This is a genomic window from Donghicola eburneus (assembly GCF_900115865.1).
GTDB classification, from domain to species: Bacteria; Pseudomonadota; Alphaproteobacteria; order Rhodobacterales; family Rhodobacteraceae; genus Donghicola; species Donghicola eburneus.
In genome coordinates this window covers 392,118-448,080 of sequence record NZ_FOXY01000003.1, presented here as the reverse complement: position 1 = coordinate 448,080, position 55,963 = coordinate 392,118, and the positions used below count along the sequence as shown (strand labels likewise).

Here is a 55,963-nt window from a genome sequence, read left to right as displayed (position 1 = left end):
CTGCATTAGCCTTTGTTGCGTTTCGTCTGGTTCAGGCTGTTGGAGCATCGGCCATGCTGGTGGCCACCTTCGCGACCGTGCGCGACGTATATGCCTGAAGCTCATCATAAGTTGGAGAGGCCCGGATTTATCTTTTGGATCAAGAGCGATGATTTGTTGGACGATATCATCCAGAACTCGCTCCAATTCAGGCAAGTTGTAGTTTGCGGATAAGGCGACTTCGACGACGCCTACTTTCGAGAAGATATCGCCATGGTCTCTCACCCATTCAGCCAAGTTTATCAGCTTTTGTTCGTCGATACCTGAACTTGCAATTACGTTGCTTATCGAAGGATGGCTGCACAGCAGCAGAGCCATTCGAGGACCAACTTCATCATCCCAAGCTAAATAGTCTGTAACCAACCCTGAGACGACCTCGCTCACCAAATCTGGTAGAGTGTCTTGCTCGCCCTTACCACTCAATTTTTCAAAGTACTCGATGTCCTTAGGCACCATGTCTTCAGCGCTTACGTTCGTCTCTTCGATCTTCCGCCGGAACACCTTAAGGAAAGCAAAGGGCGTCTTCATGATGTCTTGAGAGAATTCTTCAAATTCGTCAGCCGTCAAGGTTCGTTCGGCCAAGAGGCCGCGCCAATCACTTAAGCCAGTCAGAGGAAAGCCGTGTTCGGTTATAGCTACATCGAATTCCCTTTGTCTTTCGCACGCATCTGGTAGGAAAACGAAGAACTCTGTGGCGAAAAAGCTCTCGCTATCGCTCGCGATTTTCAAGGCGACCCTACCGTTGGAAATCTGTTCACGTGACAGAATCCACCATTTGCCCGCCTGATCTTCGATCTCAGATTGGCCACCGTCGACACTAAGCGCTTCACTCGCTCTTTCGAAGAACAATGATCGGGAGAACACGATGTCTTCTCCGTAAGTAACAAGCTCCTCGGCCTCAAAGCCTATCTTCTGTCGAAAGCTGCGTTCGTCGACCAGTTTTCGACGTAGGAACATCGGGAGAATTCCGAGTAAAACGGAGCTCTCTGCCGGCTCTGTGAATTCCAAACTTGCGCCTTTATCCATCGTATTCTCCTCCGGAACCCACTCTGGATAAAAGCATCTGCCCAAGCGATTTGATAAGCCATTCATAAACTTCTGGATCCGAAGTTTGAAGGAAGTCGAACACCTCTTCCTTTAACCAATCCGAATATCTGTTCGAAGCATCTGCGTCATCAATATCGAGGTGTCGAAGAGCCAAACTGTTACACACGATTCCCCAACCACTTTGAGCGAGCCCAGAGCCATCATTCTCAGTGATGGAACCCGCCCAATTTCGGATATCAAGAAGTCGCAAAATCCAACGAGAACGGGTGCGGGCGACGTCATCGGCTATTCCTGGCTTCCATTGCATGACCAAAACCGAAACCAAGTCATTCCGGAGTTTATCAAACCAGGCCATTTCTTTGGTCAGCACCAGCCAACCGCGCATTTGCGTGAGAAGGACATTTTCTCGGAACGCTTTCAAGTTAGCGGTTTCGACCAAAGTCGCGTTTTTGACTTGAGCGCCCCCCAAAAAACGAGCCAGTTCGTCCGGACAAGAGGGGCAAAGCACATACCCTGCTCGTCGTAGAACGGTTCGACAATGATCCAGCTTATCGTCTGCAAGAACACCCGCCTGGTTCAAGCTCGCAAGGATGTCGAGGGATGTTAGTGTCGGCGTCTGAGCGTCATTTTCACCCGCATGTTGGAATTGATTTAGGTAACGGTCGTCGCTCACAAGCGCTTCAACTTGCCCAGCAAGCTGTAGCGCAGCGACGTTTGGGTGCGACTTCAGATCGTCATCGTTAAATATCTTGTCGACGCGCACTTTCCCCGAGGACATCCATACGCTTAGGGCATTTCTTATACCCTCAATAATCCGCTTGAAATCATCCGAATGCTCATCCAGTTCAACCAGTGTATTCGCCTCTTGTATTACACTTTTGGAAACAAAAACCTTAAACCCAGCATCAGCGAGATTGGTTAGAAGTTTAGTTTTTTGAAAATACGAAACCGATAGGTCATCCAATAAAAGGTTCGCCTCGTCTTCAATCTGAATTTCATCAGGCCAGCGTTGCTCATTTCGTTCAAGGAAGATGCGTGCCTGTTGTTCGTCTTCGGGCATCAACTGACCAAGGTCAGCCAGCTTATCAATCACAGCCTGACAGCTGCATAGGCAGGTATCAAAATCACTGAGGTCGACGGTCTCATCCATAAGAGACCCAATTTTATGAACTGGCGCGCTTCTGACCACGATTGTTTTGGCTTCGCGGTCCTCCGCCTTAGCGGAAGTGAGCATTTCGGCCAGCTCCATATCGACAAGAGTGGCCAACTCAGCTTCGGGAGCCAATGATGGGGTGTATTCATGCACCTTCCCGGTTGTGAGCGCGGTCAACAATGCTCTGGCGGCCTTGACTCGACTCGGTTGATGGAAAGCCAGTTTACGGCGTTCGCTGAAAAGCCAACCGAGCGTTGAATGCGGTATGTGTATCTCGTCATAGTGCCGCACCACGTCTTCAAGGACATTCAGACTGGCGAGTGTCACAAGAGCGGTGCTTTCAAGGCCGATGCGTTTCAAGTCTGCCTCAACTTCGCCACGCACCCCGCTAAACGCAGAAACGACGCTGCGCTTTCGAGGGTCAGATTGCTTTTGGTTCAAGACAATAGAAGATACCTGCATTTCCAGCGACGATCTTCGTAGTTGCGCTGCCACCATCGAAAGTGGCATTTCACCCTGCCGGTAACTCTCCCAAACGACGTCTACATGCTCATTCCAATCTGGCATCTCATTTGCAATGTCCTCTATGGACTTTTTTTGCACAGGACCGTCTTCGCCAGACAACTTAAAAGCTCTATCAAACCAACCAAAAACTTCCGGGCCGTCTTCCATCCCGCTTTCAGTAGCTGTCATATAGCACCCCAGCAAAATAGCTGGATCATCCTCCCCAGCTTTTGCGGTTGCTTCAAGCAGTCCACCAAGTCGAGGGCTGTCTATCGCTCCAGATAGCTGTGCGAGCACATGAAGCTCGTCAGGGGTGCGATGCTCTCGTTTTTTCCATTCTTCTTCCACAAAAGCTGACAGTTCCTCCCAACGCCCTGAAGCAATTAAAAGGTTCTGATGCAAGTTGCGGTCATTTTGATCATCCCTCTCATTGCGAAGCTGAACAACGGCCTTTAGAGCTTCTTCAAAATTCCCATTTCGAAACTGCGTCCAGGCGGCAGCAAAGCGAAGCTCAAGGGACGATTGAACCAATTCCGAAGCTTCTAAGAGGACAACTTCCACCTCTTCATACCTGCCGTTTGCGAAAAGAAACCTAACAACACGCTCGGTCTCAGTCTTTGATCTTGTATCTACAACAAGTTTTCGGGCGAGTTCGAAGAAGCGATCCGAGTATCCTTGCTGACCAAGTTGCTCGACAAGATGTTCTAAGTTTGCTGTTGAAGGCACCTTTGAATATGTTTCTTCCAATTCACCTATGCCCGGGCCTTCTTTCCCTTGTGCAATGATCAACTCGAAACGGTCTTTTTGTCTCGCACTTAGTTTTTCGGAATTTTTCTCTATTGCGTACTTGGCAGATTCAATACGTCCAGCTTGGACGCAGGCCTGCACTTCAAATTCCAAATATGCCTCTGGATTTATGTGCGTCTCAATCACCTTTCGGTGAGTTTGATAATACGTCAATGCCTCTGCGGGATCACCGATGGAGGTGGCCATGACAAACCGAGCGAGCGCAACTGCAAAATTTCCTCCAGGGTTTCTTGCTTCCTGGCGTGAGAGAACGTGCTCAATTCTTTCGCGGTCAACTTTTAGATTAAAGCCAAGACCAAGTGGGATGTAGTGGATCGCAGTTTCTGCGTCGCCAAGTAACGAGGTCAGACGCGCGTGCGCAGCCTCATCGTCGTCCGGATCGTGAAGCTCCAACCAGAGTGCATAGTTTTCGTATGTATGCTTAGCGTCCAACCCAAATTCTGCTGCAGCTTCTTTCGCACGATTGAAGAAACCTGATGCGGTTTTTCGCCTCTTCATCGACTCCGGATCATCCCAAAGCGGGAACTGTTGTCGAACGAAAGGAACATTGGATCTGAAGGCATCCCGAAACTCCTCTGGTAAGACGGTCAAAAGACGCGCCATACCCGTAAAGTGGAGCAGAACCGGAGCTTCAACAAAATCTTCTTGCTTCAGTGAGATCGCTAAGGAATAAGCCTCGTCCCAGTTCTGGGTTTCTAACTGGCAGCTCAGAAGAACAACTTTGCCGTCTGCATCAAGATCAGTTGAGGCAAAATCTGCGTCACGAAACCATTGCAACGCTTGCTCAGAGTCAGTGCTGTGTTTGACTGACAGAAGGGCGGCAGTTACTTTTTCAGGATTATCAAGCGGAGCAAGTGCCTTCAGGCATTCCGTATAATCCGTGTGCTCAGGCAAGAACGCCCTGGCAATGACAGCGTCATCACATTCTCCAAGTGCTTCGGAGAGTTCGATAGCTTCCTTCGCAGCTATTTTTTCCTCTGACCGAGACAACCACCGAGCACATGCTCCAAAAGCATTTGATCGAACGCTTTCAGAAGCCTGACAGTATTCACCGGCTTTCAACTGCTTGCACATTCGTAACGCAGCCTTGGCGACATCACTACCAGGGAAAAAACGCGAACGACGTAGATCGTTGATCTTTGTTTGCACTTCCTCGTCCAGTAGTTGTCGAGCCTTGTCGCTAATTTCTCGATTTAGCCCGTGTTCGTCTACTTTGCGATCAAACAACTCTTCAAAAGCATCCTCGCTTTGAACAAGGCGAACTTGGAAAAACTGCTCTCGAACTCTCGGCAGACCAAACAATAAGGTATCAATATTTGCGGGGCGAATTAACTCGTATGAGAAAGATCCAAGTTTCTGCTTTACGCGATCGAGTATTTTCGCGCCCGAAAAGTCCTTAAAACTCTCATAGCCGCCAATTACAGTGTTAAGTAAAGCAAGAATTTCTCCGTTGTTTTCTTCCAGCCATTGAGTTGGCGAGGTAAAAAAATCGACTGTCGTTTTTGCAGGGTCAGTTGACACCGCGAGGGAATACTTGAACGGCAGCCCATCCTTGAGGAGACTTGAATCCAGTTCAGCGAACAAAATGAACTTAATAATTTCCCTAAGTGCCTCTGGAAGGCTAAACGCCGATTTGAGCCGTTTGCACTGAATCAGTCCAACAGCGTCACCATTCTTCGTCAGCCAGACATCCCGCCCTCGGTCAGCACCCGCGACCATAACCGTTGCTTTGTCGTAGTACGCTTCTGGATCCGATTGCTGTTCAAAAACTCTCCACAGCAACAGCTCAAAATCGGAATCTGACAGACTGTTCAATGGAGCCTTGTGCGCACCTGCTTCCACATCCAGTGCCCTTGAGACACTTTGAAGCTCTTGCTCCAGCGCCTTTGACTCAATGAATTCTGTCATCAAACACCTGTTTCCTCTTTAGAGGCTTATTTGGGGAGCGGAAATCGATACCTTTCATGCACTTCGATCCTAATATTTCGATGTCTAAAAAATACGCTCCAACAACCCCTTTTTACTCTCAGAAAGCATAGTTACCAGGTCTCCGAACCGCAATCAGCGATTGGATTGTGTGCGCTGCGATTGCTCCATTCTTTTGTATCTGGCGGCGCACGACAGCCCTCATTGCTTTCTTCGTTTGCTTAGTCGGCTTTGAACAACGCGCTCAGGCGGTTTGAGGGGCTGGATTATGCGGTTCTGTCCCGAAGAGTTCCGCCATTACCCAGGTGATGAGGGCGTGCCAAAGCGCTCTGAGGTGGGCGAGGACCTTGCGGATGTTGTGACCGCAGCCGCACAGCACGGCGAAGATCGCGTCACCAGAGGTTCCTTTCAGGGGGCAACGGGCGAGACGACCATCGGCTTTCATGTGGCCGATTTCCGGCTCGATTGCGCTGCGCCGTCGCAGCAGAGCCTTGAGAGATGGCGTCAGACCTCGACGCTGGCCAGAGATCAGTACCATGGTTTTCTCGATGCCATGCCCGCGATAGCCGCGGTCGACCACGGCCAAAGCCGGATGCTGATCGGTGAGCGTTTCGACCTGTTCAAGCGCCTCGGCCAAGGTGTGCCCGTCATAGGGGTTGCCCGGCATTGCACGCATGCCGACCACGAAGCCCTCAGCGATGGTCGTCGCAATGCTGACCTTGGTTCCGAATTCGTAGCGGACCCGTGTCTTGCCCTTGGAGATGCAGTCCACCTTAGGCTCGTGCAGAGCGTAGATCTTACCCTTGGATTTCGGCGTCTGGTGCAACAGCTGAGAGACCAGAACCAGCATATCAAGGACCCGCTCCCGATAGGCCCCTTGTGGGATGACGTCGATCTGCCGATCGCATGTCACGCAACACGCGTCCCGTGTATCCTTTCAATGTTCTCAGTGCTTTGCGCATGCGTTTGAACTGGCGCGCATGGGCGTAGCGCCCGACCTGCTGCGCCAACCGAGGGGATTTCCGTGCATAAGACTGGCGCAGGCTTAGACCGCCCTCACGCGCCAAAGCGACCAGTTTCTGGCGTGCCTTCTCGTAGAGCTTCGCGTCCGTTGGATGGCTGATGGCCTTTTCCATGACCGTCGTATCCACGGCCACACGTTTGAGGCTGGCGTCATCCACCGTGCCAGCGGCCCGCCCCGCCTCGATCGTTTTGGTCAGCAGCCATTCCGCGCCGTCTTCACCGATCCGATCCCGCCACCGGCTCAACGAAGATGGGTGGATCGGTGGCTTATGCTGAAAGAATGTCTCGCCAGTGAAGTGTTGAAAGTACGGGTTTTCGACCCACCGCGCGACAACGGCATCATCGGCCAAGCGATATACGTGCTGTAGGTACATCAGCCCGGCGACCAGCCTTGGATGCGTTGCCGGTCGCCCCTCCTGCGAGGGGAAGAACCCCGACCATTCCCGCTCAAACCATTCCCAGTCGATCAGTTCGGACAATTTTACCAACTCGTGGCGCATGTCGATCATCTCGACCAGACGAGGTCGCAAGAGATCGTCTTGTTCCGTGGCGCGGGAGCGGTGCTTCATGGCGGCAGTCCCAAATTGCAGGCTTTCTGAAGGAATCCTATGAAACCCTGCAGCACAAAGCCAATATAATCACCGCTTTCTCACACAAATTCAGAGCCTTGGAGGTTATTCAAAGCCGACTGCTTAGGGTGAGTTGTGCGGTTCTATCAGTTATGCGCACGCAGCGAATGTCTCCTTCGACGTTCCGCATCACAGCGACGACGACCACGAACGGATGTCGGCTGTGGGCCGGGAGTGACGGCCAGCGCTGCGCCAAGTGCAGCACGCGCTACGCCGCCGCATGGCCGCTTCGAGCCCTTTGTGCATGATGCTGCGGTATGCCTAGTAGCCCGTGAACCGCAAGAAAGCCGCCATTGGCGCGGGTTGCGGTCACCCAAAGTTGCCTGTCCGAATAGGCTAGGGGTCTGTCTGGCCGACAGCCAATTCTTCAGCATTTTTAATTGACCCGAGTGGGTTTGAGCGACTTTGCTCTTCGTATGGATTACTGCTTGTTTATAAGCTGGTATCAAGTCTCCACTTGACATAGCGCTCGGCATTTCTGACACAAATGGTGATGGTTCCCGGGACACTTACACTGGGATGAAAAGGGAATTTGGTGCGAGCGTGAGCTCTATTCCAAGACTGCCCCCGCAACTGTAAACGGTGAGCAACCTGTCAACACCACTGGGCCACATTGGCTTGGGAAGGGACAGGACGCGAAGATCCGCAAGTCAGGAGACCTGCCATCATGGAACGTAACCAACCGGGCGGAGGGCTCGTGGAGGACATGATGTCAAATACATTTGGGCCTGATCCAATGCGTTGCCTGCCTCCGTTTGTGGGGCAGATATGGACGCATTTATCTACATAGTTTCGGCAAGCTACGTCAGCGAAGGGAAATTCCGTTCGCTCGCAAATAAGCTGGTTGCATCTGCGCCTTGCCGCGCCATCGCTGTGCGTCTGGAAGCAACAGGCGATGGATTTTGGCATGCGCTGGATCACTTATCCGCCGAAGGTGCGAGCCGGATTGAGCTAAGGCCAATTGGCTTGCCGTTTTCACAAATCCTAGAGACCTGGATACCCAAAGCCGCTGGAAGCTGGCTGGATACCTATGAAGGTCAACCGCCTGACATCTTTTTCGCCGAACCGCTTCAATCCGATGGAGAATTCATCAAACACGCGGCTTGTGCGACTGTCAGGCGCAGGCAGATATCTCCACTTACCGATGGTGAACTCGGCAAAGGTTGGAATGAACCGCCTGCTTTTAAACACCACCTGCTCGTCTGCACTGGCCCCAGATGCCATCTGAAAGACGCGCCTAACTTGCTGGCGGCATTGAAGGCAGAGCTGGGCCAGGCGCGTCTCACCTCTGACTGTCTCGTCACCTCAACGGGGTGCCTATTCCCCTGCAACAATGGCCCTGTGCTTGTCCACTACCCATCGGGGAATTGGTACAAGGTCACCAATTTGACAGACCTTCGGACATTTGTGTCTCAGGCACTGCGCGCTGGAAAAATTCCCCAAAACTTACTCATTCATCAAACAGGAGGCATCCATGAAACTGCTTAAATTCCTAATACCGTTGGCCGCAATGGCAGGCGTCGCGCATGCGGACCCCGTGACCATTCAAGGCTGTAACGGTGATGTCATATTCGACAAAACCCCATCGCGCGCCATCACGTTGAACCAGCAGGCCACAGAGGTCATGTTGGCTCTAGGGCTTGAGGGGGCCATGGTTGGGACTGCCTATCTGGACGATAAAATCCCAGCACAATGGCAAGACGCCTTTAACTCGGTGCCTGTTTTGGCCGATAAATATCCGGCTGCCGAAGTTGTTATGGCCAATGAGCCAGATTTCCTATTTGCGGGCTTTGGCTCTGCTTTCTCCGAGGACAATCTCGGCGAAGCACAGAAGTGGCATGATCTCGGCATCGGTACCTATCTTGTGGATGCGTCATGTAAGGCGAAACACCCGAAGAATGTGCCACTGACCATTGACCCGATCCTCAAGGACATCGCAACCATCGGCGCTATCTTTGACGTCAAAGACAGGGCTTCGGCGCTCATCGCGGACACCGAAGCACGCATCGAAGCCGTCAAGGAAGATCCTGCAGGCGCGGGACGGACGGCGTTTATCTATGACAGCGGGACCGATACGCCCTACTCCATCGGTTGCTGTGGCGGCCCGGCTCTGGTGGCCAAAACCGCTGGCCTGAAAAGCATCAGCGCAGATGTGGAAGGCACATGGGTTGACCTCGCTTGGGAACGCGTGGTTGCCGCCGATCCAGAGATCATCGTGTTGATTGAAGCTGACTGGTCTACCGCGCAGGAGAAACGCGAGTACATGGAAAACGATCCGGTTCTGTCTCAACTGACTGCAGTGAAAGAAGGGCGTTTTGTCATCGTTCCTTTTTCTGAAACCCTGCTTGGCATGCGCTTTGCCGATGGTGTTGAAAGTGTCAACTCACAGCTTGCGGCGATGAAGTAAATGCAAACCCGGTTCCCGATCCTGTTTCCCACAGTCCTTGTGATAATGTGCGCTGCCGCGATCGCAGGGGTGCTTTGGGGAACGGCTGACATTAGCTGGTCAGATCGGTTCGCGATCCTGATGCAACGCGATGACGCGCCCCGAGGTTTGTCGTTGATCGTGTGGCAATGGCGCGTGCCAAGGGTCCTTGCCGTCGCGCTGATTGGGGCCGGACTGGCACTCGCGGGGGCGTTGATGCAAACGGCCCTGCGCAACCCTATGGCAGATCCATATTTGATGGGTTTGTCCTCTGGGGCATCTGCAGCAGCGGTTGCTGCCATCATTTGGTTACCAAGTTATTTGACAGACTTCTTTGGCGTCCCATTGATCGCCTTCTTAGGCGCGGCGCTTGCCTTTTTGATGACGCTCGGATTGTCGCAACACCGTGGGCAAGCCATGGACCCGCTTGTAGTCATTCTGGCAGGCGTTGCGGTTTCATTAATGTTCCAATCTCTAACGGCCTTTTTCTTGTATGTCGGAGACCCACATGCCACGCGTAGTGCGATTGGATGGCTTATGGGCACAGCCGCCGGGACTGAATGGAATGAAGTTCCGCTTCTCGCAATCGCTGTGGTCGTGATCGCCTTTCTTTTCATGGCCAAGTCCAACGCACTTGACGCTACCCTGCTGGGTGAAGAACGCGCACAAGCCTTGGGTATTCGCACAAATCGCCTCCGGATGATGATCTTTTTCGCGACGGTCCTGCTCACGGGTCTCGCCGTGTCTGTCGCTGGGATCGTCGGTTTTGTGGGCCTTATAGTGCCGCACATGGCGCGGCTCTTGATTGGCGCGCGGCATCGCGTGTTGCTTCCCATGACAATGGTTTTGGGTGCGACTGTTCTGATTGCTGTCGATCTTCTCTGTCGCACTCTGCTCGCCCCCGAAGAGCTGCCGCTCGGTGTCTTGCTTGCGCTCTTTGCCGCACCTCCTTTCATCTTCATTCTAAGGGGGCTCCGTCGTGCCGGTTGAACCAGCTCTCAGCCTAGATAATGTTGCTGTAAATGTCGCAGGCAAAGCCTATGTGCGTAATGTGTCCCTGACCGTGCCAAAAGGCGAAGTCCACGGTCTCCTTGGGCCAAATGGTGCGGGCAAAACCACGCTCTTACGCTGTCTCTATCGCGCTGCGGATGTGACCTCGGGACGTGTCCATGCGCAGGGCAAAGAGATCACGGATTATACCCATCAGGAATGGGCCAAGACCGTTGGCGCGCTCGTGCAAAGTTCGGGGTTGCTCGCGGGGCTGACACCGCGCGACATTGTGGAAATCGGGCTTTCGGTGCTCGATCTGCCGGCACACGAATACGCCACCCGCTGCGATGAGGCGCTGAGTTTGGTCGGTCTTGCCGACAAACAACACCAATCTGCGGGCGCCTTGTCAGGTGGTGAACTACAACGTTGCTACTTTGCGCAATTGTTGGCCTGCGATCCAGATATCTACGTTTTGGATGAGCCGACCAACCACCTTGATCTCCATTATCAGCTTGTTCTGCTGGATGAGGTGAAACGCCGTGGCCGCACGGTTCTCATGACAATCCACGACCTCAATCTCGCGGCGCGGTATTGCGACCGGGTCTATCTGATGTCGGAAGGTGAGATTTTGGCACAAGGTGCGGCGCTGGACGTGCTGACGCGGGACAATCTGATCAAACACTATGCCGTGGATGGGCAATTTGTTGGCAAAGCATTGGAGTTGGCAGGCCCCATCCTGGGCCAACTCGATCAGTTGGAAACCGACTGAACGGGAAAGCGGAGCGCCAATTGCACGCTCCGCCTTTCATGGATTAGAAATCCCAGTCTTCGTCTTCCGTCGCAACCGCTTTGCCGATCACATAGGACGAGCCAGAGCCTGAGAAGAAATCGTGGTTTTCGCTGTCGGGGCTAAGGGCTGCGAGGATTGCCGGGTTCACCTCTGACACCTCTGGTGGAAAGAGCGCCTCAAACCCAAGGTTTTGTAACGCCTTATTGGCGTTATAGTGCAGGAACACTTTCACATCCTCGGTCAGGCCAATCCCGTCATAGAGTTCTTCGGTATAATTGTTTTCGATGTCGTAAAGCTCGAACATCAACGAGAACGCGTAGTCCTTCAGCTCTTGCTGACCTGCCTCGTCCAATTGCTCGTAGCCACGCTGGAACTTGTAACCGATGTAATAGCCATGCACGGCTTCATCCCGGATGATCAGGCGGATCAGATCGGCCGTATTGGTCAGCTTGGCGCGGCTGGACCAATACATCGGTAGATAGAACCCCGAATAGAATAGAAAACTTTCCAGAAACACAGACGCAATCTTGCGTTTCAGCGGATCATTGCCCGGCGCGTAGGTATCCAAAATGGCCTTGGCTTTGGCCTGCAAATGCGGGTTTTCATCGGCCCAGCGAAAAGCTTCGTCGATTTCCTTGGTCGAGCAAAGTGTTGAAAAGATAGAAGAATAGCTACGCGCATGCACCGCCTCCATGAAGGCAATGTTCGTTAGTACGGCCTCTTCGTGTTGCGTGATCGCATCTGGCATCAAGGCTGGCGCGCCGACGCAATTTTGGATGGTATCGAGCAGCGTCAAACCGGTGAAAACACGGATTGTTAGCTCTTTCTCATGATCTGTAAACGTGCCCCAACTTGGGATATCATTAGACAGCGGTACCTTTTCAGGCAGCCAGAAATTCACCGTCAGACGGTTCCAGACTTCGAGGTCTTTCACGTCTTCAAGACGATTCCAGTTGATAGCGCAGGGGACGCGGGTTTCGATCGTATCTTTCATGGTCTCTCTCCGCTTACAAGCTACAGGATACGCAGCCCTGAACCTCGGTGCCCTCTAGGGCTTCCTGGCGCAGACGTACGTAGTAGATGGTTTTGATGCCCTTCTTCCAGGCGTAGATCTGGGCTTTGTTGATATCCCTCGTGGTGGCCTCAGCTGGGAAGAACAACGTCAGAGACAACCCCTGATCCACGTGCTCCGTTGCCGCCGCATAGGTGTCGATCAGGGCCTCTGGTCCGATTTCATAAGCGTCTCGGTAATATTCGAGGTTTTCATTGTTCATGAAGGCCGCCGGGTAGTAGACGCGGCCGATCTTGCCCTCTTTGCGGATCTCGATTTTCGACACGATCGGGTGGATCGAGGAGGTGGAGTTGTTGATGTAGGAAATCGACCCGGTTGGGGGCACGGCTTGCAGGTTGCGGTTAAACAAACCGTGTCTCATGACGTCTTCTTTCAACGCCGTCCAATCATCGCGGCTTGGCAATTCCACACCGTCAAAGACAACCTTGATCTTATCGTTTTCCGGCAACCAATCGCGGTCAGTGTATTTGTCAAAGAACGTGCCCGATGCGTAATCAGACTTTTCGAAATCCTTGAACGACCTGCCTTTTTCCTGCGCCAGATCGCAAGACGTACGGATCGCATGATAGGCCACGGCGGCGAAATAAACCGACGTAAATTCAATGCCTTCCGGGCTACCATAGTGAATGTGTTCCCGCGCGAGGAACCCATGCAGGTTCATCTGGCCAAGGCCAATCGCGTGGCTTTCATCATTGCCTTTGCGCACGGATGGCACAGAGTCGATCGCGGACATTTCCGACACAGCTGTCAACGCCCGGATTGCGGCACCAACGGTGCGGCCAATGTCTTTTCCATCCATGGTTTTTGCAATATTCAACGACCCAAGGTTACAGGAAATATCTGTCCCCATGTCCGCATAACTCAGATCGTCATTGAATTTAGAGGCCGTGTTCACCTGCAGGATTTCAGAACACAGGTTGGACATATTGATGCGCCCATCTACCGGGTTCATGCGGTTCACCGTGTCTTCAAACATTACGTATGGGTAGCCAGATTCAAACTGGATTTCTGCAATGGTCTGGAAGAACGCACGCGCACTGACCTTGGACTTGCGGATGCGTTTGTCTTCAACCATTTCGTCGTATTTCTCGGAAACGGAAATCTCCGAGAACGGCACACCATAGACGCGCTCCACATCATGTGGCGAGAAAAGGTACATATCCGCATTTTTCTTGGCGAGTTCGAAGGTGATATCGGGGATCACCACACCGAGGCTCAGGGTTTTGATGCGGATTTTCTCGTCCGCGTTCTCGCGCTTGGTGTCGAGGAACCGCATAATATCTGGGTGGTGCGCATTGAGGTAGACGGCCCCCGCGCCCTGACGCGCACCCAGTTGGTTGGCGTAGGAAAAACTGTCTTCGAGCAGCTTCATCACAGGGATAACGCCCGAAGACTGGTTCTCGATGCCTTTGATCGGCGCGCCGTGTTCGCGGACATTGGTAAGCAACAGTGCCACGCCCCCTCCACGCTTGGACAGTTGCAGCGCAGAGTTGATGCCGCGGCCAATGCTTTCCATGTTGTCTTCCAAGCGAAGCAGGAAACACGAGATCAACTCGCCACGTGACGCTTTGCCGGCATTCAGGAAAGTTGGGGTCGCGGGCTGGAAACGCCCAGCCAAAATTTCCTCCATGAAGGACATCGCCAGGTCTTCATCCCCACGCGCCAGCGCCAATGATGTCATCACAACACGGTCTTCGTAGCGCTCCAAATAACGCTGCCCATCTCGGGTCTTTAACGTGTAGGAGGTGTAATACTTGAACGCCCCCAGAAAGGTCGGGAAACGGAATTTCTTGGCGAAGGCCGCGTCCCAGATCCGGCGCATAAAATTCTTGGAGTACTGATCAAGAACCCCGGCCTCGTAATAGCCCTCGTCAACCAGATACCGCAGTTTTTCATCCAGCGAATGAAAGAACACCGTGTTCTGGTTCACATGCTTCAGGAAATACTGCCGCGCCGCCATACGGTCCGCATCAAAGCGAATGTTGCCCTTGGAATCATAGAGGTTCAGCATGGCGTTCAGCGCATGATAGTCTTGCTCGTTTATGCTGCTGTCGAGCATAGTTGTCTCCCCAGTTTTTTCAGTCCCGCACGCACGCGGGCAATGTCTGTTTCGGTGCCGGCCAGTTCGAATGTATAGAGCAACGGCACCTTGCATTTGTCTGCGATGATGCGGCCCGCTAAGGCATAGGTCTCACCGAAGTTGCGATTGCCAGTGCCAATCACACCAATGATCTGAGCGCGATTGGTCGGATTATTGAGAAACCTGATCACCGGTTTGGGCACCGCGCCGCGCCCCTCACCATCCGCATAGGTCGGACAGATCAGCACGAAAGGGCCATCCGGCTTGGGCATGGGCGCATCTGAATCAATCGAAAATCGGGCAGCTGGCCACGCCAGCCGTGCGACGAAGCGTTCGGTATTGCCCGATTTCGAGGAAAAATAGATCAGCGCCGGGATCGACGCGCTCATATCAGGACAATTGGTTGATCATATCCGGACGAAAACCCGACCAATGATCTGAGCCTGCGATGACGACGGGTGCCTGACGATATCCCAACTCAGTCACTCGGGTCATGGCGTCGGAATCCTCGGAAAGATCGACCACATCGTAATGGATGCCTTTGGCATCCAATGCGCGAGTGGTGGCAGTGCATTGTACGCAAGCTGGTTTGGAATAGACTGTGATGCTCATGTGTCCTCTGTCCTTTTTGTCAAAGCCGAGGACGCATTGGGAGACGTTTCCCAAAACACGCCCCCGAACCCTCCGTTCGTGGTTGTTTCATACGCTTCTGGCAGGTCTCCTGACTTCGCGGATCTTCGCTCGGCTGGCCTTCCCAGAAGCGCACTTCCAGTGGCATGATCAACCTTGCTCACCACTTACAGTTGCGGGGGCAGCGCCGGAATTTCACCGACTTCCCTCTTAGCCTTTGAATGGAATCAAAGGAACCGAAGCATCATGATATTGATGTTGGTGCAGGGAAGGTGTCAATATGTAGTTGGCACGTCTGCAATACATGAGCTCCTAAATGAGGGCCCATTCGGTTAGCTGAGCGTCGCGCTCGCACGGCTACGAGAAAAAATTATGGATGTTCAAGCACGCCGCCGCGAATGTTAGCAACCCGTTCGATATGTTTTCACAACAGTCGCAATGCGCACAGAGCAGACCTTGTATCAACCTCATGGAACGGCAGAAAAGTCCGCACTGGGGACCTTCGGACACCCCGCCGGGGTTCGCAAGTGCGGCGAACGACAGCTTTGACGGGCTGCGTTGCGGCATTCTCATCCAGGGCTGAAGGTCGGCTCCGGGCCGGAATTACCGATGCGGCACCCCGCGGCTTCCACAGACACATATCTGACAAACGCGCAAACCTGATTGTTTTCGAAGCACCAACCGCCCTTGCCATCGTAAATAACCACAAAACACGCGTGGTTTTCTCTTGACAGGCTTTGCGCACGCTTTTGGTTTCGTTTGCGCATTCATCTGGTTTTTCTGACTTGAGAATCGGATATGGCGACCCCAGAAGGACTCGAACCCTCAACCTGCCGATTAGAAGTCGGCTGCTCTATCCAGTTGAGCTATGGGGCCACACCGCTGACCTATTCCGGCCACAATCGATACGATCTGCGCGCCGTGTTATGGCCAAACCCCCTGCATTTCAAGCTTTCTTCTACGTACGACGCGCATTCCCTGAAATTCCCTTTTCCGGCCCAAATCGTCCCCACGAAAGCCAGATTCGTTAACCATAGTTACAAAAAAGCGGCGAAGACCGCGTGTTAGTTTTGGAGAGCGATAATGAGTTTCCTTGCCCACGGGCGCACCTTTGGTGCTGCGTCCGGGCCGGTAAAGGCCGTACGAGTCCCCGAGTCCCCACGTCTGCGTCGCGGCATTTCCACTGGTTTTGCCCCCCGCCACCCGCGAATTCACCGTATTTATAACGCGTCTGTTGTCTCGGTTGTCATTCTGGCCCTCATGCCAATGATGGCCTTGATTGCTGTTGCGCTGCTTCTGACGCAGGGCCCGCGGATCATCTATTCGGGCCCACGGATCGGTAAGGATCAGGTCTCTTTCAACATCCTCAAGTTCCGCACGCTGGACAACAAGAAAGCAGCCGCGCTCACCGCCTCTCAGGTTCTGCCTGCTGACAGCAATATCGAGACGCCACTGGGGCGCTTTTTGCGCGCCTCGCGTTTGGACGAGCTTCCGCAGCTCTTTAACGTGCTGCGCGGGGATATGAACCTTGTCGGGCCGCGCCCCGTTCGCGAAGCGATCGCCGAAATCGAGCGCCAGCGCGTGCCGAACTACGACCATAAGTTCGCGGTAAAGCCCGGCCTCGTGGGACATTCGCAAGCGTACATGACTCACGGCACAACCAAGCGAATCCGAGCCCGTTACAACAACATGCTGATCGACGCCCCCGTGAATTACGGTGCCGAGATCGGGTTGTTCGGCAAAGTCGGCTTCAACGTCCTGCGTCGCGCTATTCAAGAGGGTCTGAAGCGTCTGCGCGGCCAGCAAGCGGACCAGCTTGCCGTTTTGCGTGCCAAGCAGATGGGCTTGCGCCTTCATGATCGGCGCACTGGAATCTCGCAGATGGTGGCGGCCCTCGATGCAGAAACAATCGTGTTGGAACGCCCCATCGCGCTGCCGTTCACTCACGATCTTCAAGTCCGTATCCAACTTGGTCAAGGCCGCAGCCGCATGGCGCGCGTTTCTCTGATCCCGCTGGACGAGATCGGCGCGCGTTTTGCCTATGAGTGCAAGACTGATGCGGGCCGCTATACTATCGAACGCTACGTACTCGACCTTGCCGTTGTGGGCCCTGCCCGCCCCATCAAGAGTCCCGCCAGCGCGCCTGCCGATGTGGCTGCGCCGATCCACGCGATCGCTTGACTGAGGTGTCGGTATGGTACAGCGCATCGCATTCATTCTGCCCCACTTCCGCATGGGCGGCGCCGAACAGGTCGTCCTTCGCCTTCTCACCTCTTTGGACCGCACCAGGTTTCAACCCATCCTGATCCTCCAGTCGAGCCAGGGCGCGCTTCTGGACCAAATCCCAGCCGACGTCGAATGCCACGACCTTGGCAATGCCCGTGCAAGCCGTGCCGTTCTGCGGCTTGCCAAGATCCTGCGCAAAGAGCGGTTTGACCTGACCTACACCGCAACCAACGCAGGGAACTTGATGGTTCTGGCCGCGCTGCGTCTATCCGGAGCGACCACTCGGGCGATCATTTCAGAGCACACACCACTGAGCGGATTTCTGGGCCAGGCCAAAGCCCGCCAGATCCGGATCGGCCTTATGCGTGCCCTGTATCCGACCGCATCGGCACTGGTGGCCCCTCTGCCCCAGATCGGCGAAGAGCATCTGTCGATTTTGGGCAAGCGCGTGCCTCAGTTTACGTGTCTACCCAATCCTGTGGTGGATCGCATTGCCGATCTGCCCACCAAGCAACGCCGCCTAACCCGTTTGGTGAGTGTTGGTCGTCTGGCCGAGGAAAAGCGCTTTGATCTGATGATTGATGCCTTTGCCCACGCCTACGCCCAAAACGCGGATCTGCGCCTGACCATCCACGGCGAAGGCCCCTGCCGCATGCAACTCGAAACACAGATCAAGGTTTACGGCTTGGAGGACGCGATCAAACTGCCCGGCCTGAATCGCGACATCCCGCAGGCCTTGGCCGATGCAGACATGTTCCTGTGCACTTCGCGAGTCGAAGGGCTTGGCAATGCGATTATCGAAGCGATGGCTGCTGGACTTCCCGTCCTGAGCGTGGACTGCCCCTTTGGCCCCCCGCATTTGCTGGAGAATGGCGCAAGCGGCGCCCTTGTTCGATCCGACCGTCCCGAAGACATCGCGAGCGAAATTCTTGCGATGACCACCGACACAGCACGCAGCCAGACCTATCGCACACGCGGGCAGGCCATGGCCCAACGCTACCACTCGGGCGCATCCATTCGCGCGCACGAAACCCTGTTCACCTTAGCTTGCCAGTAACCGAAGGAGCCGCCCGTATGTCCCGCCCTGCAATGTTCGAGTTTGACAACACCCGCCGCGACGACTTCGTGACCCTGATGCGCAATGTCTTTTGCGCCGAAAGCGCCGCCCGCAAAGCAGTCGCTTGGGACTGGCTATTCAAGAAGCCAGACCCGACCGGTGCCCGTACCTTTGGCCGCGGCACACAGAAAGATGGGTCAATGGTCGGGGCCTGCCTGATCCTGCCCCACACTCTGTGGATCGAAGGCAAAGAGTCCCAATCGTGGTGGCCTGTGGCTGTTGGTGTGGACCCCCGCCATCGCGGCGCTGGCCTGCCAATCGTTCGTAGCTTCTTTAACCAAGGTCCCTACTACGGCGGCATGCCTGCAAACGACGAGATCGCTAATCTTTATCGCAAGCTCGGTATGACCGGCGAAGTGATGCTCCGGAACTACTTTGCCCCTCTGCGCCCGGGTAAAATGCTATCCCGCCGCAAGGGCCTGCCTTCGCCCGTCGCAGGGGCAGTCGATGCGGGCTACCGGATGGCCAGTGCCATGGCCTTCCGCAACACGCCTTCCCTACGCGAAGATGAGCGGATCACGAACGTGCTCCACTTTGGCACGGCGTTCAACGATCTGTGGAACCGTGCACGCTATGGCTATCGCATGACGCTAGCCCGCGATTCCGACTACCTGAATTGGCGTTTCCACGAGTTTCCGCTGCACAGCTATGACACGCTGGCCCTGTGGCAAGGCGAAACCCTGCGCGGCTACGCAGTCACCCGACTGGAAGAAAAAGACGACCGCACCAATGGTCTGATCGTCGACATCTTTACCGAAAGCGGGGACGAGCGGTCCTTTGCCCTGCTGGTGCGCGCAGCCAAAGGAATGCTGGAACGCCAAGGCGCAGAACAAGCAATCTTGCAGCTGCCTGAATGTGCGTGGCCGGTGCAAGGGCTGAAATCGCTTGGTTTCGTGCATAATAAGCCGATGACCTTGCTACAGCTTCATGCTGCGGACAATCAGATGAATGCGAAAATGCCGTGCTTGCACAAGCACTGGTACTTCACCCGCGCAGACAGCGATCAGGACTACTGATCGCCTGACGCCCCGACTTGATACAGGTCGGGGTGATATCCCGTACGTTTCCAGCACCAATCGGGCCAATCGATCCCCCGCATTGCAGCGCGCACGCGGTGCGCCAAAACGAGCAACGACAACGGCACGGCATGGGCCAGTATCTCTGCCGTGACCATGACCGTCAGATCCATCCGGCTCAGAGGCCGACGCGGCGCACGGTCAAAACTGGTGTTGGCCTGATACTGGCTTTCCATATCCTCGGCCTGTCCTTTGACCCCAAGAAAACCCAAGAGAGCCGTTCGCAGTGCCCCATCGTCGGTATGCAACTCCTCATACCGCAGGAAAAAGCAGTTCTTCTTGCGCGACAGCCGCTTCAGATATCGGCCGTAGAGTGTATTCACGACTGCAGCTCGCGCTATATCAGCGGCCCGCTTGATGCCGGTCGAGGGCGTGCGCCCAAACCCTGACAAGCGCGATAGGATCATGCCCTCGGTCCGCCGATGCACCAACACGAACTTTGCATCCGGAAAATTCCGCGCCAGACGGCCATACATCAGCGTGTGATGGGGTGATTTCTCGACCCAAGCCGTTGCACCTTGGGCCCGTGCATGCCGGTCCATGACGATCCGGAACAGATCGGCGTACCCCTTGGCATTATGGATATCGACTGCCAACAATTCCGGCGTCAGCCCCAGCAGCTGTCCATAATCTGACAGCACGAAGGCCTGCGCGAATTTCACACGGCTTTCCAGCCGCGACCACGGCCCGAACGCCCGCGCGAAATGGGAGAAGTAGATGCTTTCATGGACACCGCGATGATCCGACGCTTCGACTGCCGCGACGGACGGCAGCGCAGACAGCTGGTTCGCCATCCACGTTGTGCCAGATCGTTGCAAGCCCAGAACAAAGATCGGTATCACCCCGTTATCCCTCTCTAACCGGTGTCCAGAGCGAGCTTTCTCGCCCCTGCCAATACTGCAGCAGCCCCAAGAGCATCGCCAGATTGCCCATCACAAAGAACATCGCCGCGCCGACCAAAGGCAGTTTGCGCACCGCAGGCACTGCCCATGCGAATGCAACCAGCGCATAACCGGCGATCTGCAACAGACCACTCAGAGCATAGAACCATCCCTCGGGGATCAAGGAAAGGTTCGAGATAAAGATCACGATCAAAGCAAAGGGCGCCATGCGTCGCAGCCCCTTGTGCGAGAGCAGTTGCCAGCCGTACCAACCAGTCCGAAACGGGTTCATCAGGGCACGATACCGCATCAGCGCCCGCCAACCCATTTCAGTCGAGCGTACACGGCGGCCCATCTCTTGGCCCGCCCTCTCGGTGACAACTTCTTGGGTCAGCGCCTCTGGCGCGAATTCCAGCCGGAACCCCGCCTCAACCGCGGCGACCGAGATATAGAAATCATCCGCTGCGCCTGGCGGGACGTCAGGCACCAATGCCCGCCGCATGGCATAGATCGATCCTTGGGCAGAGCACACGCCGCCCAAGCGCGCCTCGGCGGCTTTCATGGCTTGGTCATAGCGCCAGAATAGTGCTTCGGCCTTTCCGATCTGACCGGCTTTCTTCGCATCCACGCTAATCTGGCCACACACACCGCCCACCTCGGGATCGGCAAACGGCCGGACCAACGCCATCAAACTGTTAGGCGCCAGCATCGCATTCGCATCGGTAAAGACGACGATCTCTCCGGTCAGCTGCGGCACCACAAGGTTCATCGCAGCCAATTTGCCCAACCGTCCCGGAGTCTCGATCAAACGCACCTCGGGCAGACCCAGAGCCCGCGCAATATCAGCCGTGCCGTCAGTCGAGCCGTCATCCACAACGGTGATCTGAACCGCGTGACCATCCGGATTGCGCAGGGCCAGCGTGTTGCGGATCTTGTCCGCGATACAGGCGGATTCGTTATAGGCAGGGATCAAGATATCGACGCGCTGCGCCTCGCAGATCGCAGTCAAAGGGCGCGCAGGCACCAGTTTCGCAAGTACCTGCAAAACCAGTCCATAGCCGAAAATGACATAGGCCAGAAACGCAACAGCGGCCCAAAACACAAATTCCATACGCGGTCAGGCTCCTTTGATCAGCGCCAGCAACTCGGCAGCGTTTTGGTCGATATTATAGTGGCTGCGCACACGTGCCTGACCTGCGGCGGCCATCCGCAACGCGGCCTCATAATTGGACAGCACATGCTCGATCCGCGTGGCCAAGGCCTGCACGTCCCCCGGCGGGACCAAGCGCCCTGTATGCCCATCCTCGACCAACTCGGGAATGCCCGACAGGCGCGAGGCGATCACCGGGCGGCCCTGCGCCATTGCCTCCATCAGAACCACGGGGATGCCTTCGGACCGCCCCTCAGCCCCCTCGACCGACGGGACGACCACCAGATGGGCAACAGACATAGCTTGCCGGACCTTGTCAGACGGCTGTGGCCCATCAAAGGTCACGCGTCCCTCGGGCAAACTTTGCGCCAGCTGTCGCAATGCTGCGTCCTGCGAACCGCCACCAATGATCTGAAGCGTCCAAGTCAGGGATTTCGGCAAATGAGCAAGCGCGCGCAGCAACACATCCACACCCTTGCGCGGCAAGAGCGCGCCAACGAACAGGATACGAAAGGGCTCCGCCCCACTCGGCGGCTCTGGCAAGTCACAGTCTGCGCGGTCTGGCGACACCCCACAGCGGATCACATGCACCTTGTCTTGGGGCACGCCCGCCTTCTGAACTAGAAACCGGCGATTGAACTCCGAAATTGTCCGAACAAAGGCCGCCCTTCGCGCTTTTACGTCCAGCAGCCCTTGGGTGATGAAGATGTCGTGGGCATGGGCGGAAAAGCCAAAAGGAATCCCGCTGGTCCGCGACGCAATCCACGCCACGGTCGCAGGGTACCCCGCGAACTCTGCATATAGCCGTTCTACGCCCGCGCGTCGTGCCATCTGCCCCATCGCCAGCGCCTGCGGCACCAGGATCAAGGAAATCCCCAAATGCTTTGGCTGCGTGCGAAACGCCCCAAAAATCCGCCGGATCACGCGCATCGTCTGCACGGGGCTCCGCAGACACCCCAGCATCGCCAAGGAAAAAGTCCGAGGTGTCACGTAGCCCAAATGTTTGGCTGCATCGACGATGTCTTGGGCCTCTGGGTGGACAATCTCGCCGCTGCGAAAGGGTTTGATATGAAACACGTCGGCTTGATGCCCCGCCCGTCGGAACGCTTGCACATTGGCGAGAGCAAAGGTCTCGGTCACCTTGGGGAAATCACTGACGATGGCCCAGATCTTCATAGGACCTCCTTGCGGTTCACGCGGGGCAAGGCCGCGCCAAGCCCCAGCATGATCCACGTGTATTTGTTGTACTCATTCGGGACAAACACGCTGACCAGCATATAGGCCAAAAGCCCATAGAAATACGCGGTCGCAAGAAATCCGATGTTGCTGTCGGCCGGGCTGCGCATCACTTGGCGTGCGCCCCGAAACGCCGAGATCATCATCCCGTAAAAGAACGTCGCCCCCACCAAACCGTATTCAACCATGATTGACAGGTGCATGTTGTGCAGCTGCCGCCCATACATCGTCCGGCCAGGCAAGTAGCGATAGGCGGAATCTACGAAGTGTTTTTTGAAGTTGCCGGGCCCGACGCCAAACAGGGGATTTTCGGTCAACAGGTTTAGCCCGATCACGTTGTAGGTCATCCGGCGCCCGAGCGTCCAATCCCCGCCCCCGCCAAAAATCGAAGCGATCCGCTCGAAATAGCTGGCGGGCAAGAAGGGCATCATGATCAGCATAACCATGCCACCGATCACCATCGCGGGCACAATCAAATGGTGCTGCCGATAGCGATAGGCCAGCGCCAATCCGGTGATGGTGTATACAATGAAAGAGGATCGCGCGAAACTGAAAATCAGCGCCAAGGTCCCGATGCCCGCCGCTGCCAGATAGAAGCGTTTGTACTTGTCCTGCTCAATATACATGACCAGCGCGATAATCACGCCCGTCAGCATCATCGTCGCCGCTGTGGTTGGATTGTACTGGGACGCGCCAGAGGACCGCTCGACCCCTTCGGAGGTTCTGGCCGTGGTCGCTGCGTCAGAAGTCGAAATCATCGTCATCCCCAACTTCACATCAAGGATCAGGATCACACCCGAGATCAAGGATGTCAGCGCAAGGATCATCAGCGCCTTCTCAAAGCGCGCACGTGTGTTCACCAGAATGATGATCAGGTACATAAATATGATCATCGCCAACAAGCGCCGTAGACTGTTCGCGGCCATAGCCTTGGATTCCGCCCCAAAGGCACTGACGATCATCGCCAGCCCCAGTAGCATGCCCATGATTGCGATGGGCTGCATCAGGGCGTCTTTGACCATACCGCGATGACGGAACGCCGTGACGATCACGCCGATGATTGTTCCCAGAGTCATCAGCTTGAACCCGTCACCGGGGAAAATCTTGTCCTGAATACCGTCGAGTTGCGCAAAAAAGAGCAAAGCGCAAACTCCCACAAATGGGTTGGACGCAAAGCCAAGACCAATCACAGCGGCCACCGGCAAAATCAAAGCCAGTTCGGGGTGCTCTAGGATCGCAAAGGCCAGAGCAATCAACGCAGCAAAACATCCGGCAAGCGCACCGATCCCCAGATCGCTCCAGAGCGATTTTGTCCGGCTATTCATGCGCCCGGCCCCTGCGGCGCGGGCAGATGTTTGGCCCTGCGGCGGCGCGCCCATGCTGTCACAGGCATCCACCAATAGTGGCCCGCAGCAACGCCCAATTTGGCTCGAAAAACCAAATCCTCGACCCAGTCAGAGGCAGGCCCTGCCGCAAAGTCATTGATGTGCGTGCGGGACAAAAGCCATGGGTCCTCGCCCTCGCGGTTTTCGCCGCGCCCTCCGGTCAGGGTCTGGAAGCCGACTTCACGGGCGATCGACGCGGCCTTGTTCGTAACGCGATCATAAGGCCAGCAGAGAAAATCGATCTCTCGTCCCAGCAGATCGCGCAGCGCATGGCGCGCGCGGATCAGGTTCGCGCGAACGCGCGCGTCGCAGTCCGTTTGGCTTTCGGTGCCTTCAGCGCTCCACATCGTCGAAGTCAGCGCAGAGTCGCTCTGGTAAATTCGCGTTCCAAGCGCTGCCGGCGGTTGCTTCGCCTCGAACCAGCGGGATTTATTTTCAGCGTCACGCCAGAAAAGCGGGGCGTGATAACGCCAGTTCTCTGCCGTCAGCCGGTCCACTTCATGGTCAGAGACAGGCACCCGAGCGTGATCCGCCCCGTGGCACGCAATCTCGATCAACGGATCAGCCTCGAGCGCACGCAATTCTGCCACGTTCATATAGCCGCGCCATTCGGTTGCGCCGTCCACTACCGTCGGCCTCGGCGTCTGTGAGGGGTCTATGAAATCAGCAGAGACAAAGATCGTCGCAGGCACGCCATACCGGCGCAGAATTGGAACCGCCGCGACCCAGTTGTCCAGATAGCCATCGTCGAAATGAACCATGACACTCTTGTCTGGTAACGTCAGACCGCGGGCCCGTGCCGATTGAAAGGCCTCGGTCGAATAGACGGTCCAACCCCGACGCACTAGAATCTGCACGTGCCGCTCAAACACGTCAGGCCGTACAGAGGTATTCTTGCCCCAAGGCAGCCAGTCCGGTTGCTCTGAGATACTATGGTATACGATCACCGGAACGGGCCCGCGCTGGTGAAGGCGACTACCGGCAAACAGAACAGCGGCCGCGATTGGTAAAGCCGCAAACCACCCGCCCCCAAACAGTGCCAAACCCAGAGACACCAGAGCACCAAGCAGCACTGCAAGACTTGCGTGCTGCCAGGCCTGTTTGCGTCGGGTCTGCCGGTCGATCACGGGATCAGTTCCAAATCAGCATAAAGGGTTTGCGCGGATTATCCTGCCCCACGCGCTGCAATTCGCGGATCTCCAGCGCATCGACCTGCGCTGGCGGCACACCCAGCACAATTGCCCCATCCGGCAACTCGTCCCAGTCCTGAACCGAAGCAACAGGCGCAATCGCAGTGATGACATAAGGCGCTTCGCCCATGCGGCGCGGGTTCGAATGCTCGACCGCCATGGCGACCACATCTCGCAGGCGCTTGATCTCCTCGTACGGCAAGAAGCCGGTGACAAAGATGTGCTCTTTGGTCCACAGATCTTCAGTGCTCATCCGCCGCCCGAATTGTTCAGAGAAGTTGCGGAACTCTCGGCTTAGGCCAGACATCCGCCCCCTGCGCCAACGGGCAATGCCCGGCCGTTCCATCCCCTTTCGGGCCGAGGGCAAAGCATGCCCGCCCAAAATCGCCTGCAAGTCCGAATAGGTTCGCACTCGCATGCCGACCACGTCGATCAGAATGATCGGCATGATCATCGCCAGCGCTCCAACGATGGTCGCCAGAATGGTGTTCACGAACACCTTGGGGAACGATGGATACAGCGCGGGCGTCGCCGGATTGATCAACTGGACCTGAGACAGGATCGTGGCCTCGCTCATTTCCAGATTGACCAGGCGGTCCCGCAGTTCATCCAAATCCAGTTGGACCGCCTGATACCGCGCCTCTAGCTGTTTCAGGCTGCGCTCTTTCTCAGCCTGCTCAGACAGCTGACGGTCCGTGCGGGCCAAGGCCTGACGACGCAGCTTCAGGCGCGCTTCACGCTGGCGGATTTCTTCCTCCAAACGAGCGACCGGTTGAGAGGCGCGCCCACCATCCAGTTGCTCTTTCAGATTAGCCAGCTCGCTCTTGCGAAGCTCTAACTCAATGACATCTTCGTCGATATCCTGCTGCGTAGCGCTGCGGGACAAGAGCAGCACGTCCGCTTCCTGCCAGAGGTCGTTGATGTTCAACTCCTCTCGCACGCGCTCCCGCTCGATCAGCAGTTCGCGCAGTTCTTCTTCGCGCTCTTCCTTCAGGTTCCGCACCAGATCGGCCAGCTTGGTCGCCCCGCTCGAAAACTCCTGACGCGTCAGATCCACATAGGCCTGCGCATAGGCGTTGGCGATACGCGCGGCCAGATTTGGGAACTCCGATTTCGCGGTTAGGTTCAGGATGTAAGACCCTTCGACAAACTCGACTTCGACGGACTCGCGCACCAGATTGATCATCTGCATCCGCTCCGTCGCTTCGACGAATTTGCCGTAGTTCAAGCGTGCATAAGTCCGCCACAGGAACCCTTTGAATTTATCAAAGAGGCCTGGCTCCGGCAGGCCTGCATCCGCGTCAGCTTCGGCCAGCAGAATGTCCAGCGTGCGTTCTGCCACAGGACGACTGAGCAGCACCTCAATGTGGGTCTGGGTAATGATGGTCGCCGGATTAAACTGACTGACCCCCATAAAGGTGCGGTTGAATGCCAGTTCCTCTTCGGACGGCTGCATGTTCAGCGTCACCGTCGACTTGTACGCAGGCGAGGTTTTCAGCAGCAAAGTGCTGCCACCCCACGCCAGCATCGCCGCGCAGATCATGCTCACAATAATGGCCCGCTTGTATAAGCGGAGTAGGTCCCGGTAGTGGTCCAGCATTGGCTGCTCTCCAGCTGGTAAGTGGGCTTTGCCCTTTATTCGTTCAGAATATCTCTACCCAGATCGCCTTTGAAAACAAGAATACTGTTAGCACAGTTAACATTATTCGTTGCCTTCAGGACACGATCCAGCCGCACCTCTGGCACGCAATGGGTGATTTCACTGTCCGCAGCACCACCCTTGCGAAAAATCTGCACCTGCTCGCCCTCTGGTCCGTCAATCTGCCAGCCACCTGCGATCTGCCGTACACTTGCACCCTTTGGCAGTAGTCGGGACAGAAGCCGATAGGCATAGACGCCCGGTTTTGGCTGCCGGTCCATGTCATAAAGCGGTACGCGGGCATTGCCGGTGGTCGTCACCATTTCTTCGCCCAAACCGAACCACAAACACGCCGACCCGCCCTCGGCCAAGACATTCAGGTTACGTTCAATCACCGCCATGAAGTGGGCTTGGGGCGAATAGCTGTCGCCATAATCAAGATTGGGCCCCCCGCATTCAGACGACAGGAAAGGCTTGCCACCGGACCAAGCCGTTAGCGCCGCGATCCGGTCCCCGTCCCTCTCTTCGGGTCCATAGAGATGAATGTCCGCGATATCGTAACGCGCATTTTCCAGAATGAATTTCAGGCGGTCTTCGACCAAAGCAGTGACTTCAGCCCCTCTGGACTTGTCTGGTGCATAAACCAGTTCGGAGCCGTCCTGCCAGAATTGCCGAACGGTCCAGTCCGCGTAACCCTGATTGACCAAAGCGACGTCCATGACAAACGCCGCTGTTCCCCCAAGCACAAACTGCGCCGCTGGGTCGGCGGCTTTGACCGCGTCGTGGGCCGCATTCACATAGATCAACAGGTCCGCGTTGCTGCCTGCCCAACCGCCAGAGGCGTTGGTGTCGCTGACATACTCATTCGCCGCCTGCCACATCCGCACAGGTGCGCGCAGACCGGGCATATCGGCGTGGCCGTCCCCGTCGTAGCGCTCGACCACAGCCGTGATGAACGCAGCCCACGCCGTCATGTCAGTCGGTGTTGCGTTTTTCACCCTATGGGTTGCCGGATCGGTCGCCCAATCCGCGTCACTCTCAAAGGTGACAAAGGGGTGCACGCCCACAGCCTGAAGTCCCGCCACACGCCGATCCAAATCGGCAAAAGACAAGCTGCCATCCTCGCGCCCGATCCGGCGCCAAGACGCGCTGATCCGCGCCCAAGACATGCCAGCATCGCGCAGAAGATCATAAAACTGCGGCTGATTGCCTGGAAAAGCCAGCCCAAGCGCAGGTGCTTGCAAGGGCGCAGGTTCGCTCAAGTCCAGCCCGTCTGCGCAAACCGGCCCCGCAAGCCACGCCGCCAAGCACACAGATATCCCGCGCATCCACATCCTTTGCACCCCTTAAAACCTGAACACCCAAACAAGACCGCGCCAACGGACCCACATCGTGAACACGCCCAAGGCAGCGACGCCGCTCAGGCTCGCCAATGCGAGGGTCGAAACGATAGACTGCTCTGCAAACCATGGGAGAACCAACGGAGCGGTCCACATCACTACGACACCCGCCGCCAGTCCCATCATACCGCCAAGGACAGGCAGCAACCCGACGCCTTCGCCACGCAGATCCCGCCAAGACAACGCACCAAGAACAGCGGCCGATGCCAGTGGCCCGAGAACCATTCCCAACGCGACCGCTTGCACGCCAATCGTCGGCAACAACGTCAGCCCAAGGATGGAACGCACGCACAGATCCACCACAACGGCCAAGCCAACCTGTCCCAGATGCCCACCCGCGCCTGTGATCCGCCAGACCACTAAAAGTCGCGAGAGCAGCGTCGCAAAGGGCGCAAGGGCAAGGATCCAGATCACCGGCAACAAGGCCTCTTGGCCCTCTGCCCCCAATGCGCCTTGGCCCAACACATTCGCCACAATGCGTGGTGCTAGGATCATGAGCAGGCCCTGCGCCAAAACCAGAAGCGCCGTGCCTGCCGCCGCCAATTTCCAGAAGTGTCGACCGGTGCGTTCATCAGGCCGCGCGGTCCACTTGGCGAATGCCGGCATCACAAGCGCGAGGGCCAGTGTATTTCCCAGCAGTGCCACCACGCGTTGCCCCATCTCCAATAGTGTAATGCCACCAACACCCGCGCGCGCGGCAAGCGCCGTCTCCAGCCACAGTGCACCCTGCGCGCCTGCCACCAGCAAAAGTGCAGCGCCGACATGGGGCGTGACCTGCGATGTCGGGGCCTCTAGCGGTCGCACCAAGGGCAGCATCAACAAGAGCGCCACGGCATTTCCGGCCACAAACCCTGCAGCTGCCCACATGACGCTTTGGGACGCGCCAAGCCCAGCGAGAAAAACCCCAAGGACCATGGCCCGCGGCGCCAGCCGCGCCAAGGCGGGCCAGCCGAAACGTCCGCTCAGGTTCAACGCCGCCCCCATCAAAACGCCGACCAAGGCGAGGGGCAGAGAACCGGACAAAACAACAATCACGCGGCGGGCCATGGCAGCGGTCTCGCCCTGCATCTCTGGTGCGATGGCGACGACGATCGGGCCAGACAGTGCGGCGAACGCCAAAGCAATCAGCAGACCAGCAGCCGCTACCCAAAAGCCCAAACGCAGCAAAGCCGCTTTGCCCGCGCGCATTGCAACCATCGGCAGAAACACCAGTGTCAGAACTTGAACCAAGACCTCTTGCAGCCCCGTGACCAGTCGGCGGCCAAGTAAAAAGGCGTCCGCCTCTGCCGACGCGCCAAGCCCGTGGCTGATCGCCACCGAGATCGCGACTGCCAGCCCCAGCCCAATGAGCTGCACCAGAAACTGAGAGGCCCCTGCCCGCATAAATTAGCCCCTGCTGCGCAGGACTGCGGATGCAGTTGACTTGTAAAACGCGCTCGACACCGACAGCTCCACAAAACGACACTTAAGATTACACGTTAACCATTTCCTAAATACGGAAATTGGGCCGATTTTGTGGCGATTGTTCAGAAATCGAGACTGAGCTCGTAGCCGTAGACAGGCTTCGCTTGATCGTCCAACGCCAAGAATGCCCGTGCCTCGCCCGCGTTTTCGCCAAGTCCTTGGACTTGGGCCAACGCAATCGACCGACGGCGCGTTTTACGATCGGCTTCTGCATCTACAGTCACACTATAAGAGGTCCCGCTGACGCTGTGGGCCACCTCGTAGGTCACACTTAGGCCACTGCCGCAGTCCAGATCGCCTTGCAGCACATCGGACAGGCACTGCGCCTTGGGTGCGAGCCAAAGCGACCGGTCCCACCCGTTTCCATGGGGCGCTGGCCGCGCATACTCGACCCCAAGCTCGAGCGCGCTGCGCAGACCTTTGTAGTCGGGGATGTCAACGGTACCAGAGACATCGAGCCCAGCACGATCGGCCTGAACATCCGTGTCGCCGACCTGCCCGTAAGCCATGTGCATGCCCGCTTTGGGGTGCAAAATCGTTGGGCCCGCTGCACGCTGACCAGACAGGGCAATCCCTGCTAGACCTGCGCCATAGGTGTAGGCACCACGGGTACCAATCTCTCCGCCGGTTTGGGCAAACTCCAGATCATAGCTGTGACGCCCCGTCGCAGCAGCCGCGTAGTAGCTGAGCATCAGCACCTTGCGGAACCGCTCTGCGCCGTAGAAGCCGCCTTGTGCCCCAGCGCCAGTGATCGTGCCCGTCCCCAGCTTTTCAACCGCTGTCTCGCTGCCGTACCCGCCCAGAAAGAACCCGCGCAGCGTCCTGCTGGATTGCTGCTCTCGCTGGTGCCGATAGCTGAGCATCGACTGGCGGCCCAAAGTATCAGATGTGGACAAAGCAAAGCGTCCAGAACTGATCCGGCGTTGGGACGTGCGGCAATGATAGACCGCATCACCAAAGGTCCCGCTCACTCCGCGCTTGGTCTCTTTGACCTCGACCTGACCTGCCAGATCGAAAGGCGACGTCTCACCGCAGCGCAACCCGTACCGCCCGCGCTTCAGGCGGTTTAGCGCGGCGGTCAGCATGCCGTCCAGCGCGGACTGCTGCACCACAAGCGTCGTTGAAAAATCCTTCCGCAGGATTGCAGCCAAACGGTCAGCGACTCGGTCAACCAGATCATCGTGGACAGCCACCTTTGGCAGCGCAGCCGCTGCGGCCTTGAACTTCCGATCTCGGGTCTCCAACCGGACGGTCGGCTGGCAGCTGTGTGGCCCCTCTGGCGCGGCATCGGGAATGGCGGTGACGGTCAAAGTCTGTGGTCGCGACCAATTGCGCGGCCGCAAAACCAGCTTGGTCGGCGTGACGCGGCATTCGGCATCCCCGTAGGCCAGTAAAGTGACTTCGGACCGTGGGCGCTCGGACAACGACACTTGCAGCCGCGCGGGATCGCCACGTTCAGCGGCGGTCAGATCATCGGCCTCCACGCGCAGCTCTGGCAGGGTTTCCAGCGCTTCGGCCACCTTGGCACCGGACACAGTCATCATCATGGCAGCACATACTGCCGCCATGATCCCCCGTCCCTGCCGTGCCTGCCGCCCAAGCGATGCCATGCCTTGAAACCCCGAGTTGTGTTCAACGACTCAAGATTACCTGACGCAGAGCGCGGCGCTCAGCTATCCATGGGGCCAATTGGAGACAGCCATTGGACTACCTGTTCAGGGCATAGGATCATTGTGAGACACGAAAAAGGCCCCGACCGGAAACGATCGGGGCTTTTGGTGTTCTTTGTTTCGCGCGTCTTATTCCGCAGGCTGAGAGGCCGCATCGCCGACTGTCGGCTCTGCCCCATAGAGTTCACCGGGGAGCTCGGGTGGCATGGCGTGATCTGCCTCCTCGTCGTTCCGGTAAACTTGGTTGTGGCGATACATGATCAGCGTGTCCCAGCGCAGGGCTTTGACCAGACCGATCAGGATCAGCATACACACCACCGCAAAGGGGAAGCCTGCCACGACCGCTGCCGCCTGCAGGGCGTTCAGACCGCCTGCGACCAGCAGAACCGATGCGACGGCACCTTCGGTTACGGCCCAGAAGATGCGCTGAACCTTGGGCGGGTTCGGATCACCACCGGCAGTCAGCATATCGATCACAAAGGAACCTGAGTCCGACGACGTCACGAACCAAAGCACGATCAGGATGATGGTCAGACCCGACAGGATCTCGGTCCCCGGCAGGTACTGCAGCAGAGCGAACATCGCATCGCCATAGCTGTTACGGGTTGCGTCCACCAGCGCCGGATCACCACCCAGCGAGATGTTCAATGCCGTGCCGCCAAAGGCCGAAAACCAGAAGAACATGATCGAGGTCGGCAGCAGCATCACCCCCAGCAGGAACTCACGGATGGTACGGCCACGCGAAATACGGGCAACGAACACACCGACAAAGGGGCTCCAGCTGATCCACCACGCCCAGTAGAAGATAGTCCAGCCGTTCTGCCAGGTGCCGTCTGCGGTATACGCCTCGGTCCATGTCGCCCACGAGACGAAGTTCGCCAGATAGTCCCCGTAGCTTTGAACAAACAGATCAAAGATGAATACGGTCGGGCCAACGATCAGCAGGAACAACAGGAACAGCAGGCTGAAGCTGACATTCAAGTTCGACAGACGTTTGATGCCGCCATCCAGACCCGCCACGACCGAGATGGTCGCGGCCAGAGTAATCAGCGCAATGATGATGATCTGCACAGTCACCGACTGACCGATGCCAAAGACTTCACCCAAACCAGAGTTGATCTGCATCGCGCCCAGTCCCAGCGACGTCACGATACCGAACATGGTACCGAAGACCGCCAGAATATCGACCGCGTCCCCCCAAGGACCGTAAATCTTGTCACCCAGCAGCGGGTACAGCGCAGAGCGGATGGTCAGCGGCAGCCCCTTGCGGAAGTGGAAATAGGCTAGCGCCAGCGCAACGATCGCGTAGATCGCCCAACCGTGGAAACCCCAGTGCAGGAAAGAAATGACCATGGCCTGCTTGGCTGCGGCCTCGGTTTCGGGGTCCCCCATCGGTGGCGCGAAATAATGATAGAGCGGCTCGGCCACACCCCAATAAATCAGACCAATCCCGATGCCCGCCGAAAACAGCATAGCCGTCCAGCTGAACAGATCGTAGGCCGGTTTCTCGGTCATCCGCCCAAGGCGGATATCCCCGAACTTGCCGAACGCCAAATAGATCGTCGCGATGACAAAGATGTTCACCTCGATGATCATCGCCCACCCGAGGGTGTCTGCGAACCATGTCTGGATGCCACCGAACAGTGCATTCGCCTGCTCATTAAAAAATGCGCCAAAAATAATGAAACCAACGATCAGCAAAGCCGAGATCGGGAACACGCGTTTATGGACTTTGGGAAAGAAAAGCAGCTGGTGTTGCTGCATCTTGCTACTCATTGGGTTGGACCCTCCGTTTGCACGGTTACTTTTTAGTTCTAGCCCCACTAACGAGTATCAAAGGCGTTGGTTCCCGCCTTTCGGACAGCAGGTTCCCGCTGATCACGATTTCCTGATTGATAACAGTCCGCTAACCGCCAAGAAAAATATGAGTTTTTCCGGCAGCAAAAGAAAACCCCTGCCTTTTTAGGCAGGGGCTGGCTCAATACCACTAGCCGCGACCGCGGTACGGGGGAACGCCTTGGTCGGGGATCCAGACGCCCTCGGGGATGGGTCCGGTTTGGTAATGCACATCGATCGGAATGCCGCCGCGCGGGTACCAGTAGCCGCCGATCCGCAGCCATTTCGGGTCTAGGAAATCCGCCAGACGGCGCGCGATGCTGATCGTGCAATCCTCGTGGAACGCACCGTGATTGCGGAACGAGCCAAGGAACAGCTTCAATGATTTGCTTTCGACCAGCCACTCACCGGGAACGTAGTCGATCATCAGGTGCGCGAAGTCGGGCTGGCCCGTCATCGGGCACAGCGAGGTGAATTCGGGCGCGGTGAAGCGCACGTTGTACAGAACGTCGGCTTGGGGGTTCTGCACACGCTCCAGCTCTGCCTCTTCGGGGGACTGGGGCATGACGGTCGCGCCGCCAAGCTGCTTGAGGTTGCTATAGATGCTGTCGATCATGTCAGTCGATCCTGTTCAAACGCCGCGCTTGTTGCCCCAGATCAGGACATGCAGTTGCGGCAGAATGCGGGGGGCGAACCAGCGGTCCGCCATGGTTGTCTCGGTCAGCCAAAGCAAACGGTCGGCCAGCGCCTGCGGGTCCACAGGCAGATCGGGGTCCACATCGGGATTACCCGGTTGGAGATAGAGCGGCAGGTCGGGATGCCTAGCGTGCGCGTCCTTGGCCCAAGCGTAGTCCACATCGTCAAAGATGACGATCTTCATCACGGTCTGCCCTGCGCCCTGCCCTGCCTGCACACAGGCGTCAAAGGCGTCCCAGTCCACCGTTTCACCGCTGCTTGGGGGTTTGGGCGACAGAACCAGCGTGTCCAGATCGCCAAACCAAGGGCGGCTGATCGACCCTTGGGTCTCGCAGGCAAAGCGATAGCCCTTGGCTTTGCCCATCGCGATGACGGCGGCAAAGTCCTGAATCGCGGGATTGCCGCCACTGATGCTGATGGTCAGAGGCTGGCCGCCCGACAGCTCCTCGACCTGCGCGAACACCTGTTCCGCGGACATCGGTTTCCACGTGTCGCGATAGGCGCTGTCCACCGCGTGCAGACTGTCACACCAGCTACACCGGTAATCACACCCGCCCGCGCGAACGAATACCGTCGGCTCCCCGATCAAGGCGCCTTCGCCTTGGATCGTTGGGCCGAAAATTTCGACAATGCGCAGGGTCATGGCCGGTATTCAGCCCAAGTCTTCGGAGTCTCGCTGACCTTGACGGCGGTCACTTCGGGCCAGCGGGCCTTACACCAGTCGTAGAAATGCTTGGACATGTTCTCTGCGGTCGAGGCCACATCCATCACATCGTTCAGGTGACGGTGGTCGAACACATCATCGATGTATGTCTTGAGCGGCTTGAGTTCGTGGTAATCCCGCACGAAGCCATCGCTGTTCAGCTCTGCCGCCGACAGTTCGACAACCACGATGTAGTTGTGACCGTGCAGACGCGCGCACTGGTGATCATCAGGTAGATGCGCCAACTGGTGCGAGGCCGAGAAGTGGAATTCTTTGCTGATACGGAACATCACTTGCCCTCGTGCGCTGAAATGGCAGCCTGCCAGAAATCGGGATCGTCATAGACCGTGGGGTCAGCGACACCCGCCAGATGGAAGGCCTCGCGACGTTCCACACAGGTGCCGCAGCGGCCGCAGTGGTGCGCGCCGCCCTTGTAGCAAGACCATGTCTCGGCAAAGGGGGTGTTGTGCTTGGCGCCTTCGGTCACGATATCAGCTTTGGTCCGGTGAACGAACGGCGTGTACAGGGACACATCCGCATACCCGTCCAGAGCGGCCTTTTGCATGGTATTGAACGCCTCGGCAAAGGCAGGGCGGCAATCGGGGTAGATAAAGTGGTCCCCGCCATGCACCGCTGTGGCCACGGCCTGATCCCCATTCGCCGCCGCCACGCCAAAGGCGATGGTCAGCATGATCGCGTTGCGGTTCGGGACCACGGTGATCTTCATGGTTTCTTCAGCGTAGTGACCATCGGGCACATCGATATCATCGGTCAGGGCCGATCCTGTCAGCGCCGCGCCAATGGTCCGCATGTCGATGATGTCATGGGGCACCCCAAGCCGTGTCGCGGCCAGAGCGGCATAGTCCAGTTCTTTGCGGTGGCGTTGACCATAGTCGAACGACACCAGTCGCGTCAGCTCGTGCTGATCAGCGACCATGTGGGCGAGGGATACGGAATCCAGTCCGCCCGAGCAGATTACAATCGTTTTCATCAGTGTCCCTTGTTTTGATGTACCGGGTAGGCTGCGACCGGTTGGGCGTGCGTCTACGACTGATCACCCGTTTTGGCAAGCCTTACGCCCCGACAGGGATCATTGTGCCCTGTAGGATCGCCACATGCTTGCGTTTACCATTGTCCACGGACCAGACATCCGCCGCCACGACCACCAGCCTCCGGCCCGGTTTGATCACACGTCCAGTGGCCTCGAGCTGGCCCGATCCGGGGGCAAGGAAGTTGATCTTTACCTCAACCGACATGACCTCGGCCTCCTCTGGCAACACGGTCAAAGCCGCATAGCCCGCCGCGCTGTCCGCAATGCTGAACAGCATCCCGCCATGGGCAAAACCCTGTTGCTGCTGAACCCCGTCTGACACAGGGGCCGTGATCGTGACACTGCCCTCGGTGATCTCGGCCAGTTCCGCGCCAATGGTGTGCATCATTGACTGCTGCGCAAAGCTGGCCCTGATGCGTGCCTCGTTTTTTGTGAAATCCATGTCGCTCTCCCCTCTGCCCGATTACGCAATCGAGTGCAGCGCTTCGCAACTGTGACGTCCCGTTCATTCCGTTGGTAATAAGACCTGCGCGGCAGCCGCGCGCACGGCGGCTGTCATCGGGGCCAAAGCCTCTGCTGTCAGCCGGTTGAACTGCCAATAGAGCGGGGCATCATGGGGCGCATCGACATTCAGATGCACCAGCCGGCCCGCCACCAAATGATCGGCGACCAAATATTCTGGGTTCAGCGCCCACCCCAAGCCCAAAATACACGCCTCGACAAAGGCTTGGCTGGAGCCGATGCGGTGACAGGGCAGTCCACGCGGGCGCACCGCATTGCCAAAGTTTCGCGCCACCCACCTTTCCTGCAGCTTGTCCTTGTCCGAAAACATCAGCGCCGGCGCTTTGGCCAAGGCTTGGGCCGTGACGCCATCGGGCATCCAGCGGCGCATGTAGTCGGGGCTGGCCGTCGCGACATACCGCAGATGGCCCAGAGGCACACTCTCGCAGCCCTGCAAAGGTTTGGCGTGCGCCGTCACAACCGCGGCAACTTCGCCCCGCTTCAGCCAGTCTTGCGAAACATCCTCGTCGTCAATGACGATGTCGAACAGAACACCACCAACCGCTTGCAAGGCAGGCAAGAACCAAGTCGCGAGACTGTCCGCGTTGACGGCGATCCGAAGGGTGCTTGGCCCCTGTGAGCCCTGCCCCAAATCCCGCTGTACGGCTGTTTCCATCAACATCAGCCGATCGAAATGCCCGATCAAGGTTTGCCCCGCCTGCGTGGCAACACATGGGGTCCCGCGCACCAGAAGCACGCTTCCAATCTGGTCCTCAAGCGCCTTGATCCGCTGGGACACCGCCGATTGGGTCAGATGCAGTTCCGCCGCCGCTCCACCAAAGGAACCGCGCCGATGGACGGCCGCAAGCGCCTGAAGGTGCAGTGGATCAATCATAAGAAACTCTAATCAAGATGAAATTCTTTGAATTAGACTAATGCGGCAGCAATCCATAAGCAACGGGCGAACCAAAGGAGAGCCCATGACCGCCCTGATCCACGGATACCTCGTGTCCCTCAGTCTGATTGCCGCCATCGGCTCGCAAAATGCATTTGTCCTGCGCCAAGGGTTGCGGCGCGAACACGTCGCCGCTGTTGTCGCGGTCTGCGCGCTGTCGGATGCGATACTGATCACGGCGGGCATCGCGGGGATGGGCACGCTGATCGCCTCGATCCCGTGGCTGGGGCCTGCAATGCGCTGGTTCGGCGCGGCGTTTCTGCTGGTCTACGGCGCGCTCCGGTTTCGCGCGGCACTCCAAGGCGGCGAAGCCCTCTTGCCCGCGAACAAACCCTCTGTCCCGCTGATCAAAGTCCTGCTGATCTGCCTGACCCTGACATGGGCAAATCCCCACGTCTACTTGGACACAGTGCTGCTGATCGGATCAATCGGGAGCCAATACGCGCCCGATCACTGGAGCTTTGCCGTCGGCGCCATCTTTGGCTCGCTGTCCTTTTTCGTGGCCTTAGGGTTCGGCGCGCGCCTGTTGTCCGGCCTGTTTGAAAATCCCAAAGCGTGGGTCATGCTAGAAATCATTGTCGGCTGCACCATGTGGGCGATTGCCGCGTCCCTGCTGCTAGGATGACATCGCAGCCTCGGCCAACAGCGCATCAATAATCGCGCCAAGATCGTCGAAATGGCTGAACTGGGCTGCATGGGGGATCAACGCGCTGGCTGTTTTTCGGTAGCCCTCGGTGAACAGAACAAACGGGACCAAGGCGCGCTGCGCCGTTTCGGCGTCAACCTCGCTATCGCCCACGTATATCTCTGGACCGCGCCCCAGTTCGGCAAAGGCTTTGTCCAAGGGACGCGGGTCCGGCTTGTGCACCGGCAGGCTGTCTCCACCGATGACGACGTCAAAGTATCCATCCAGTCCGGTCGCGCGTAGCACGGCCTGTGTGGCCGCAAAGGGCTTGTTCGTGCACACACCCAAACTGTGACCCGCTGCCTTCAACTGCCCCAGCACCGGTTCAACCGCAGGATAAGGATGCGTCAGATCGGTGGCTGTCAGATAGCGGCCCGTGAAGTCAGCCAGCAAACGCTCTTGCTCACTATCCGCGATGCCCCGCGCCGCGCGCATTTTCGCGACAAAGACACCGGCACCGTTCCCGATGAACTCGCGGGCTTGGGCCAAGGTGATAGGCTCTGCCCCTTCGCCCGCCAGCACCGCGTTGGCAATTCCGTGAATGTCGGGCGCGCTGTCGATCAGCGTCCCGTCCAGATCAAAAACAATCCGCGCCATTATCCTGTTTTCCACTTGATCGAACACCCCATCGAAGGGATCTGGTCCGCAGGCCCCTGCCCCGTTTCGGCGACCTGCTTCATCGCCTCGAACAGATCGCGGCGCAGGTCCGCTGGCCCAGCAGCCTTGGTCGAGGCATCAAGCCGTCCGCGATATTGCAGCCCGCCATCAGCATCAAAGCCATAGAAATCCGGCGTGCAGGCCGCATCATAGGCCCGCGCCACCGCTTGGGTTTCGTCATACAGATAGGGGAATGGAAAGCCCCGCGCCTCGGCCATCAGGCGCATGTTGTCAAAGCTGTCCTTGGGATAGGCCTCGGCGTCATTGGCGCTGATCGCGACAACGCCGATTCCCATTTCCATCAACTCGGACGCATCACGGATGATCCGGTCCAGAACCGCCAGCACATAGGGGCAGTGGTTGCAGATAAACATGACCAGAGTGCCCTTGGTACCCGCCACATCGGCAAGGCTGACCTGACGACCATCTGTGCTTGGCAAAGTGAAATCAGGTGCTTTCCATCCAAAATCGCAAACGGGGGGTGTGACGGCCATGACAAGTCTCCTTCAGGAACAGGCGTTGCGGATTGCCGCGATATTAGCGCCGTAAACCTCTGGGTTGTCCACCGACCCGCCGCGAAACACCGCACTTCCGGCCACCAGCACATCCGCCCCCGCCGCTGCAACCAAGGGCGCCGTGGTCGGGTCCACCCCGCCGTCAATCTCGATATGGATGGGACGGTCGCCGATCATCTCGCGCAGCCTGCGGATTTTGGCGGTCATATCGATGAACTTCTGGCCACCAAAGCCGGGGTTCACCGTCATCACACAGACCACGTCCGTCAGGTCCAGCAGATGCCCGACCGCTTCGGCAGGCGTGCCAGGGTTTAGTGCGATCCCCGCCTTCATCCCCGCCCCGCGGATGGCCTGAAGCGTTCGGTGACTGTGCGGCCCCGCTTCGATATGGGCGGTCAGAACATCGGCCCCCGCATCGGCATAGGCCTCGATATACGGGTCCACTGGCGCGATCATCAAATGCACGTCCATGACGGTTTTCACATGGGGCCGGAACGCCTTCACCGCAGGCGGCCCAAAGGTCAGGTTCGGCACGAAATGCCCGTCCATCACATCCACATGGACCCAATCGGCACCCTGCGCTTCAATCGCCTGAATCTCCTGACCGAAATTCGCAAAATCCGCCGACAAAATGGACGGAGCAATCTTCACCGACCGATCAAAACTCATTCCGCAGCCTCCCGCATCCGGTCCACATCCAGACCGCCCTGAAACACGCGGCTCGCCCGCACATCCGCCGCAGTAATAGTCGACAACGCCATCGCATCCAGCGGCCCCTTACTCTCTGAAAACAACCGGTTCGCCTGCCGCAAACGCACACGGTCCAATGCATTCCGGATCGACCGCGCGTTGGCAAAATGCGGCTGCATCCGCCGCATCGCGATATACTCGGCCATCGCCGCCTCGGCCTCGGGGTCAAAGACATAGCTCTGCCCTTCCAGCATGGATTGGGAAATCCGCAGCAGTTCATCGTCCGAATAATCGGGGAAATCTATGTGATGGGCGATGCGCGACCGGAAACCGGGATTGGCGGCAAAGAACCGATCCATCCGGTCCGCATACCCCGCCATGATCACCACCAGATCGTCGCGATTGTTCTCCATCACCTGCAGCAGGATCTCGATCGCCTCCTGGCCGTAATCCCGCTCGTTATCAGGCTTATACAGATAGTAGGCCTCGTCGATGAACAGAACCCCGCCCATGGCCCGCTTCAAGACCTCTTTGGTCTTGGGCGCCGTGTGGCCGATGTACTGACCTACCAGATCATCCCGCGTCACCGACACCAGATGCCCCTTGCGCACATAACCCAAGCGGTGCAGCAGCCCCGCCATCATCCGCGCGACCGTGGTCTTGCCCGTTCCTGGGTTGCCGGTAAACGACATGTGCAGGGTTGGCGTCTCCTGCGACAGCCCCATCTCGCGCCGCGCCTTGTCGACCAGCAACAAAGCCGCCGTCTCGCGAATGCGCTGCTTCACCGGCGCCAAGCCGATGAGCTCACGATCCAGTTCCTCCAGAACCTCTCGCACGCCAGAGGCTTCATATTCCGCCGCCAGATCGACAGTCTGTACAGTGCCCTCAACCATCACCCTGCTTCTTTCATCTTTGCCAAAATACTCCAGGGGTCCGGGGGCAGCGCCCCCGGCCTCTCAAACCAGCCCGAAGGCCAGCCAATTCAGCGCCGCGCATCCCACGCATAGCGCTGAGACCGTCCGTCCACGTCGGTGCGCTGCATGTGGAAGGTCGGCTCGACCTCGGGACGATTGACGATAAAGCTCATCATCACGGTCTCGAAGCCGCGGGTGTTGTCGAACGCCTGAATGCGGATGTAGCTTTCGGGGTGCGCTTTGCGGCACTCGTCCAGTTCCATCATCACGCCCTTGGCGTCGCGCAGGTCGAACATGGGATGACCCCACATCTCCCAATAAGTATTCCGGGGGTGCGGATCGTCTGTGTATTCCAGACTGACCGCCCACTCTTTGCCCAGAATGTATTCGACCTGTTTGTTGATCTGCTCGTCATTCAGATCGGGAAGAAAGCTGAAGCAGCCCTGTGTGATACGCATGGTAAAATCTCCTGAGTTTCGGGGCCGCGCACGCATCTGGCGCGCGACCAAATGGCTTACATCGCGGGAACAGCCGTCGGCACAAAGTCCGAGGTATCCGTCGAGGTGTAGTTGAAGGTGATGTTGCCCCAAGTATCGAGCGCCGCTTCCAGCGGTTTGCACCACTTGGCCGCTTCACGCAGGATTTCAGGACCTTCGACAGCGATCTCGCGGCCTTCGTTGCGGGCTAGGATCATCGCTTCCAGCGCCACACGGTTCGCTGTTGCGCCCGCCTGAATGCCCATCGGGTGACCGATGGTGCCGCCACCGAACTGCAGCACCACATCATCGCCGAACAAATCGATCAACTGGTGCATCTGCCCTGCGTGTATACCGCCCGAGGCCACAGGCATCACCTTCTTGATGTCGCCCCAATCCTGCTCAAAGAAGATCCCGCGCTGCAGATCGACCTCGTTATGGGTCTCGCGGCAGACGTTGTAATAGCCCTGAACGGTCATGGGATCGCCTTCCAGCTTACCCACTGCGGTGCCGCAGTGCAGGTGGTCAACGCCAGCCAGACGCAGCCACTTGGCGATCACGCGGAAGCTGATGCCGTGGTTCTTCTGGCGGGTGTATGTCCCGTGACCAGCGCGGTGCATGTGCAGGATCATATCGTTCGCGCGGCACCATTCGCTGATCGACTGAATCGCGGTCCAACCGACGATCAGGTCGACCATGACAATGACGGACCCGAGCTGTTTGGCGAACTCGGCGCGGGCGTACATCTCTTCCATCGTGCCCGCAGTGATGTTCAGGTAGTGGCCCTTGACCTCGCCGGTTTCGGCGGTCGCTTTGTTCACGGCCTCCATGCAGTATAGAAAACGGTCACGCCAGTGCATGAAGGGCTGCGAGTTGATGTTCTCATCGTCCTTCATGAAGTCGAGGCCACCCTTCAGACCTTCATAAACCACGCGGCCATAGTTCTTGCCCGACAGACCCAGCTTGGGCTTGGTGGTCGCGCCCAGAAGGGGCTTGCCGAACTTGTCCAGACGCTCACGCTCGACCACCAGGCCAGTGGGCGGGCCTTTGAAGGTTTTGACGTAAGCCACGGGGAAGCGCATGTCCTCCAGACGTGCGGCCATCAACGGCTTGAAGCTGAACACGTTGCCGATGATCGAAGCGGTCAGGTTCGCGATCGAACCTTCTTCGAACAGGATCAGGTCATAGGCCACATAGGCAAAGTACTGGCCGGGCTGGCCGGGCACGGGGTCAACGCGGTAGGCTTTGGCGCGGTACTGGTCCGCAGCGGTCAAACGGTCGGTCCAGACCACGGTCCACGTAGCGGTGGAAGATTCCCCCGCCACAGCGGCCGCGGCCTCGATAGGGTCCACACCCTCCTGCGGGGTGATGCGGAACAGGGCCAGCACATCGGTGTCTTTGGGCTGGTAGTCACCGTCCCAATACCCCATCTGCGCGTATTTCAGGACCCCTGCGGCATATCGCTTTTTCTTGTCCTTGATTTCGGTGGGATTGCTCATGTCGTTCATGTCGTGGCCTCCTCCTGCCGTGACGGGTTCACGCTGCACGCGCAGCTGCGATTTGGGGATCAAGCGCGCCGCTCTCGTAGCGACGGGCCATGTCATCCATGGAAATGGGTTTGATGCGGTCTGCCTGACCGGCGGTGCCAAAGCGTTCGAAGCGGTCGCGGCACAGATCCTCGAGCTCTTTCATCGCTGGGATCAGGAACTTGCGCGGGTCGAATTCGGCGGGCTTGTCCGTCGCGATCTTGCGGAACTGGCCGGTCATCGCCATGCGGCAGTCGGTATCGATGTTGACCTTGCGCACACCCATCTTGATGCCGCGCTCGATCTCCTCGACCGGAACGCCATAGGTCTGGGGCATCTCGCCGCCATTAGCGTTGATCAGGTCTTGCAGCGCCTGCGGGACCGAGCTGGACCCGTGCATCACCAAATGGGTGTTGGGCAGCTTTTCGTTGATCCGGCGGATGGTCTCCATCGACAGGATGTCGCCATCGGGCTTGCGGCTAAACTTGTAGGCCCCGTGAGACGTGCCGCAGGCAATCGCCAGCGCATCACAGCGGGTGGCCATCACGAACTCGACCGCCTGATCCGGGTCAGTCAGCAGCTGGTCGTGGGACAGTTTGCCCACCGCGCCAGAGCCATCCTCTTCGCCCGCCTCGCCGGTTTCGAGCGAGCCCAGAACACCCAGTTCCCCCTCGACCGAGGCACCAACTGCATGGGCAGCCTTGGTGACACGCGCGGTGATCTCGACGTTGTAGTCGAAGTCGGCAGGGGTCTTCATGTCCTCGTGCAGCGAGCCGTCCATCATCACCGATGTGAACCCATGACGGATCGCGGACAGACAGGTGGCATCGTTGTTGCCGTGGTCCTGATGCAGCACGATGTGGTTGTCGGGGTACATCTCGGACAGCGCCACGACCATGTGACGCAGCATGATGTCACCGGCATAGGACCGCGCCCCACGGCTGGCCTGCAGGATCACGGGCGAGCCTGTCGCCTTAGCGGCCTGCATGATCGCCAGACCCTGCTCCATGTTGTTGATGTTAAAGGCTGGAACGCCGTAGCCATGCTCGGCCGCGTGATCCAGCAATTGTCTCAAGGTAATCAGTGCCATGTTGGTCTCCTCCCCCTCAGGCTGCCTTGGCTGCCCCTTGCAGGGCCGCGATACCGGGAAGGGTCTTCCCCTCCAGCCATTCCAGAAATGCGCCACCGGCGGTGGACACATAGGTAAAGTCTTGGGTCACAGCGGCGCCGTTCAGGGCGGCCACCGTATCGCCCCCGCCTGCCACGCTGGTCGCACGGCCCTGCCGCGTTACAGCGGCGGCGGTGCGGGCCAGTTGGTTCGTGGCGTGGTCAAAGGGCGGGATTTCGAACGCACCCAAAGGCCCGTTCCACAGGATCGTGCGGCACTCGGTCAGAACCCGTTGGAAGTTCGAGAGCGACCTCGGCCCCGCATCAAGGATCATCGCCCCTGCGGTGCATTCATGCGCCCCGACCACGCGGTTCTCGGCCCCCGCCGCGAACTCGGTCGCGATGACCACATCCTCAGGCAGGTGGATCTGGCAGCCCGCTTTGTCCGCCAGCTTGCGGATTTCCTGCACGGTCTCGACCTGATCCGCCTCGTGCAAGGACCGCCCCATCGGCGCCCCATCTGCATAGAGGAAGGTGTTCGCCATGCCCCCGCCGATGATCACGTGGTCCAGCTTCATCACCAGGTTCTTCAACACAGCGATCTTGCTCGACACTTTGGCGCCGCCGACGATGGCCACAGCAGGCTGTTGCGGCGCTTCCAACGCGGATGTCAGCGCCTCCATTTCCTCGATCAGCAGCGGACCTGCATAAGCGGGCAACATCCTGGCCAACGCCTCGGTCGAGGCATGGCTGCGGTGCGCGCAGCTAAAGGCGTCATTCACATAGACATCCCCCAGCTGCGCCAGCGCCGCAGCGAACGCAGGGTCATTCGCCGTCTCGCCCGGATTGTAGCGCAGGTTCTCGCAGAGCAGGACCTCGCCGTCTTTCAACCGCTTGCTCAGGATCACGGCAGACTCTTCGCCGCAGACATCCGAAAATACGACCGAAGTCCCAAGCGCCTGCGCCAAAGCCGGACGCAGCTTGTCCACCGAATAGGCCGGGTTCATCTCGTTCACTTTGGGGCGACCAAAGTGGGTCAGGATCACCAGCCGCGCGCCGCGCTCCAGCAGAGGCTTCATCCCCGCCGCAAAGCGGTTGATGCGGGTGGCATCAGTCACAACACCTTCGTCCACCGGCACGTTCAGGTCAGCGCGGACCAGCACCCGTTTGCCGCGCACATCCACATCCATGATTGAGGGCAGCATCAGATCAGCCTCCCCATGGCGCAGGCGGTGTCCGCCATCCTGTTCGAGAAGCCCCATTCGTTGTCGTACCAGCTCAGGATGCGGACCATGCGGCCGTCCATGACTTTGGTCTGGTCCATGTGGAAGATCGACGAATGCGGATCGTGGTTGAAATCCATCGAGACGTTGGCGGTGTCGGTGTAGCCAAGGATGCCCTTTAGATCGCTGTCAGCGGCGGCACGGATGGCGGCGTTTACCTCGTCTACCGTGGTGTCGCGGCTGGCCATAAAGGTCAGGTCGACGACCGACACATTCGGGGTCGGTACGCGGATTGCCACACCGTCTAGCTTGCCGTTCAGCTCGGGCAGAACCAGACCCACGGCCTTAGCGGCGCCGGTGGATGTCGGGATCATCGACAGGGCGGCCGCACGAGCGCGGTACATGTCCTTGTGCATCGTATCCAGCGTGGGCTGATCGCCCGTGTAGCTGTGGATGGTGGTCATAAAGCCCTTTTCGATCCCGACCGCCTCGTGCAGCACCTTTGCCACAGGGGAGAGACAGTTCGTCGTGCACGAGGCGTTCGAGACAATGATATCGCTGCCGGTCAGATCGCGGTGGTTCACACCGAACACCACGGTCCGGTCCACACCAGTCGCAGGGGCCGAAACCAGCACGCGCTTGGACCCGTTCTCCAGATGCAGCGCGGCCTTGTCGCGGTCGGTAAAGATGCCGGTGCATTCCAACGCCACGTCCACCCCGCCCCAAGGCAGGTCTTTGGGATCGCGGATCGCAGTGACTTCGATAGGACCACGACCGATATCGATGGCGTTTCCAGCGGTTTTGACTTCACCGGGATAACGGCCATGCACGCTGTCGAATTGCAGCAAATGAGCGTTCATTTCCACGGGGCCCAGATCGTTGATCGCGACCACTTCGATGTCATTGCGGCCCGACTCTGCGATCGCGCGAAGCACATTTCTCCCGATACGGCCGAAGCCGTTGATGGCAACCTTGGTTGTCATGACACTGTTATCCCTTGTTGATTTGCTTCTTGGCCGAAGCGGCGATGGCCTCGGCAGTGATATTAAAGTGGCGGTACAGCTCGTCCGCAGGCGCGCTGGCGCCAAAGCCGGTCATCCCGACAAAGCCGTCGCTGCGTTCCAGAAACAGCTCCCATCCCTGACGGATCGCAGCCTCGACCCCGACGCGCGGGGCGGTGCCACGGACCAGAACGCGGTAGGCGGCGGGTTGGGCCGCGAACAGCTCGAAGCTGGGGGCAGAGACCACGGCGGCGCGGATGCCATCAGCGGCCAGCATGTCAGCAGCCTGAAGGGCTATCTCGACTTCGGATCCTGTGGCGATCAGCGTCACATCCCTTGCCCCCGCCGTTTCCCGCAGCACATAGGCCCCGCGGGCGGTCAGGTTGGCATCGGTGTGCGTGGTGCGCAGGGTCGGCAGGTTCTGACGCGACAAGCACAGCAGGGTCGGCGTGGCCTCGGATGTGGCGCACAGCTCCCATGCCTCTGCGGTTTCCACGGCGTCGGCGGGGCGGAACACGGTCAGGTTCGGCATGGCCCGCAGGGATGCGATGGTTTCTACCGGCTGGTGGGTCGGGCCGTCCTCTCCCAGACCAATCGAGTCGTGGGTCATCACATAGGCGACCGGCACCCCTATCAGCGCAGACAGGCGGATCGATGGGCGGCAGTAGTCGGCAAAGGCCAGGAACGTCCCGCCATAGGTAAAGAAGCCCCCATGCAGCGCGATCCCGTTCATCGCGGCGGCCATGCCGTGCTCGCGGATACCATAGTGGATGTAGTCGCCACTGTAGTCGTTGCGGCTCACAGGCTTCATCGCGCTGGTGCGGGTGTTGTTCGATCCGGTGAGGTCAGCGGACCCACCCACGGAATTGGGCAGCGTGGCATTCACCACCTCCAGCGCCATTTCCGAGGCTTTGCGCGCGGCGACCTTGGGCTGGTCCTTGGACAGGCGGCGCTTGTAGGCGGTGATCGCGGCATTCAGACCCTGCGCGTCCGGAGCGGCTAGCGAACGGTCAAAGTCTGCGGCCTTCGGGCTGGCCTCTTTGCGGGCGGACCAATTGGCGCGGGCATTGGCGCCGCGGGTGGCGATGGCCTCCCACGCGGCTTTGACTTCGGTCGGCACCACGAACGGATCGTGGGGCCAGTTCAGCGCATCTCGGGTTGCGGCGATCTCGTCTGCTCCAAGGGGCGAGCCATGCACCTTGTGGCTGCCCTGCATATTCGGCGCGCCCTTACCGATAGTGGTCCGGCAAGCAATCAGGGATGGGCGCAGGTCTTTGCGGGCGTTCTCGATAACGCGGGCGATGGCTTCGGGGTTGTGTCCGTCCACGGCCTGCACGTGCCAGCCTGCAGCTTCAAATCGAGCGCGTTGGTCCATGCTGGTGGATAGGTCGGTCGGCCCGTCGATGGTGATGCGGTTGTCGTCCCAGAAAACGACCAATCGCCCCAAGCCCAGATGGCCAGCCAGGTCGATGGCCTCGTGGCTGATCCCTTCCATGAGGCAGCCGTCACCGGCCAGCACATAGGTAAAGTGATCGACCAACTCATCGCCGAAGCGCGCATTGTGCATCCGCTCGGCCAAAGCCATGCCCACGGCGGTCGAAATCCCTTGCCCCAGCGGGCCTGTGGTGGTCTCGATCCCCATGGCGTGGCCGTATTCGGGGTGGCCCGCGGTGCGCGAGCCCATCTGGCGGAAGTTCCGCAACTGGTCCGCGTCCATATCCGCGTAGCCCAGCAGATGGTTGATCGCATAGACCAGCATCGATCCATGCCCCGCGCTCATGACGAAGCGGTCACGGTCGGGCCACTTGTGATCGGCGGGGTCTACTTTGACAAAGCGGTTGAACAGAACCGTCGCCACATCCGCTAGTCCCATGGGCGCGCCGGGGTGGCCTGAGTTTGCCGCCTGCACCGCGTCCATGGTCAGGGCGCGGATGGCGTTGGCCATTGTGGTTTCGTCAACTTGAACAGGTGTTTGCACAGTCATGGCAGCCTCCTCAGCTCCGCTTGGATTCTTGGACAAGGCGCAGGATCATCGGGGTAAAGATCAGCTGCATTGCCAGATCCATCTTGCCCCCCGGGATCACGAGCGAATTCGCGCGGGTCATCCAGCTGTCGTGGATCATCGACATCAGGTAGGGGAAATCGATGCCTCGCGGGTTCTTGAACCGGATCACCACCAGGCTCTCGTCCGCCGTGGGAATCCACCGCGCGATGAACGGGTTCGAGGTATCGACCACGGGTACCCGCTGGAAGTTGATGTCGGTCTCTGAAAACTGCGGGCAGATGCAGTGCACATAGGCGTGCATCCGGCGCAGGATGGTGTCGGTCACGGCCTCGGTGGTGTAGCCACGCTTAGAGCTGTCGCGGTGGATCTTCTGTATCCACTCAAGGTTAATCACGGGCACCACGCCGACCTTCAGGTCCGCCAAGGCAGCGAGGTTCACCTCGTCATTGACCACAGCGCCGTGCAGACCCTCGTAGAACAGCAGATCGCTGCCATCCTCGAACGGAGCCCAGTCGGTAAAGGTGCCGGGCGCGCTGCCATACCGTGCGGCCTCATCATCGTCGTGGACGTAATGGCGGGTTTCACCAGTGCCGGTCTCGCCATAGCTGCGGAACACGCTTTCCAGTTTCGCCAGTTCGTTCGCGTCATAGGAAAAGTGGCTAAAGCCCTGATCCCCGCCTTCGGTCCGACGTGCCAGCTCGGCCTTCATTGCGGCGCGGTCGTAGCGGTGGAACGCATCGCCCTCGATCGAGACGGTGCTGACACCTTCGCGGCGGAAAATCTGGTCAAAGGTACTTTTGACAGTGGTGGTTCCAGCACCAGAGGAGCCGGTCACCGAAATAATCGGATGCTTTTTGGACATAGTATTTTCCAGTCAGGGTCAGGCGCGGAACAGGCCGCGGTTGCCGAACAGAGCAGAGACTTCGGTCTCGGGCAGATCGTGATAGGTGCTGACGCGGTCGACCTTGTCTGCGGTGCCAAAGACCATAGGCGTTCGGGCATGCAGGCTCGTCGGGATCTGGCTCAGAACACGAGCGGTGCCGGTGGTCGCTTTACCGCCCGCTTGCTCGACCAAAAAGGCGATGGGCGCGCATTCGTAGACCAGACGCAGGCGGCCATTCTCGTAGCCTTTGCGTTCGTCACCGGGGTACAAGAAGATCCCGCCGCGGCACATGATCCGGTGGGTTTCAGCCACCAAAGACGCCACCCAACGCATGTTGAAATTCTTGCCGCGCGGGCCTTCGGACCCAGCCAGACAATCATCGATATAGGCCCGAACCGGCTTGGCCCAATGGCGGTAGTTCGACGCGTTGATCGCGAACTCGCTCGCCTCTGGCGGGATCATCGTGGTCTCGGTCTCAACAAAGGCGCCCTCAACCCGATCCAGAATGTACTGACGCACACCATCGCCAAATGTCACAACCAGCGCGGTATGGGGCCCGTAGATAAAGTAGCCCGACGCCAGCAGGTGGCTGCCATCCCGCAGAAACGTCTCGGTCCCGTCGTCCAGCGCCGGCTGGATCGAAAAGATGGTCCCGATCGACACGTTGCAGTTGATGTTCGACGAACCATCCAGCGGATCAATCGCCAGCGCCAAGGCACCGTTTACGTCGATCTCGTTGACCGTCTCGCGCTCTTCCGAGGCGTACCAGCGGACACCGGTGCCTTGCATGGCATGGGCGAATGCGTCGTCGGCCAGCACATCCAGCGCCTTTTGCTGATCGCCATCGGTGTTGTGGCCGATGTTGGCGGCCAGTTGTCCCGCCAGCGGTCCGCGCCCCACAGCGTCCGACAAACCGACCGCCACATCGCACAGAGCATTCATAACCTGCCAAAGCGGGGCTGGAACGCCCCCTCTGGGAATTCGTATCTCTTGCATCACGTTTAGGGCCTCCCCTCCCTGAACCGAAGCTGAGATTGATAATCCTCAGGTTGAATGATAATAAAATTTCAAATTTCTGTACGAAGTGTCAGGAAAATTGAATGCCGCGTTTGGACCAGATCACACTCAAGCAACTCCGCGCTCTGACTGCGGTGGTCGAAGAAAGCACCATTCTCGCAGCTGCAGAAAGGCTGAATTTGACCGGCCCAGCCGTCCATAACCAATTGAAAACCCTAGAGGCGATTGTCGGCTCACCACTGCTGTCCCGTGCAGGTGCAGAACGCAACATACCAACCGCCCAAGGGCGCGCCCTGCTGCGCGCTGCGGCAGAGATCGAAACCTCATTGGATCGGGCAGTGCGACAAATTGGTGCGCTGGGTCAGGGGCTGTCGGGACGCGTAGTTCTGGGGGTTGTGAGTACGGGCAAGTATTTCGCTCCTCGAATCGTGGCTCTTTTGCAGCGGGAGATGCCGGATGTTCAGGTGGCCTTGCGCGTCGGCAACCGAGAGGAAATCGTCGAAGCGATGGAGCGGGCAGAGCTGGACCTGTGCATCATGGGTCGCCCGCCCCGCACCTTTCTGACCGAGGCGATGCCCCTGTTCGATCATCCCCACATCATCATTGCCAATCAGGACCACCCGCTCGCGCGCGACCCCATGGTCCCGCGCGAGGCGCTACTGCGCGAACGCTTTGTCATGCGCGAGGCCGGCTCTGGCACCCGCATTCTGGCCACCCGCTTTCTGGACGAGATCGGTCATGACCAAGTTGCTGGCATCACCGAGATGTCCTCGAACGAGACGATCAAGCAGGCCGTGATCCACGGGCTGGGGATCGCCATGATCTCGGCCCATACAGTGGCGGATGAACTGGCGTCGGGGCGATTGGTGCGTTTGCGCGTCCAAGGTCTGCCCATCTATCGCAAATGGTATCTGCTGCCCCAGCCGCGCGCGGACAAAGCCGCTGCTGTCACTGCGGTCGAACGCTGGATTCTGGACCACGCCGACGTCATAGAGCCCAGTCTTGACCTGAGCTAATCCTGACTTGGTGCGCGCGGTGGAAGCTGCCACACTCCGCGCATGAGCATCTACATCGCCTTTCTACGATCCGTGAACGTTGGCGGCACGGGCAAGCTGCCCATGTCTGACTTGGCGCGGATGTGTCGGGATATCGGTTTTGAGGACGTGCAAACCTATATCGCCAGCGGAAACGTCATCTTTTCCACGGACATGACGCCCGAGGGCGCACGCGTTTCGCTCGAAGCGCGCCTCTATGAATACTGCGGCAAGACAATCCGAGTGCATATTCGCACCCCGAAAGAAATCTCGCAGATCGTCCAGACAAACCCCTTCCCCAAAGCCGCAGGAAATCAGATAGGGGTACTCTTGCTTGACGGTCCACCTGATCTGAGCGCTCCCTTGAACGGGCAACAAGATGAACAGGTCGTGGCCGGTGCACGAGAGATTTACGCCCATTACCCCTCGGGCATAGGGCGATCCAAGCTTGTCTTGCCGGGCACTTCCACGGGCACGACAAGAAATATGAATACGCTGGTTAAGATGCTGGGTCTGGCGCACAAACTGGCCTGACCACGCAAAAAAGGGGCGCTGAACGCGCCCCCAATGTCAGAGTATTTTTCAGTCGGCTTAGGCCTTGAACCCGCGTGCCTTGACGACCTGAAGCAAGGGCATGACATCCGACATATCGGGGCCACGGTCCTGACCGGTTACAGCGCGGCGCAAAGGCATAAACAGGCCCTTGCCTTTGCGACCAGTCGCCTCTTTCACCGCAGAAGTCCAATTGCCCCACGTGTCACCGTCAAACGGACCCTCAGGCAGCAGGGTCATCGCCTGCTCGATCATCTCGCGGTCTTCGTCGGCAACTTTGGGCTCTGCGCCATCGTGGAACAGCTCCCACCACCCCTTGAGGTCATCCAGCACGGTGATGTTCTCGCGGCTGACAGTCCAGAACTGCTCTGCCAGCTCAGCAGGAACACCCAGGTCTGCGATCAGAGGTGCGACTTCCGAATAAGGTTTCGCCGCGTTGATGCGCGCGGTCAGCGGGTACAGGTCATTGCTGTCGAACTTCGTCGGGGCCGAGCCGAACTGGCCGATGTCGAAGCCTTCGATCAGCTCTTCCATCGACGTGCGCAGTTCCACAGGCTGCGACGAGCCAAGACGTGCCATAAGCGACAGCAGAGCCATCGGCTGCACGCCAGCAGCACGCAGATCGCGCAGGGACAGGGTACCCAGACGTTTTGACAGTGCCTCGCCCTGCGGGCCGGTCAGTAGCGAATGGTGGGCGAACGCAGGGTGATCATGGCCCAAGGCGCGCATGATCTGGATCTGGGTCGCGGTGTTGGTCACGTGGTCAGAGCCGCGCACAACGTGGGTCACGCCCATATCGGTGTCGTCAACAACCGAAGCCAGCGTGTACAGCATCTGGCCGTCCGCACGGATCAGCACGGGGTCAGAGACCGAGGCCGCGTCGATCGACAGGTCGCCAAGGATGCCGTCGGTCCACTCGATCCGCTCGTGATCCAATTTGAAGCGCCAGACGCCAGCGCCACGCTCTGCGCGCAGCTTTTCCTTTTCCTCGTCCGACAGAGCCAAGGCGGCGCGGTCGTAGACGGGGGGCTTGCCCATGTTCAGCTGCTTCTTGCGCTTCAGGTCCAGCTCGGTCGGGGTCTCGAAGCATTCGTAGAAACGGCCCATCTCACGCAGTTTGTTCGCCGCATCCTCGTAGCGATCCAGACGCTCAGACTGACGCTCGACCTGATCCCACTGGATGCCGAGCCATTCCAGATCCTGCTTGATGGCATCGACGTATTCTTCCTTGGACCGTTCGGGGTCGGTGTCGTCGATGCGCAGGATGAATTTGCCGCCCTCTTTGCGGGCGATCAGGTAGTTCATCAGCGCGGTGCGCAGGTTACCAACGTGGATATAACCGGTCGGCGAAGGGGCAAAGCGGGTGGTCGTCATAGCGTTCTCCTGTTGGGCGTTCATGTCCCACACAGTCAGGGAAATGTCCACAATCGGCTGCGGCGGGGCGGCTGTGCACCCACCGCATGGCATCAGGGCCTAGCGCAGTTTCGGCGGATTGTTCGGGTCGCGGCCGGGGGCTTTGGGGCCCTCTTTCTCTTCGGGTTGGGGCAGATCGAACCGCAGACCGACCTTGGCTAGCGCCGCAGACATCGGATCGGACGCGCGGAAGAAGGACACGTCGATGCTTCCCGCCTCAATCCCCGAAAAGGTCAGCGCCGCGTGCACAGCCCGCGCGATCGACGGCTCTGCCCCCGCAACAGGGTCCACAACCCCCAACATGTGGCCCATCGCGCCGCCTTCGTAGCGGACACCCACCAGATAGGCGAACCGCGCCAAACCGGCGGCCGATGCCAGTCGGCTGTCCAACGACACCAACAGGGAGTCCGGCAATCCGCGTGGGGAGAGGAATTCTTCGATATTCGCCTCGCCCTCTTCGGGGGAGGACGACAGGGTATCGGTGATCCAACTGATAGCTTCGGGGGGCAGCAACATCTCTGACGGTGCGACTGTTAGATTAACGCCAAGGCCAATCCCCTGCCCGTTCAGCATCTCTGCCAACACACGGCCCGGGATCGCGGCATAGGGCGCTTCGCCCTCGGCGAACCGAGCGAGTCGCGCTTCGGTGTCGAACACCACGGCGAACTCAGTGCCATCGACGGGAAAGAGCCGCGGCTTGATCGTCTCGCCTTCGGACTCTTCTTCGAGCAGCAGGAAGAGTTCCGATCCGGACAGCACATCATAGAACCGTAGGCGCGCGGCCTCGTTTTCAGGAGCGGCGTCCATGGCGGCGTGGGCTTGATCCAGGAGTGTCTCAGTCATCTAGCACCTCTTTGACCTTGGCCCGCAGCACCGGCAGCAGCTCTGCCTCGAACCACGGGTTTTTCTTGAGCCATGCGGTATTGCGCCACGACGGATGAGGCAAGGGCAGGACACCGTTTTCCAGATGATCGCGCCATTCCGTCACTGTCTGAGTGACAGATGTGCGCGCGCCGATGTGCCATTTCTGGGCATATCCCCCCACCGCGAGCGTTAGCCGGACCGTCCCGAGCGCCTCAATCAATGGGACGCGCCACGTCTGTGCACAGATTGGCGGCGGCGGCAGATCCGCGCCTTTGGCATCGTAGCCCGGAAAGCAGAAGGCCATGGGCAGGATCGCCACGCGCGATCGGTCATAGAATTGCTCTGGCGTCACACCCATCCAGTCGCGCAGACGGTCGCCCGAGGGGTCTGTGAACGGCTGACCACTGTGGTGCACCCGCATCCCCGGCGCTTGCCCCGCGATCAGCAACCGCGCACCAGAGCCGACCCAGACCACCGGACGCGGGCTATGACCCGTCGCCGTCTGCGCAAATCGTTGCGCACAGATACCGCATATCGATAGTTCCGCTTTGAGAGCTTCTAACGCGGGTTGTCCTACATCGCGTTTTTTTGACATAGTTCCTGCAAAGTTTGCGCTTAGTTAACCGTTAATCTACCTAAGAATAAGAACCGCCAAACATGGCACCGAGGCAAGGCATGCTGGAATTCAGAAATGTCAGCAAGTCGTTCTGGACCGGAACGCAGCACAAAGTGATCTTGGATCGCGCGTCTTTTCGTGTCGATTTGGGAGAGTCTATGGGTATCCTCGCGCCGAACGGCACGGGCAAGACCACAGTCGTTAACATGATGGCCGGTCTGGAAAAACCCGACGAAGGCGAGATTATCCGCGGGTGCAAAATCTCTTTCCCGCTGGGGTTCATGGGCGGCGTCATCTCGAAGCTGTCGGCGATGGAAAACGCCCGCTACATCGCGCGCCTATACGGTTTGGACCCCGACTACGTCGAGGCGTTCTGTCGCTGGCTGTGTGGACTCGAGGAATATTTCGACCAACCGCTCGGCACATATTCGGCGGGCATGAAATCCAGATTTACGTTTGCCCTCATGCTGGCCTTGGACTTCGACATCTACCTGATCGACGAAGGGATGCCGTCTACAACGGATGTAGAATTTAACAAAAAGGCGGCCGACCTCTTGCGGGAACGGTTGCGCACAACGACGATCGTGATCGTGTCACACCAGCCGGAGACGCTGGAAAAATACTGTCGCAAAGCTGCTGTCCTGATGCACGGGCAACTGCACATGTTCGACAGCCTTGAGGAAGCGAAGCAGCTGTATGACTACGAAACCAAAAGCTAGAAAATTCCGCATCAGCCGAGAGCCGCTTGCCAAACCGGTCGCCGCACCGCAGCCCCCTGCTCCGGAAGAGACGCCCGAAACCGAAGAGCGTCAGACCATGGCTGGCGCTGTTTCCTCGCGTGCAGAAGTCGATTCTGAGAACGACATTGATGCCATCCGCAAAGAAGGTCTAACAGGTCGCCAGCTGCGCCTCGCCCGCCGTTTGGCCCAGAAGCATGATATTCCGGCCACCTCCGATTTCGACGCTGTACGCCAGCTGCGCAAGCGTGGGATTGACCCGTTCCAGCGGTCTGCCTCGCTCGACCTGGTCGTCTCGGACCCCGAAGAAACCAAGCTGACCAAGCTGCCGCAAACCGTGCCAGAGCGCCGTCAGGAGACCCTGCCCAGCACCGAAGTCAGCGATGGCGAAAGCCCAGCCGAACGCCGCGCGCGTGAAATCGGGCGCATCCAAGCCGAGATCAGCAAGCGCCGCCGCAAGAAAACCGGCTTGCTGGCTCTACGCCTGCTGTTCTTTGTTTTCTTGCCGACCGCGATTTGCGGCTGGTTCTTCTATTTCGAGGCAACACCGCAATATGCGACCACCTCGGACTTCATCATTCAAACCTCGGACCAGTCGAGCGGTGCGGGCGGCCTAGGAGGTCTGCTCCCGTCACAGATGAACACCAACCAAGAGGCCGTCGCAATCCAGCGCTATCTGCAATCGCGCGAGGCAATGCTACGCTTGAATGAGGAACTCGGCTTCAAGGCTCATTTCCAGCAGGACTGGATCGATCCG

48 protein-coding genes, 1 tRNA gene, 2 pseudogenes and 2 riboswitches (1 of these 53 running past the window's edge) are annotated in these 55,963 nt (G+C 58.3%); of the genes and pseudogenes, 12 read left to right on the top strand and 39 right to left on the bottom strand.

Features of this window, described 5'->3' with window-relative positions:
* Window positions 1-771: 771 nt before the first annotated feature.
* From BM225_RS22400 to BM225_RS07600, 3 genes and pseudogenes are all read right to left on the bottom strand, one after another.
* Window positions 772-996: pseudogene (locus BM225_RS22400) on the bottom strand (hypothetical protein); the annotation flags it as partial.
* Between the two features lie 61 nt (window positions 997-1,057).
* Window positions 1,058-5,458: an HTH domain-containing protein gene (locus tag BM225_RS07605; RefSeq protein ID WP_092464086.1), complete on the bottom strand. Its 4,401-nt coding sequence runs from the start codon at window positions 5,456-5,458 to the stop codon at window positions 1,058-1,060.
* Window positions 5,459-5,720: 262 nt separating this feature from the next.
* A pseudogene (locus BM225_RS07600) lies at window positions 5,721-7,068 on the bottom strand (IS5 family transposase).
* A 537-nt stretch (window positions 7,069-7,605) separates the two neighbouring features.
* Window positions 7,606-7,809, top strand: a riboswitch (cobalamin riboswitch).
* Window positions 7,810-7,896: 87 nt separating this feature from the next.
* Here BM225_RS07600 and BM225_RS07595 point away from each other — a divergent pair.
* From BM225_RS07595 to BM225_RS07580, 4 genes are all read left to right on the top strand, one after another.
* Entirely contained in the window at window positions 7,897-8,616 is a 720-nt protein-coding gene (locus BM225_RS07595; protein WP_092464083.1) for a (2Fe-2S) ferredoxin domain-containing protein, read from the top strand.
* Entirely contained in the window at window positions 8,603-9,535 is a 933-nt protein-coding gene (locus BM225_RS07590) for an ABC transporter substrate-binding protein (RefSeq protein WP_092464080.1), read from the top strand. Before BM225_RS07595 ends, BM225_RS07590 begins: the two co-directional genes overlap by 14 nt.
* Window positions 9,536-10,543: a FecCD family ABC transporter permease gene (locus BM225_RS07585; RefSeq protein WP_092464077.1), complete on the top strand. Its 1,008-nt coding sequence runs from the start codon at window positions 9,536-9,538 to the stop codon at window positions 10,541-10,543. It abuts the gene before it with no gap.
* A 61-nt stretch (window positions 10,544-10,604) separates the two neighbouring features.
* Window positions 10,605-11,312 (top strand): ABC transporter ATP-binding protein, encoded by a 708-nt coding sequence (locus BM225_RS07580; RefSeq protein WP_245780436.1) that lies wholly within the window; start codon window positions 10,605-10,607, stop codon window positions 11,310-11,312.
* Window positions 11,313-11,355: 43 nt separating this feature from the next.
* Here the strand turns inward: BM225_RS07580 and nrdF are convergent, their stop codons facing one another.
* From nrdF to BM225_RS07550, 5 genes are all read right to left on the bottom strand, one after another.
* Window positions 11,356-12,327, bottom strand: a complete 972-nt coding sequence (gene nrdF / locus BM225_RS07575; protein ID WP_092464069.1) for a class 1b ribonucleoside-diphosphate reductase subunit beta — start codon at window positions 12,325-12,327, stop codon at window positions 11,356-11,358.
* A 13-nt stretch (window positions 12,328-12,340) separates the two neighbouring features.
* Window positions 12,341-14,464, bottom strand: coding sequence for a class 1b ribonucleoside-diphosphate reductase subunit alpha (nrdE, locus tag BM225_RS07570; protein WP_092464066.1), 2,124 nt, complete (start codon window positions 14,462-14,464; stop codon window positions 12,341-12,343).
* Window positions 14,446-14,862, bottom strand: a complete 417-nt coding sequence (gene nrdI / locus BM225_RS07565) for a class Ib ribonucleoside-diphosphate reductase assembly flavoprotein NrdI (protein ID WP_092464121.1) — start codon at window positions 14,860-14,862, stop codon at window positions 14,446-14,448. Before nrdI ends, nrdE begins: the two co-directional genes overlap by 19 nt.
* A 13-nt stretch (window positions 14,863-14,875) precedes the next feature.
* Window positions 14,876-15,097 carry a glutaredoxin-like protein NrdH gene (gene nrdH / locus BM225_RS07560; RefSeq protein WP_092464064.1) on the bottom strand — a complete coding sequence of 74 codons (222 nt, stop codon included), beginning with the start codon at window positions 15,095-15,097 and terminating at the stop codon, window positions 14,876-14,878.
* A gap of 82 nt (window positions 15,098-15,179) precedes the next feature.
* A riboswitch (cobalamin riboswitch) is annotated at window positions 15,180-15,371 on the bottom strand.
* 543 nt (window positions 15,372-15,914) lie between these two features.
* Window positions 15,915-15,991: transfer RNA gene (locus BM225_RS07550), tRNA-Arg, on the bottom strand.
* Between the two features lie 207 nt (window positions 15,992-16,198).
* Here BM225_RS07550 and BM225_RS07545 point away from each other — a divergent pair.
* Genes BM225_RS07545 through BM225_RS07535 form a run of 3 tightly spaced genes read left to right on the top strand, consistent with a single transcriptional unit; the run spans window position 16,199 to window position 19,474 of the window.
* Entirely contained in the window at window positions 16,199-17,296 is a 1,098-nt protein-coding gene (locus BM225_RS07545; RefSeq protein ID WP_072707676.1) for a sugar transferase, read from the top strand.
* Window positions 17,297-17,309: 13 nt separating this feature from the next.
* Complete coding sequence (locus BM225_RS07540; protein WP_072707678.1) at window positions 17,310-18,398, top strand: glycosyltransferase; 1,089 nt, start codon at window positions 17,310-17,312, stop codon at window positions 18,396-18,398.
* Between the two features lie 17 nt (window positions 18,399-18,415).
* Window positions 18,416-19,474: a GNAT family N-acetyltransferase gene (locus BM225_RS07535; protein WP_072707680.1), complete on the top strand. Its 1,059-nt coding sequence runs from the start codon at window positions 18,416-18,418 to the stop codon at window positions 19,472-19,474.
* Here the strand turns inward: BM225_RS07535 and BM225_RS07530 are convergent.
* The 16 genes from BM225_RS07530 to BM225_RS07455 all read right to left on the bottom strand — a co-directional run bounded on the left by BM225_RS07530 (window position 19,468) and on the right by BM225_RS07455 (window position 37,231).
* Window positions 19,468-20,376, bottom strand: coding sequence for a sulfotransferase family protein (locus BM225_RS07530; RefSeq protein ID WP_072707682.1), 909 nt, complete (start codon window positions 20,374-20,376; stop codon window positions 19,468-19,470). The two genes, BM225_RS07535 and BM225_RS07530, sit on opposite strands and share 7 nt — an antisense overlap.
* Window positions 20,377-20,380: 4 nt before the next feature.
* A complete protein-coding gene (locus tag BM225_RS07525; RefSeq protein ID WP_072707684.1) occupies window positions 20,381-21,526 on the bottom strand; it encodes a glycosyltransferase family 2 protein in 1,146 nt (381 codons plus the stop codon).
* A gap of 6 nt (window positions 21,527-21,532) precedes the next feature.
* On the bottom strand, window positions 21,533-22,741 hold the full coding sequence (locus BM225_RS07520; protein WP_072707686.1) for a glycosyltransferase family 4 protein: 1,209 nt from the start codon (window positions 22,739-22,741) through the stop codon (window positions 21,533-21,535).
* Window positions 22,738-24,126 (bottom strand): O-antigen ligase family protein, encoded by a 1,389-nt coding sequence (locus tag BM225_RS07515; RefSeq protein ID WP_072707689.1) that lies wholly within the window; start codon window positions 24,124-24,126, stop codon window positions 22,738-22,740. Before BM225_RS07515 ends, BM225_RS07520 begins: the two co-directional genes overlap by 4 nt.
* Entirely contained in the window at window positions 24,123-25,313 is a 1,191-nt protein-coding gene (locus BM225_RS07510; RefSeq protein WP_072707691.1) for a polysaccharide deacetylase family protein, read from the bottom strand. Before BM225_RS07510 ends, BM225_RS07515 begins: the two co-directional genes overlap by 4 nt.
* Before the next feature lie 4 nt (window positions 25,314-25,317).
* Complete coding sequence (locus BM225_RS07505) at window positions 25,318-26,976, bottom strand: GumC domain-containing protein (RefSeq protein ID WP_072707693.1); 1,659 nt, start codon at window positions 26,974-26,976, stop codon at window positions 25,318-25,320.
* Window positions 26,977-27,011: 35 nt separating this feature from the next.
* Window positions 27,012-28,343, bottom strand: a complete 1,332-nt coding sequence (locus BM225_RS07500) for a hypothetical protein (RefSeq protein WP_072707707.1) — start codon at window positions 28,341-28,343, stop codon at window positions 27,012-27,014.
* Between the two features lie 18 nt (window positions 28,344-28,361).
* A complete protein-coding gene (locus tag BM225_RS07495) occupies window positions 28,362-29,798 on the bottom strand; it encodes a lipid II flippase MurJ (RefSeq protein ID WP_072707709.1) in 1,437 nt (478 codons plus the stop codon).
* Window positions 29,799-29,941: 143 nt separating this feature from the next.
* Window positions 29,942-31,447: a hypothetical protein gene (locus BM225_RS07490; RefSeq protein WP_092464056.1), complete on the bottom strand. Its 1,506-nt coding sequence runs from the start codon at window positions 31,445-31,447 to the stop codon at window positions 29,942-29,944.
* Window positions 31,448-31,678: 231 nt separating this feature from the next.
* Window positions 31,679-33,325, bottom strand: coding sequence for a BCCT family transporter (locus BM225_RS07485; RefSeq protein WP_072707713.1), 1,647 nt, complete (start codon window positions 33,323-33,325; stop codon window positions 31,679-31,681).
* 211 nt (window positions 33,326-33,536) lie between these two features.
* Complete coding sequence (queF, locus tag BM225_RS07480; RefSeq protein WP_092464054.1) at window positions 33,537-34,001, bottom strand: preQ(1) synthase; 465 nt, start codon at window positions 33,999-34,001, stop codon at window positions 33,537-33,539.
* 15 nt (window positions 34,002-34,016) lie between these two features.
* On the bottom strand, window positions 34,017-34,724 hold the full coding sequence (gene queE, locus BM225_RS07475; RefSeq protein WP_072707717.1) for a 7-carboxy-7-deazaguanine synthase QueE: 708 nt from the start codon (window positions 34,722-34,724) through the stop codon (window positions 34,017-34,019).
* Window positions 34,721-35,074, bottom strand: a complete 354-nt coding sequence (gene queD / locus BM225_RS07470) for a 6-carboxytetrahydropterin synthase QueD (RefSeq protein WP_072707719.1) — start codon at window positions 35,072-35,074, stop codon at window positions 34,721-34,723. The genes queE and queD overlap by 4 nt, the downstream gene beginning before the upstream one ends.
* On the bottom strand, window positions 35,074-35,775 hold the full coding sequence (gene queC, locus BM225_RS07465) for a 7-cyano-7-deazaguanine synthase QueC (protein ID WP_072707721.1): 702 nt from the start codon (window positions 35,773-35,775) through the stop codon (window positions 35,074-35,076). Before queC ends, queD begins: the two co-directional genes overlap by 1 nt.
* A gap of 82 nt (window positions 35,776-35,857) precedes the next feature.
* Window positions 35,858-36,277, bottom strand: coding sequence for a PaaI family thioesterase (locus BM225_RS07460; RefSeq protein WP_072707723.1), 420 nt, complete (start codon window positions 36,275-36,277; stop codon window positions 35,858-35,860).
* A gap of 63 nt (window positions 36,278-36,340) precedes the next feature.
* A complete protein-coding gene (locus BM225_RS07455; RefSeq protein WP_072707725.1) occupies window positions 36,341-37,231 on the bottom strand; it encodes a LysR family transcriptional regulator ArgP in 891 nt (296 codons plus the stop codon).
* Window positions 37,232-37,316: 85 nt separating this feature from the next.
* Here BM225_RS07455 and BM225_RS07450 point away from each other — a divergent pair, with 85 nt between their 5' ends.
* Window positions 37,317-37,916: a LysE/ArgO family amino acid transporter gene (locus tag BM225_RS07450; protein ID WP_072707727.1), complete on the top strand. Its 600-nt coding sequence runs from the start codon at window positions 37,317-37,319 to the stop codon at window positions 37,914-37,916.
* Here the strand turns inward: BM225_RS07450 and gph are convergent.
* The 12 genes from gph to BM225_RS07390 all read right to left on the bottom strand — a co-directional run bounded on the left by gph (window position 37,908) and on the right by BM225_RS07390 (window position 49,969).
* Window positions 37,908-38,573, bottom strand: coding sequence for a phosphoglycolate phosphatase (gph, locus tag BM225_RS07445; protein ID WP_072707729.1), 666 nt, complete (start codon window positions 38,571-38,573; stop codon window positions 37,908-37,910). The two genes, BM225_RS07450 and gph, sit on opposite strands and share 9 nt — an antisense overlap.
* On the bottom strand, window positions 38,573-39,127 hold the full coding sequence (locus tag BM225_RS07440) for a thioredoxin family protein (protein ID WP_072707731.1): 555 nt from the start codon (window positions 39,125-39,127) through the stop codon (window positions 38,573-38,575). The genes gph and BM225_RS07440 overlap by 1 nt, the downstream gene beginning before the upstream one ends.
* A 12-nt stretch (window positions 39,128-39,139) precedes the next feature.
* On the bottom strand, window positions 39,140-39,817 hold the full coding sequence (gene rpe / locus BM225_RS07435) for a ribulose-phosphate 3-epimerase (RefSeq protein ID WP_072707733.1): 678 nt from the start codon (window positions 39,815-39,817) through the stop codon (window positions 39,140-39,142).
* Window positions 39,814-40,731 carry a CbbX protein gene (gene cbbX / locus BM225_RS07430; RefSeq protein ID WP_072707736.1) on the bottom strand — a complete coding sequence of 306 codons (918 nt, stop codon included), beginning with the start codon at window positions 40,729-40,731 and terminating at the stop codon, window positions 39,814-39,816. The genes rpe and cbbX overlap by 4 nt, the downstream gene beginning before the upstream one ends.
* A gap of 89 nt (window positions 40,732-40,820) precedes the next feature.
* On the bottom strand, window positions 40,821-41,210 hold the full coding sequence (locus BM225_RS07425) for a ribulose bisphosphate carboxylase small subunit (RefSeq protein ID WP_072707738.1): 390 nt from the start codon (window positions 41,208-41,210) through the stop codon (window positions 40,821-40,823).
* Between the two features lie 56 nt (window positions 41,211-41,266).
* On the bottom strand, window positions 41,267-42,736 hold the full coding sequence (locus BM225_RS07420) for a form I ribulose bisphosphate carboxylase large subunit (protein WP_072707740.1): 1,470 nt from the start codon (window positions 42,734-42,736) through the stop codon (window positions 41,267-41,269).
* Window positions 42,737-42,764: 28 nt separating this feature from the next.
* Window positions 42,765-43,844 carry a class II fructose-bisphosphate aldolase gene (fba, locus tag BM225_RS07415; protein ID WP_072707742.1) on the bottom strand — a complete coding sequence of 360 codons (1,080 nt, stop codon included), beginning with the start codon at window positions 43,842-43,844 and terminating at the stop codon, window positions 42,765-42,767.
* A gap of 16 nt (window positions 43,845-43,860) precedes the next feature.
* Entirely contained in the window at window positions 43,861-45,066 is a 1,206-nt protein-coding gene (locus BM225_RS07410; protein ID WP_177218581.1) for a phosphoglycerate kinase, read from the bottom strand.
* Window positions 45,066-46,067 (bottom strand): type I glyceraldehyde-3-phosphate dehydrogenase, encoded by a 1,002-nt coding sequence (gene gap, locus BM225_RS07405; protein WP_072707746.1) that lies wholly within the window; start codon window positions 46,065-46,067, stop codon window positions 45,066-45,068. Before gap ends, BM225_RS07410 begins: the two co-directional genes overlap by 1 nt.
* Window positions 46,068-46,074: 7 nt before the next feature.
* Window positions 46,075-48,069 (bottom strand): transketolase, encoded by a 1,995-nt coding sequence (tkt, locus tag BM225_RS07400; protein ID WP_072707748.1) that lies wholly within the window; start codon window positions 48,067-48,069, stop codon window positions 46,075-46,077.
* Window positions 48,070-48,079: 10 nt separating this feature from the next.
* Window positions 48,080-48,952 carry a phosphoribulokinase gene (locus tag BM225_RS07395; RefSeq protein ID WP_072707750.1) on the bottom strand — a complete coding sequence of 291 codons (873 nt, stop codon included), beginning with the start codon at window positions 48,950-48,952 and terminating at the stop codon, window positions 48,080-48,082.
* Between the two features lie 18 nt (window positions 48,953-48,970).
* Window positions 48,971-49,969 (bottom strand): class 1 fructose-bisphosphatase, encoded by a 999-nt coding sequence (locus tag BM225_RS07390; protein WP_072707752.1) that lies wholly within the window; start codon window positions 49,967-49,969, stop codon window positions 48,971-48,973.
* A gap of 104 nt (window positions 49,970-50,073) precedes the next feature.
* Here BM225_RS07390 and BM225_RS07385 point away from each other — a divergent pair, with 104 nt between their 5' ends.
* Both BM225_RS07385 and BM225_RS07380 read left to right on the top strand, forming a co-directional pair.
* Entirely contained in the window at window positions 50,074-51,006 is a 933-nt protein-coding gene (locus tag BM225_RS07385; RefSeq protein ID WP_072707754.1) for a LysR family transcriptional regulator, read from the top strand.
* A 42-nt stretch (window positions 51,007-51,048) separates the two neighbouring features.
* Window positions 51,049-51,558, top strand: coding sequence for a DUF1697 domain-containing protein (locus BM225_RS07380; protein WP_072707756.1), 510 nt, complete (start codon window positions 51,049-51,051; stop codon window positions 51,556-51,558).
* 57 nt (window positions 51,559-51,615) lie between these two features.
* Here BM225_RS07380 and gltX read toward each other — a convergent pair whose 3' ends face one another.
* From gltX to BM225_RS07365, 3 genes are all read right to left on the bottom strand, one after another.
* Window positions 51,616-52,950 carry a glutamate--tRNA ligase gene (gene gltX / locus BM225_RS07375; protein WP_072707758.1) on the bottom strand — a complete coding sequence of 445 codons (1,335 nt, stop codon included), beginning with the start codon at window positions 52,948-52,950 and terminating at the stop codon, window positions 51,616-51,618.
* 99 nt (window positions 52,951-53,049) lie between these two features.
* Entirely contained in the window at window positions 53,050-53,832 is a 783-nt protein-coding gene (locus tag BM225_RS07370) for an SseB family protein (RefSeq protein WP_092464051.1), read from the bottom strand.
* A complete protein-coding gene (locus BM225_RS07365; RefSeq protein WP_072707762.1) occupies window positions 53,825-54,448 on the bottom strand; it encodes a uracil-DNA glycosylase family protein in 624 nt (207 codons plus the stop codon). The genes BM225_RS07370 and BM225_RS07365 overlap by 8 nt, the downstream gene beginning before the upstream one ends.
* Before the next feature lie 80 nt (window positions 54,449-54,528).
* On the opposite strand from BM225_RS07365, the gene BM225_RS07360 reads away from it, so the two are divergent.
* Together BM225_RS07360 and BM225_RS07355 are read left to right on the top strand one after the other, a co-directional pair.
* Window positions 54,529-55,188, top strand: a complete 660-nt coding sequence (locus BM225_RS07360) for an ABC transporter ATP-binding protein (RefSeq protein WP_072707764.1) — start codon at window positions 54,529-54,531, stop codon at window positions 55,186-55,188.
* Window positions 55,166-55,963, top strand: the 5' portion of a protein-coding gene (locus BM225_RS07355) for a KpsE/RkpR family capsule polysaccharide export protein (protein WP_072707766.1). Its footprint extends 795 nt past the window's final position; only the first 798 of its 1,593 coding nucleotides appear in the window; the start codon lies at window positions 55,166-55,168; its stop codon lies beyond the right edge, outside the window. Before BM225_RS07360 ends, BM225_RS07355 begins: the two co-directional genes overlap by 23 nt.

Bases quoted from the DNA above. Each gene is read 5' to 3' on its own strand.
- BM225_RS07605 (WP_092464086.1), bottom strand. From the start codon at position 5,458: ATGACAGAATTCATTGAGTCAAAGGCGCTGGAGCAAGAGCTTCAAAGT.
- BM225_RS07595 (WP_092464083.1), top strand. From the start codon at position 7,897: ATGGACGCATTTATCTACATAGTTTCGGCAAGCTACGTCAGCGAAGGG.
- BM225_RS07590 (WP_092464080.1), top strand. From the start codon at position 8,603: ATGAAACTGCTTAAATTCCTAATACCGTTGGCCGCAATGGCAGGCGTC.
- BM225_RS07585 (WP_092464077.1), top strand. From the start codon at position 9,536: ATGCAAACCCGGTTCCCGATCCTGTTTCCCACAGTCCTTGTGATAATG.
- nrdF (WP_092464069.1), bottom strand. From the start codon at position 12,327: ATGAAAGATACGATCGAAACCCGCGTCCCCTGCGCTATCAACTGGAAT.
- nrdE (WP_092464066.1), bottom strand. From the start codon at position 14,464: ATGCTCGACAGCAGCATAAACGAGCAAGACTATCATGCGCTGAACGCC.
- nrdH (WP_092464064.1), bottom strand. From the start codon at position 15,097: ATGAGCATCACAGTCTATTCCAAACCAGCTTGCGTACAATGCACTGCC.
- BM225_RS07545 (WP_072707676.1), top strand. From the start codon at position 16,199: ATGAGTTTCCTTGCCCACGGGCGCACCTTTGGTGCTGCGTCCGGGCCG.
- BM225_RS07540 (WP_072707678.1), top strand. From the start codon at position 17,310: ATGGTACAGCGCATCGCATTCATTCTGCCCCACTTCCGCATGGGCGGC.
- BM225_RS07535 (WP_072707680.1), top strand. From the start codon at position 18,416: ATGTCCCGCCCTGCAATGTTCGAGTTTGACAACACCCGCCGCGACGAC.
- BM225_RS07525 (WP_072707684.1), bottom strand. From the start codon at position 21,526: ATGGAATTTGTGTTTTGGGCCGCTGTTGCGTTTCTGGCCTATGTCATT.
- BM225_RS07520 (WP_072707686.1), bottom strand. From the start codon at position 22,741: ATGAAGATCTGGGCCATCGTCAGTGATTTCCCCAAGGTGACCGAGACC.
- BM225_RS07515 (WP_072707689.1), bottom strand. From the start codon at position 24,126: ATGAATAGCCGGACAAAATCGCTCTGGAGCGATCTGGGGATCGGTGCG.
- BM225_RS07505 (WP_072707693.1), bottom strand. From the start codon at position 26,976: ATGCTGGACCACTACCGGGACCTACTCCGCTTATACAAGCGGGCCATT.
- BM225_RS07500 (WP_072707707.1), bottom strand. From the start codon at position 28,343: ATGCGCGGGATATCTGTGTGCTTGGCGGCGTGGCTTGCGGGGCCGGTT.
- BM225_RS07495 (WP_072707709.1), bottom strand. From the start codon at position 29,798: ATGCGGGCAGGGGCCTCTCAGTTTCTGGTGCAGCTCATTGGGCTGGGG.
- BM225_RS07490 (WP_092464056.1), bottom strand. From the start codon at position 31,447: ATGGCGGCAGTATGTGCTGCCATGATGATGACTGTGTCCGGTGCCAAG.
- BM225_RS07485 (WP_072707713.1), bottom strand. From the start codon at position 33,325: ATGAGTAGCAAGATGCAGCAACACCAGCTGCTTTTCTTTCCCAAAGTC.
- queF (WP_092464054.1), bottom strand. From the start codon at position 34,001: ATGATCGACAGCATCTATAGCAACCTCAAGCAGCTTGGCGGCGCGACC.
- queE (WP_072707717.1), bottom strand. From the start codon at position 34,724: ATGACCCTGCGCATTGTCGAAATTTTCGGCCCAACGATCCAAGGCGAA.
- queD (WP_072707719.1), bottom strand. From the start codon at position 35,074: ATGTTCCGTATCAGCAAAGAATTCCACTTCTCGGCCTCGCACCAGTTG.
- queC (WP_072707721.1), bottom strand. From the start codon at position 35,775: ATGAAAACGATTGTAATCTGCTCGGGCGGACTGGATTCCGTATCCCTC.
- BM225_RS07460 (WP_072707723.1), bottom strand. From the start codon at position 36,277: ATGGATTTCACAAAAAACGAGGCACGCATCAGGGCCAGCTTTGCGCAG.
- BM225_RS07455 (WP_072707725.1), bottom strand. From the start codon at position 37,231: ATGATTGATCCACTGCACCTTCAGGCGCTTGCGGCCGTCCATCGGCGC.
- BM225_RS07450 (WP_072707727.1), top strand. From the start codon at position 37,317: ATGACCGCCCTGATCCACGGATACCTCGTGTCCCTCAGTCTGATTGCC.
- gph (WP_072707729.1), bottom strand. From the start codon at position 38,573: ATGGCGCGGATTGTTTTTGATCTGGACGGGACGCTGATCGACAGCGCG.
- BM225_RS07440 (WP_072707731.1), bottom strand. From the start codon at position 39,127: ATGGCCGTCACACCCCCCGTTTGCGATTTTGGATGGAAAGCACCTGAT.
- rpe (WP_072707733.1), bottom strand. From the start codon at position 39,817: ATGAGTTTTGATCGGTCGGTGAAGATTGCTCCGTCCATTTTGTCGGCG.
- cbbX (WP_072707736.1), bottom strand. From the start codon at position 40,731: ATGGTTGAGGGCACTGTACAGACTGTCGATCTGGCGGCGGAATATGAA.
- BM225_RS07425 (WP_072707738.1), bottom strand. From the start codon at position 41,210: ATGCGTATCACACAGGGCTGCTTCAGCTTTCTTCCCGATCTGAATGAC.
- BM225_RS07420 (WP_072707740.1), bottom strand. From the start codon at position 42,736: ATGAACGACATGAGCAATCCCACCGAAATCAAGGACAAGAAAAAGCGA.
- fba (WP_072707742.1), bottom strand. From the start codon at position 43,844: ATGGCACTGATTACCTTGAGACAATTGCTGGATCACGCGGCCGAGCAT.
- BM225_RS07410 (WP_177218581.1), bottom strand. From the start codon at position 45,066: ATGCTGCCCTCAATCATGGATGTGGATGTGCGCGGCAAACGGGTGCTG.
- gap (WP_072707746.1), bottom strand. From the start codon at position 46,067: ATGACAACCAAGGTTGCCATCAACGGCTTCGGCCGTATCGGGAGAAAT.
- tkt (WP_072707748.1), bottom strand. From the start codon at position 48,069: ATGACTGTGCAAACACCTGTTCAAGTTGACGAAACCACAATGGCCAAC.
- BM225_RS07395 (WP_072707750.1), bottom strand. From the start codon at position 48,952: ATGTCCAAAAAGCATCCGATTATTTCGGTGACCGGCTCCTCTGGTGCT.
- BM225_RS07390 (WP_072707752.1), bottom strand. From the start codon at position 49,969: ATGCAAGAGATACGAATTCCCAGAGGGGGCGTTCCAGCCCCGCTTTGG.
- BM225_RS07385 (WP_072707754.1), top strand. From the start codon at position 50,074: ATGCCGCGTTTGGACCAGATCACACTCAAGCAACTCCGCGCTCTGACT.
- BM225_RS07380 (WP_072707756.1), top strand. From the start codon at position 51,049: ATGAGCATCTACATCGCCTTTCTACGATCCGTGAACGTTGGCGGCACG.
- gltX (WP_072707758.1), bottom strand. From the start codon at position 52,950: ATGACGACCACCCGCTTTGCCCCTTCGCCGACCGGTTATATCCACGTT.
- BM225_RS07370 (WP_092464051.1), bottom strand. From the start codon at position 53,832: ATGACTGAGACACTCCTGGATCAAGCCCACGCCGCCATGGACGCCGCT.
- BM225_RS07365 (WP_072707762.1), bottom strand. From the start codon at position 54,448: ATGTCAAAAAAACGCGATGTAGGACAACCCGCGTTAGAAGCTCTCAAA.
- BM225_RS07360 (WP_072707764.1), top strand. From the start codon at position 54,529: ATGCTGGAATTCAGAAATGTCAGCAAGTCGTTCTGGACCGGAACGCAG.